Source organism: Pelomonas aquatica, from assembly GCF_026712205.1.
In the GTDB taxonomy this organism is placed as follows: Bacteria; Pseudomonadota; Gammaproteobacteria; order Burkholderiales; family Burkholderiaceae_C; genus Pelomonas; species Pelomonas aquatica.
Genome location: NZ_JAPPUW010000027.1, coordinates 1 through 54,278 on the forward strand (window position 1 = coordinate 1; position 54,278 = coordinate 54,278).

The 54,278-nt window shown below is 70.0% G+C and carries 58 protein-coding genes and 1 riboswitch (1 of these 59 running past the window's edge); of the genes, 40 read left to right on the forward strand and 18 right to left on the reverse strand.

Annotated elements, in window-relative coordinates:
• Window positions 1-224: 224 nt before the first annotated feature.
• Both NYP07_RS21065 and NYP07_RS21070 read left to right on the forward strand, forming a co-directional pair.
• A complete protein-coding gene (locus NYP07_RS21065) occupies window positions 225-3,332 on the forward strand; it encodes an ATP-binding protein (RefSeq protein WP_268153712.1) in 3,108 nt (1,035 codons plus the stop codon).
• The gene (locus NYP07_RS21070) at window positions 3,235-3,996 is read left to right on the forward strand and encodes a DUF3322 domain-containing protein (RefSeq protein ID WP_268153713.1); all 762 of its coding nucleotides are present in this window, start codon (window positions 3,235-3,237) and stop codon (window positions 3,994-3,996) included. Before NYP07_RS21065 ends, NYP07_RS21070 begins: the two co-directional genes overlap by 98 nt.
• Window positions 3,997-4,014: 18 nt before the next feature.
• On the opposite strand, the gene NYP07_RS21075 is transcribed toward NYP07_RS21070, so the two are convergent.
• From NYP07_RS21075 to NYP07_RS21095, 5 genes are all read right to left on the reverse strand, one after another.
• Window positions 4,015-4,497: a hypothetical protein gene (locus NYP07_RS21075; protein ID WP_268153715.1), complete on the reverse strand. Its 483-nt coding sequence runs from the start codon at window positions 4,495-4,497 to the stop codon at window positions 4,015-4,017.
• Window positions 4,498-4,520: 23 nt separating this feature from the next.
• Window positions 4,521-6,155 (reverse strand): IS66 family transposase, encoded by a 1,635-nt coding sequence (gene tnpC / locus NYP07_RS21080; RefSeq protein ID WP_268153716.1) that lies wholly within the window; start codon window positions 6,153-6,155, stop codon window positions 4,521-4,523.
• Window positions 6,156-6,235: 80 nt separating this feature from the next.
• A complete protein-coding gene (gene tnpB / locus NYP07_RS21085; RefSeq protein WP_268153717.1) occupies window positions 6,236-6,580 on the reverse strand; it encodes an IS66 family insertion sequence element accessory protein TnpB in 345 nt (114 codons plus the stop codon).
• On the reverse strand, window positions 6,577-6,975 hold the full coding sequence (gene tnpA / locus NYP07_RS21090; RefSeq protein ID WP_268153718.1) for an IS66-like element accessory protein TnpA: 399 nt from the start codon (window positions 6,973-6,975) through the stop codon (window positions 6,577-6,579). The genes tnpB and tnpA overlap by 4 nt, the downstream gene beginning before the upstream one ends.
• 80 nt (window positions 6,976-7,055) lie before the next feature.
• Window positions 7,056-7,571 (reverse strand): autoinducer binding domain-containing protein, encoded by a 516-nt coding sequence (locus NYP07_RS21095; protein WP_268153719.1) that lies wholly within the window; start codon window positions 7,569-7,571, stop codon window positions 7,056-7,058.
• 109 nt (window positions 7,572-7,680) lie between these two features.
• Here NYP07_RS21095 and NYP07_RS21100 point away from each other — a divergent pair, with 109 nt between their 5' ends.
• Complete coding sequence (locus tag NYP07_RS21100) at window positions 7,681-8,094, forward strand: hypothetical protein (RefSeq protein ID WP_268153720.1); 414 nt, start codon at window positions 7,681-7,683, stop codon at window positions 8,092-8,094.
• Window positions 8,095-8,104: 10 nt separating this feature from the next.
• Here the strand turns inward: NYP07_RS21100 and eda are convergent, their stop codons facing one another.
• Complete coding sequence (gene eda / locus NYP07_RS21105; RefSeq protein WP_268153721.1) at window positions 8,105-8,728, reverse strand: bifunctional 4-hydroxy-2-oxoglutarate aldolase/2-dehydro-3-deoxy-phosphogluconate aldolase; 624 nt, start codon at window positions 8,726-8,728, stop codon at window positions 8,105-8,107.
• Window positions 8,729-8,748: 20 nt separating this feature from the next.
• On the reverse strand, window positions 8,749-10,578 hold the full coding sequence (edd, locus tag NYP07_RS21110) for a phosphogluconate dehydratase (RefSeq protein WP_268153722.1): 1,830 nt from the start codon (window positions 10,576-10,578) through the stop codon (window positions 8,749-8,751).
• A 119-nt stretch (window positions 10,579-10,697) separates the two neighbouring features.
• Here edd and NYP07_RS21115 point away from each other — a divergent pair, with 119 nt between their 5' ends.
• Window positions 10,698-11,321, forward strand: coding sequence for a gamma-glutamylcyclotransferase (locus NYP07_RS21115; protein WP_268153723.1), 624 nt, complete (start codon window positions 10,698-10,700; stop codon window positions 11,319-11,321).
• A 1-nt stretch (window position 11,322) separates the two neighbouring features.
• Here the strand turns inward: NYP07_RS21115 and NYP07_RS21120 are convergent, their stop codons facing one another.
• Window positions 11,323-11,931, reverse strand: coding sequence for a nucleotidyltransferase family protein (locus NYP07_RS21120; protein WP_268153724.1), 609 nt, complete (start codon window positions 11,929-11,931; stop codon window positions 11,323-11,325).
• Between the two features lie 132 nt (window positions 11,932-12,063).
• Between NYP07_RS21120 and pdxH the strand changes: the two genes are divergently transcribed.
• The gene (pdxH, locus tag NYP07_RS21125; protein WP_268153725.1) at window positions 12,064-12,705 is read left to right on the forward strand and encodes a pyridoxamine 5'-phosphate oxidase; all 642 of its coding nucleotides are present in this window, start codon (window positions 12,064-12,066) and stop codon (window positions 12,703-12,705) included.
• A 6-nt stretch (window positions 12,706-12,711) separates the two neighbouring features.
• Here pdxH and NYP07_RS21130 read toward each other — a convergent pair whose 3' ends face one another.
• From NYP07_RS21130 to NYP07_RS21150, 5 genes are read right to left on the reverse strand one after another with little or no spacing between them, the layout of a single operon-like run.
• The gene (locus NYP07_RS21130) at window positions 12,712-13,209 is read right to left on the reverse strand and encodes a DUF3299 domain-containing protein (RefSeq protein ID WP_268153727.1); all 498 of its coding nucleotides are present in this window, start codon (window positions 13,207-13,209) and stop codon (window positions 12,712-12,714) included.
• 20 nt (window positions 13,210-13,229) lie between these two features.
• The gene (locus tag NYP07_RS21135) at window positions 13,230-14,426 is read right to left on the reverse strand and encodes an ABC transporter permease (RefSeq protein WP_268153728.1); all 1,197 of its coding nucleotides are present in this window, start codon (window positions 14,424-14,426) and stop codon (window positions 13,230-13,232) included.
• Window positions 14,423-15,067, reverse strand: coding sequence for an ABC transporter ATP-binding protein (locus NYP07_RS21140; RefSeq protein ID WP_268153729.1), 645 nt, complete (start codon window positions 15,065-15,067; stop codon window positions 14,423-14,425). Before NYP07_RS21140 ends, NYP07_RS21135 begins: the two co-directional genes overlap by 4 nt.
• A complete protein-coding gene (msrA, locus tag NYP07_RS21145; protein WP_268153730.1) occupies window positions 15,067-15,603 on the reverse strand; it encodes a peptide-methionine (S)-S-oxide reductase MsrA in 537 nt (178 codons plus the stop codon). Before msrA ends, NYP07_RS21140 begins: the two co-directional genes overlap by 1 nt.
• Window positions 15,604-15,612: 9 nt before the next feature.
• Window positions 15,613-19,071 carry a DUF748 domain-containing protein gene (locus NYP07_RS21150; RefSeq protein WP_268153731.1) on the reverse strand — a complete coding sequence of 1,153 codons (3,459 nt, stop codon included), beginning with the start codon at window positions 19,069-19,071 and terminating at the stop codon, window positions 15,613-15,615.
• A 39-nt stretch (window positions 19,072-19,110) separates the two neighbouring features.
• On the opposite strand from NYP07_RS21150, the gene NYP07_RS21155 reads away from it, so the two are divergent.
• Window positions 19,111-19,902, forward strand: coding sequence for a YdcF family protein (locus tag NYP07_RS21155; RefSeq protein ID WP_268153732.1), 792 nt, complete (start codon window positions 19,111-19,113; stop codon window positions 19,900-19,902).
• A 163-nt stretch (window positions 19,903-20,065) separates the two neighbouring features.
• On the opposite strand, the gene ubiD is transcribed toward NYP07_RS21155, so the two are convergent.
• The gene (gene ubiD, locus NYP07_RS21160) at window positions 20,066-21,601 is read right to left on the reverse strand and encodes a 4-hydroxy-3-polyprenylbenzoate decarboxylase (protein WP_268153733.1); all 1,536 of its coding nucleotides are present in this window, start codon (window positions 21,599-21,601) and stop codon (window positions 20,066-20,068) included.
• Window positions 21,602-21,827: 226 nt separating this feature from the next.
• Here ubiD and NYP07_RS21165 point away from each other — a divergent pair, with 226 nt between their 5' ends.
• The 18 genes from NYP07_RS21165 (at window position 21,828) to tolA (ending at window position 36,827) form a co-directional block, all read left to right on the forward strand.
• Window positions 21,828-22,673 carry a lytic transglycosylase domain-containing protein gene (locus NYP07_RS21165; protein ID WP_268153734.1) on the forward strand — a complete coding sequence of 282 codons (846 nt, stop codon included), beginning with the start codon at window positions 21,828-21,830 and terminating at the stop codon, window positions 22,671-22,673.
• Between the two features lie 8 nt (window positions 22,674-22,681).
• Window positions 22,682-22,791: riboswitch (ZMP/ZTP riboswitch) on the forward strand.
• Between the two features lie 57 nt (window positions 22,792-22,848).
• On the forward strand, window positions 22,849-24,102 hold the full coding sequence (glyA, locus tag NYP07_RS21170; protein WP_268153735.1) for a serine hydroxymethyltransferase: 1,254 nt from the start codon (window positions 22,849-22,851) through the stop codon (window positions 24,100-24,102).
• A 9-nt stretch (window positions 24,103-24,111) separates the two neighbouring features.
• Window positions 24,112-24,555 (forward strand): transcriptional regulator NrdR, encoded by a 444-nt coding sequence (gene nrdR / locus NYP07_RS21175; protein ID WP_268153736.1) that lies wholly within the window; start codon window positions 24,112-24,114, stop codon window positions 24,553-24,555.
• 144 nt (window positions 24,556-24,699) lie between these two features.
• Window positions 24,700-25,248, forward strand: a complete 549-nt coding sequence (locus NYP07_RS21180) for a GspH/FimT family pseudopilin (RefSeq protein WP_268153737.1) — start codon at window positions 24,700-24,702, stop codon at window positions 25,246-25,248.
• Window positions 25,249-25,347: 99 nt separating this feature from the next.
• Window positions 25,348-25,806 carry a type IV pilin protein gene (locus tag NYP07_RS21185; RefSeq protein WP_268153739.1) on the forward strand — a complete coding sequence of 153 codons (459 nt, stop codon included), beginning with the start codon at window positions 25,348-25,350 and terminating at the stop codon, window positions 25,804-25,806.
• A gap of 2 nt (window positions 25,807-25,808) precedes the next feature.
• Window positions 25,809-26,399 (forward strand): prepilin-type N-terminal cleavage/methylation domain-containing protein, encoded by a 591-nt coding sequence (locus NYP07_RS21190; RefSeq protein ID WP_268153740.1) that lies wholly within the window; start codon window positions 25,809-25,811, stop codon window positions 26,397-26,399.
• On the forward strand, window positions 26,399-27,154 hold the full coding sequence (locus tag NYP07_RS21195; protein WP_268153774.1) for a PilW family protein: 756 nt from the start codon (window positions 26,399-26,401) through the stop codon (window positions 27,152-27,154). Before NYP07_RS21190 ends, NYP07_RS21195 begins: the two co-directional genes overlap by 1 nt.
• A complete protein-coding gene (locus NYP07_RS21200; RefSeq protein ID WP_268153741.1) occupies window positions 27,142-28,440 on the forward strand; it encodes a pilus assembly PilX family protein in 1,299 nt (432 codons plus the stop codon). The genes NYP07_RS21195 and NYP07_RS21200 overlap by 13 nt, the downstream gene beginning before the upstream one ends.
• Window positions 28,441-28,447: 7 nt before the next feature.
• The gene (locus NYP07_RS21205; RefSeq protein WP_268153742.1) at window positions 28,448-29,773 is read left to right on the forward strand and encodes a prepilin-type N-terminal cleavage/methylation domain-containing protein; all 1,326 of its coding nucleotides are present in this window, start codon (window positions 28,448-28,450) and stop codon (window positions 29,771-29,773) included.
• A gap of 26 nt (window positions 29,774-29,799) precedes the next feature.
• Complete coding sequence (gene ribD, locus NYP07_RS21210) at window positions 29,800-30,831, forward strand: bifunctional diaminohydroxyphosphoribosylaminopyrimidine deaminase/5-amino-6-(5-phosphoribosylamino)uracil reductase RibD (protein WP_268153743.1); 1,032 nt, start codon at window positions 29,800-29,802, stop codon at window positions 30,829-30,831.
• A gap of 290 nt (window positions 30,832-31,121) precedes the next feature.
• Window positions 31,122-32,219 carry a bifunctional 3,4-dihydroxy-2-butanone-4-phosphate synthase/GTP cyclohydrolase II gene (gene ribBA / locus NYP07_RS21215; protein ID WP_268153744.1) on the forward strand — a complete coding sequence of 366 codons (1,098 nt, stop codon included), beginning with the start codon at window positions 31,122-31,124 and terminating at the stop codon, window positions 32,217-32,219.
• A 16-nt stretch (window positions 32,220-32,235) separates the two neighbouring features.
• Window positions 32,236-32,709: a 6,7-dimethyl-8-ribityllumazine synthase gene (gene ribH, locus NYP07_RS21220; protein ID WP_243655759.1), complete on the forward strand. Its 474-nt coding sequence runs from the start codon at window positions 32,236-32,238 to the stop codon at window positions 32,707-32,709.
• Window positions 32,706-33,203, forward strand: coding sequence for a transcription antitermination factor NusB (gene nusB / locus NYP07_RS21225; RefSeq protein WP_268153746.1), 498 nt, complete (start codon window positions 32,706-32,708; stop codon window positions 33,201-33,203). Before ribH ends, nusB begins: the two co-directional genes overlap by 4 nt.
• Window positions 33,204-33,207: 4 nt before the next feature.
• Window positions 33,208-34,386 (forward strand): pyridoxal phosphate-dependent aminotransferase, encoded by a 1,179-nt coding sequence (locus NYP07_RS21230; RefSeq protein WP_268153747.1) that lies wholly within the window; start codon window positions 33,208-33,210, stop codon window positions 34,384-34,386.
• Complete coding sequence (ybgC, locus tag NYP07_RS21235; protein WP_268153748.1) at window positions 34,383-34,856, forward strand: tol-pal system-associated acyl-CoA thioesterase; 474 nt, start codon at window positions 34,383-34,385, stop codon at window positions 34,854-34,856. Before NYP07_RS21230 ends, ybgC begins: the two co-directional genes overlap by 4 nt.
• The gene (gene tolQ / locus NYP07_RS21240) at window positions 34,853-35,527 is read left to right on the forward strand and encodes a protein TolQ (RefSeq protein WP_268153749.1); all 675 of its coding nucleotides are present in this window, start codon (window positions 34,853-34,855) and stop codon (window positions 35,525-35,527) included. Before ybgC ends, tolQ begins: the two co-directional genes overlap by 4 nt.
• Complete coding sequence (gene tolR, locus NYP07_RS21245; protein WP_268153750.1) at window positions 35,527-35,961, forward strand: protein TolR; 435 nt, start codon at window positions 35,527-35,529, stop codon at window positions 35,959-35,961. Before tolQ ends, tolR begins: the two co-directional genes overlap by 1 nt.
• On the forward strand, window positions 35,961-36,827 hold the full coding sequence (tolA, locus tag NYP07_RS21250) for a cell envelope integrity protein TolA (RefSeq protein ID WP_268153751.1): 867 nt from the start codon (window positions 35,961-35,963) through the stop codon (window positions 36,825-36,827). Before tolR ends, tolA begins: the two co-directional genes overlap by 1 nt.
• Here the strand turns inward: tolA and NYP07_RS21255 are convergent, their stop codons facing one another.
• The 4 genes from NYP07_RS21255 to NYP07_RS21270 are packed head-to-tail and all read right to left on the reverse strand — an operon-like array spanning window position 36,828 to window position 39,121.
• A complete protein-coding gene (locus NYP07_RS21255; RefSeq protein ID WP_338091320.1) occupies window positions 36,828-37,322 on the reverse strand; it encodes a DoxX family protein in 495 nt (164 codons plus the stop codon). It abuts the gene before it with no gap.
• Window positions 37,319-38,011, reverse strand: a complete 693-nt coding sequence (locus NYP07_RS21260) for an HvfC/BufC N-terminal domain-containing protein (protein ID WP_268153752.1) — start codon at window positions 38,009-38,011, stop codon at window positions 37,319-37,321. Before NYP07_RS21260 ends, NYP07_RS21255 begins: the two co-directional genes overlap by 4 nt.
• Window positions 38,008-38,859 carry an MbnB/TglH/ChrH family RiPP precursor modification enzyme gene (locus NYP07_RS21265; protein ID WP_268153753.1) on the reverse strand — a complete coding sequence of 284 codons (852 nt, stop codon included), beginning with the start codon at window positions 38,857-38,859 and terminating at the stop codon, window positions 38,008-38,010. Before NYP07_RS21265 ends, NYP07_RS21260 begins: the two co-directional genes overlap by 4 nt.
• A gap of 4 nt (window positions 38,860-38,863) precedes the next feature.
• The gene (locus NYP07_RS21270; protein WP_268153754.1) at window positions 38,864-39,121 is read right to left on the reverse strand and encodes a BufA1 family periplasmic bufferin-type metallophore; all 258 of its coding nucleotides are present in this window, start codon (window positions 39,119-39,121) and stop codon (window positions 38,864-38,866) included.
• 99 nt (window positions 39,122-39,220) lie between these two features.
• Here NYP07_RS21270 and NYP07_RS21275 point away from each other — a divergent pair, with 99 nt between their 5' ends.
• The 16 genes from NYP07_RS21275 to NYP07_RS21350 all read left to right on the forward strand — a co-directional run.
• Window positions 39,221-39,811 (forward strand): sigma-70 family RNA polymerase sigma factor, encoded by a 591-nt coding sequence (locus NYP07_RS21275; RefSeq protein WP_268153755.1) that lies wholly within the window; start codon window positions 39,221-39,223, stop codon window positions 39,809-39,811.
• 8 nt (window positions 39,812-39,819) lie between these two features.
• Entirely contained in the window at window positions 39,820-40,002 is a 183-nt protein-coding gene (locus NYP07_RS21280) for an anti-sigma factor family protein (protein WP_268153756.1), read from the forward strand.
• A 103-nt stretch (window positions 40,003-40,105) separates the two neighbouring features.
• A complete protein-coding gene (locus tag NYP07_RS21285) occupies window positions 40,106-42,640 on the forward strand; it encodes a GspE/PulE family protein (RefSeq protein WP_268153757.1) in 2,535 nt (844 codons plus the stop codon).
• Entirely contained in the window at window positions 42,637-44,370 is a 1,734-nt protein-coding gene (locus NYP07_RS21290) for a GspE/PulE family protein (RefSeq protein ID WP_268153758.1), read from the forward strand. The genes NYP07_RS21285 and NYP07_RS21290 overlap by 4 nt, the downstream gene beginning before the upstream one ends.
• A complete protein-coding gene (locus NYP07_RS21295) occupies window positions 44,367-45,596 on the forward strand; it encodes a type II secretion system F family protein (protein WP_268153759.1) in 1,230 nt (409 codons plus the stop codon). Before NYP07_RS21290 ends, NYP07_RS21295 begins: the two co-directional genes overlap by 4 nt.
• Before the next feature lie 151 nt (window positions 45,597-45,747).
• Window positions 45,748-46,122, forward strand: coding sequence for a type II secretion system protein (locus tag NYP07_RS23995; protein WP_276597581.1), 375 nt, complete (start codon window positions 45,748-45,750; stop codon window positions 46,120-46,122).
• Between the two features lie 4 nt (window positions 46,123-46,126).
• Window positions 46,127-46,573 carry a prepilin-type N-terminal cleavage/methylation domain-containing protein gene (locus NYP07_RS21305; RefSeq protein ID WP_268153760.1) on the forward strand — a complete coding sequence of 149 codons (447 nt, stop codon included), beginning with the start codon at window positions 46,127-46,129 and terminating at the stop codon, window positions 46,571-46,573.
• A gap of 37 nt (window positions 46,574-46,610) precedes the next feature.
• The gene (locus NYP07_RS21310; protein ID WP_268153761.1) at window positions 46,611-47,171 is read left to right on the forward strand and encodes a prepilin-type N-terminal cleavage/methylation domain-containing protein; all 561 of its coding nucleotides are present in this window, start codon (window positions 46,611-46,613) and stop codon (window positions 47,169-47,171) included.
• Window positions 47,158-47,982 carry a PulJ/GspJ family protein gene (locus NYP07_RS21315; protein WP_268153762.1) on the forward strand — a complete coding sequence of 275 codons (825 nt, stop codon included), beginning with the start codon at window positions 47,158-47,160 and terminating at the stop codon, window positions 47,980-47,982. Before NYP07_RS21310 ends, NYP07_RS21315 begins: the two co-directional genes overlap by 14 nt.
• A 141-nt stretch (window positions 47,983-48,123) precedes the next feature.
• The gene (locus NYP07_RS21320; RefSeq protein ID WP_268153763.1) at window positions 48,124-48,531 is read left to right on the forward strand and encodes an agglutinin biogenesis protein MshP; all 408 of its coding nucleotides are present in this window, start codon (window positions 48,124-48,126) and stop codon (window positions 48,529-48,531) included.
• On the forward strand, window positions 48,528-51,452 hold the full coding sequence (locus tag NYP07_RS21325; RefSeq protein WP_268153764.1) for a DUF6701 domain-containing protein: 2,925 nt from the start codon (window positions 48,528-48,530) through the stop codon (window positions 51,450-51,452). The genes NYP07_RS21320 and NYP07_RS21325 overlap by 4 nt, the downstream gene beginning before the upstream one ends.
• The gene (locus tag NYP07_RS21330; RefSeq protein WP_268153765.1) at window positions 51,452-52,435 is read left to right on the forward strand and encodes a hypothetical protein; all 984 of its coding nucleotides are present in this window, start codon (window positions 51,452-51,454) and stop codon (window positions 52,433-52,435) included. The genes NYP07_RS21325 and NYP07_RS21330 overlap by 1 nt, the downstream gene beginning before the upstream one ends.
• Entirely contained in the window at window positions 52,435-53,121 is a 687-nt protein-coding gene (locus NYP07_RS21335; protein ID WP_268153766.1) for a hypothetical protein, read from the forward strand. The genes NYP07_RS21330 and NYP07_RS21335 overlap by 1 nt, the downstream gene beginning before the upstream one ends.
• Entirely contained in the window at window positions 53,118-53,810 is a 693-nt protein-coding gene (locus NYP07_RS21340; protein ID WP_268153767.1) for a hypothetical protein, read from the forward strand. The genes NYP07_RS21335 and NYP07_RS21340 overlap by 4 nt, the downstream gene beginning before the upstream one ends.
• Window positions 53,807-54,208: a hypothetical protein gene (locus tag NYP07_RS21345; protein WP_268153768.1), complete on the forward strand. Its 402-nt coding sequence runs from the start codon at window positions 53,807-53,809 to the stop codon at window positions 54,206-54,208. Before NYP07_RS21340 ends, NYP07_RS21345 begins: the two co-directional genes overlap by 4 nt.
• Window positions 54,205-54,278 carry the beginning of a pilus (MSHA type) biogenesis protein MshL gene (locus NYP07_RS21350; protein WP_268153769.1) on the forward strand. Its footprint extends 1,723 nt past the window's final position, so the window shows 74 of its 1,797 coding nt (coding positions 1-74); the start codon lies at window positions 54,205-54,207; its stop codon lies beyond the right edge, outside the window. Before NYP07_RS21345 ends, NYP07_RS21350 begins: the two co-directional genes overlap by 4 nt.

The following is a 54,278-nucleotide window of genomic DNA, read 5'->3' on the forward strand; positions in this document are numbered from 1 at the left end:
GAGCCGCTGGGCTACATCCCGCCGGCCGAGTTCGAGGCCAACTACCATCGACAACGCGCTGGTCAGGCCGCGACCGTCTGACTTAAACCAACGGGCCTCCGCGGAACCCGGGGCGATTCAAGTCGACGATCTTCGATGCCCATTCGGTCCTGTTGACGCCGCCCCAGCGGCTGCGACTCAATCAAGCATCGAGGGACTCGGGCAAGGTACCTGATGACCGGTCCGTGCTGAACTATGTGCGCGGCGTCTGGGGCACCGCGCAAGGCGAAGATGGCCGTGGGGTCGCGAAGACCTTGCGGAGCGGGACGACCTGGTCTGCGATCGCGGAGGTCTACCGGAACAAGGCAGGGAAGGTGGTCACGTTGGCTCACCTGTACTGGGTCAAGGGTGCCAGCAACGACCTGCACCGGCGCTATCTCCTTGCCGAGAGGGAGTTCGATCTCCACGAGCTCGAATTCTTCGCCGAGGCGCAGTTCGACACGGCGCGCTTGAATAGAACGTTGAAGCCCGCCGGGGTCGAACCCTTCGAGTCGTTCTCGCGGTACATGGCCGCCTTCTCCAAGGTCCTCGGTATTCGCGACGAGATGGCGCTCTTGCTGCTGCACAAGACGCAGTCGACCAAGAGCGTCGACAGCATCACCGCGTTCCTTCGCGAGTTCATGCTTGACGAGCCGAGCACGTTCGGCGTCGCCAAGGACGTCGTCAATCAGTTCCAGAAACTCAACGAGGCTCATGCCGACTGGGTGACGGCGACCCAGCAGCGCGATGTACTCATGCCAGCACGCGAGGCCCATCAAAGACTGCACTCACTAAGCTTGGAGGCCGTGCGTCTCCAGGAAATCGCGGCCGGGATTCCTCTGTTTGCGACACCGCTGGGAATCGAGGTGCACGACGCGGCGATCACGGCGGCCGGCCCTCGCATCGCCGCGATGCAGTCCCTTCTGGAAGCCCGCAAACAGGCGCTGTCGGCAGCGGAGACCAGCCACTCCGACGCTATCCGGCAAGAGGCGCTGGGTGGTGGTGACGATCTGAGGCGGCTGGAGGAGGCGCTGGCAGCCGCTCGCACGCGCTGTGAAGATGCGAAGGCGCAGCGACAGACGCTCGAGGCCGCGTGTGCGACGCTCAAGCAGTCGGTTCCGAGCGACGAAAAAGCATTCACGGATCTGTACGCGGTTGCCACGACCATCGTTGATGAGGGCGCCAAGGTCGATACCCGTCGACTACAGGAAGCCGTCTCCAAGCAGGCCGTGTTGAAGACGCCGCAGCGCGATGTTCAATTGCAGTTGGCGGCGCTGGCGACCCAGCCACGCTCCAACGTGCCACCCGAGCAGCAGAACATTCGACGGATGTTGGCCGAGGAACTCGATGTCGACGTCGATTCGTTGCCGTTCGCGGCTGAGCTGATGTCGGTCAGGCCGCAGGACAAGCGATGGCATGGCGCCCTGGAGCGCCTGATGGGGGGATTTGGCGTCACGATGCTGGTTCCGTCGGATCTGTTCGACGACGTGCGCCGCTTGGTCGATAGGAAGCACTTGAAGGGCCGGCTCACCTACCGCCCGGTCCGCCACGTCACGGAATCTGTCCATGCGCGCCTGCCGGCCAACGCGGCTGGCAAGGTCGACGTCGCGAAACACGAGTTCAACCGCTGGCTGGTCAACGAGATTCAGCGGCAGTTCGACTATGCCTGCGTCGAGTCAGCGGATGACATGGGCGTCTATCCTCGGGCACTGACAGTCAAGGGGCAGATCAAACGGGGTGGTGAGAACTACCTCAAGGATGACCGCTGGTCGATCGACGACGAGACGCGATGGGTGCTCGGCACCGATACCGCGTCGCGGGCCGAGGCGTTGCACAAGCAGTTGGCCGACATCAATCGGCAGCTGAGCGATGCGCAGGTTGTCATTTCAGCGCACGAAAGGGAAGCCCAGGAGGCGGGCCATCGGCTCCAGGCCGCCGTGGCCGTGCGAGGACTTTTCTGGAATGGGATGGACGAATCTGGCGCGCGTCTGCAGGTTCTCGAGATCGAGAGGCAGATCGCGTCGGTCAAGGTAGGGAGCCCGAAACTGGAGCAATTGCGGGCTGAGGTCGCCAGGACATCGGATGTACAGAAGGCTGCTCAGAATGCCTGGGCTGACCAGCATGGTCTGGTTCGCAACGCCGAGCGGGAGCTCGACGTGTGGAACACGGAGCGCACTAGGCTTGCCAGCCTGCTCGTCGTCGAACTCACGCCGACTCAACAGCAAGCCATCGACGAGATGCGTGGCCGGCGGACGGTCACCAGCACGCCGCAGACCTATGACCGGGAGCTCAGCTGGCTGCGAGATGAGGCCAAACAGAGCGTGAGGGCCAACGAGACCGCGCAGACGGAACAGCGCGCCGCGATTCTGACGGCGCTCGCCGTGTTTTGCTCGAGGACAGAGTGGAAGCCTGCGACCAAGGGGCACGACCCGGTCATGGACAGCTTCGAATTCTTCGACCAGCACCTCACGAGCCTGTTGATGGAGGGGGTCTCTCGCACATGGGAGCGGTTCCTGCTTGAACTGCAGGAGCACAACAGCCACCAACTGACGCTGCTGTCACAGAGCCTGACCGGCGAACGCGCGGACATGGCGAAGCGTCTGCTGGCGGTCAACAACAGCCTCTTGCACACGCCCTACAACCCCGGGACCCACCTGTTCCTGCACAAGGTCGACTGCGAACCCGAGGAGTCCAAGGTCTTCCGACGCGACCTGGCCGTGGCCATGAGCGAGGTGGTGAACATCGACAACGCCGATGCCGCGACGACGCGATTCGACAAGCTGCGGCGGATCGCGGAGCGCCTGGGAAGCGACAAGTCCGAAGACATCCGCTGGCGTGCGCGCGTCCTCGATGTACGGCAGCACGTGCAGTTCGACGCTCATGAGATTTTGGACGGCACCAACCAGGTCGAGCAGGTCTATAGCGGAAGCGACGGCAAGTCGGGCGGCCAGAAGCAAAAGCTTGCGGCGACCTGCATGGCTGCGGCGCTGCGCTATCAGCTTGCCAATCCAGGCGCGACCGTCCCGCAGTTCGCCGCGGTAGTGGTTGACGAGGCGTTCGACCGCTCGGATCCGGACTTCACCGAGGCAGCGTTGAACGTCTTTTGCGAGCTCGGCTTCCAGATCATCGTTGCGACGCCAGGCAAGATGGTGCAAACCATTGAGCCGTACGTTGGCGGTGCCGTTTGGGTCTATGCCAAGCGGGGCGACCGATCCAATGCCGTGCCGCTTCAGTACGACCAGGCGTCAGGTCGCATCGACTACAGCCCGATGGCGACACAACAGCCGAAGGCGGACAGTGCTGTCGCCCACTGACGTCCGCACATGGGCACGTCAACGGCTGGCCCGTCAGCGGCGTGCCTGGGTTGATGGCGAAGGAACCTGGCCCCTCATCCGTGGCCTCGAGCCTCCGCGGGCGGTCGACATTCGCGGCGGGCTCGGCGCAGTCACGGCGTGGACGTCTGCCTGGGCGGCGGAGCGCGAACTGGTGGGCGTGCGAGTGATGCGAGAGACGCGTCTGATGAAAGGTATCGGTAGCCAGACCATGCCCGTGCGTGTCGAGTTCGAGTCGCCGCGCGCAGTTGCGGAGTTCGCTGGCGAAGCACAAGCGTGGGATCGGGTTGCGCGGCGCCGTGCGCTGCTGCTGGAGCGCTGGCCTCAGCTGGCAGCTGGCGTTGGGTTGGGCCGACTCTACGACTGGATGGATCAAGCCGGCGATCTGGATGTCGACCGGCTCGTTGCGGTGGCTGACTGGGTTCTCGCCAACCCACGGAGCGGGCTCTATCTGAGACAACTGCCGGTCGCTGGTGTGGATACCAAGTGGATTGAAGGCGGCCAGAGGCGTGCGATCGCCATGCTGGTCGCGCTTCTTCAGGGGGACGAGAACGCGACCGGCGAGACAGAGAAGGAGTTCTTGCGCCTTTGTGGACTGCTGGCTCCCGTGGCGCGGATCCGTGAGCGTCCGGGCGCGCCACCTTGACCAGGCCGGGACGCGAAGCTACTTGGACGCAGCTGCCGATCCGACGAAGGCGATGCACTCGACGAGGTTGAGCGTGGCAAGCACCAGGTACTTCTCAGCCTCGGTACGCACAGCCCACAGGTCGTGGTCGCCGAGATAGCCGTAGACGAACGCAAGCAGGAAGCGCTCGGCATGCTCGTCACAGAACTGCTGGACGATCTGGGCGACCAACTCAGGCGGCAGCCCCTCGTTGAAGCGCGCACGGGCTGTCAGGCGCTGCAGGCACCCCTCTTGGATGTCTTCAGTAACGACGGGCCACTGGTGACCGCTGCGCTTCATCGCCTGGAACGCGACCAGCAGGACGTGTATCGCCACATCCACTTGCTCCATGGCCACGCCCATGCGTGGCAACACCAGGATCGAGGCGAGCAAGGTGGGCTGCTCCTTGAAGATCTCGTCGGTCAGCGCCACCTTCTGCGCCAGGCTCATCCGCTCGACACCGAGGTGGGCCTGCGCGATCACAGGGGTCGTGATCCTTCCCATCGTCAGGCCGGCCGCCAGCGGTGCGGCAGCAGTTCTTCCAGGCGATGGTTCGGGTGCGTGTGGATGCGCGCCAGCACATCACGCAGGTAGGCCCACGGATCCAGTCCGTTGAGCTTGGCCGACTGCACCAGGCTCATCACCACCGCCGCGCGCTGGCCGGCCAACGCGCTGCCGGCGAACAGCCAGTTCTTCGCCCCGAGCTTCCAGGGCTTGATCTGCCGCTCGATGAGGTTGTTGTCGATGGCCACGGCCCCGTCGTCCAGGTGCAGCGTGAGCGAGTCCCAAGCGTTCAGGCTGTAGTCGATCGCCTCGGCGATCTTGCTGCCGTCCAGCACCTGCGTGCGCTGCACCTTCAGCCACACCTCGAACTCCTCCCACAACGGCCGGCTCACCGCCTGGCGTGCCTGCCGGCGTTCCTCGTGGCTCATCTCACTGAAGGCCGCTTCGGCGCGGTAGATCCGAGCCCAGCGCTGCATGGCCTCGGTCGCGACGGCGCTGGCGCTGTGGCCAGCGCTGCCGCCCCGGCTGAGTTCCTCGAAGCGCCGACGGGCATGCGCGGCACAGGCCGCCGACTTGCGCTGCGGGTAGCGCTTGGCGTCCAGCACGGCGTTGTAGCCCCCGTACTGGTCCGTGATGAGCGTGCCCTGCCAGGCGGGCTCTCGTCCCGGTGGTCCGTTACCGCCGAGGAAGGCCAGCGGGTACTGCGATCCTCGACCCAGGCAGAACTCGTAGATCACGCCCGGGTGTGGGTCGTGATGGCTGCGCGCCCAGGCCCAGACATACGCCTTCTTCGTCTTGCCGGCGCCCGGGTCCAGCAGCGGCACCGGCGTCTCGTCGGCATGCAGCACCCGGCAGCCCAGGATGAAGGCCCGGTGCAGCTCGTACAGCGGCTCCAGGCTCGCGCCGCCAGCGCCACCCCAACTGGCCAGCGTTGAGCGCGGCGTGTGCACGCCCGAGCGCGCGTTGATCGGCTCTTGGCGGTAGTAAGGCAGGTGGTCGACGAAGCGGCTGATCAGCGTGTGCGCCACCAGGCCGGCTGCCGGGATGCCGCCGTCGACGACGTCGGGCTCGGCGGGCTCCTGGTGCAATTGCTGGCAGCACCGGCAGGCCCACTTGCCGTAGATGTGACGGTGCACGAAGAACTTGGCCGGGATGATGTCCAGCTTCTCGCTGACGTCCTCGCCGATGCGCAGCATGGGCTGGCCGCAGTCGGTGTTGGGGCAGTGGGTGTCCTCGGGCTCGTGGCGGTGCACCACGCGCTCCAGATGTTCGGGCAGCGCTTGGCGACGCGGCTTACGCGGCGGTGCCTTGGGCGTGTTGGGCGCCTCAGGCAGGCCGCGCTGCAGTTCGGCCAACTTCGCGCGCAGGCTGGCCTCGTCCTCGGCCAAGGCTTCGGCGAACAGCAACCGCTGCGCGGCCGTCATGGCCTCGGTCTTGGCGTCGAACTGCCAGCGGCGCAGCCGGGCCAGCTCGAAGTTGAGCTTGTCGATCTTGGCTTGCGCCAAGGTGAGCTCACCGCCACGGCGGGCCAGTTCCTGCGCGTCGGCCTTCGCCTGCTGTTGCAACCGCGCGATCAACGCAGCCACCTCGGCGGGCAGGCTCGTCAGATCAATGGCGGTGGCAACTGCACTGGGCATGCGCAGCATGGTGCCGCATCGAACATCGGCCGCCCATTGGCGATTGCGCTGTCAACCGCCGAGCAGGTCAACGCAGACGCTCAGGCGCGCCGGATCGTGGCCAGCTCACCCAGACGCTGCCAGGGCAGTCCGAGGGTCAGGGCCTCGAATTGCTGGGCGCTCAGCTGCAAGGCCGGGGCCGCCGAGCCCGGCTCGCCGGCATGCCAGACGAAGCGGCCGGCATGCAGGCGCCGCGTGGCGCACCACACACCGAAGCCGTCATGCACGAGCAGCTTGATGCGGCTGGCCCGTGCGTTGGCGAACAGGTAGCCGTGGTGGGCGCGGGCCTCGCCGAGTGTGTTGACGACGGCCGTCAGCAACCGGTCGGCGCCGGCGCGCATGTCCTGCGGCTGACTGCACAGCCACAGGGCATCGATGCGGATCATGCCTTGAGCGCCGTGGCGGCGAGTTCGCACAGCCAGGCGGCACACGCGTGGGCCTGCGCCGACGGCCAGCGCACGCTCAGCTGCGTGCCGCCCCGGTTGAGTTCGACGTGGATGTCGGAGGGAGCAGGCGCTGAGGCAAGGTCAGTGGCCATCGCCTCGGGCGCAAGCGCCACAGGAATGAACTGCAGCGCCGCAGCCGTCGGCGGCGTCACGGCTGCAGGCATGGGAGCCACGGTCCTCGGTGCTGCCAGTCCGGCACGCTTGATGCCGCGGCCAACCAGCCACTTGCGCACGAGGTTGACGTTCAGGCCGTGTGCCAGCGCGATGGCCGCCACCGACGCGCCGGGTGCTTGGCACTCGGCCAGAACTTGTGCCTTGAACTCGGCGCTGTGCACGCGCCTCTGTGATCTGGGTTGCATAGGTGCCCACCTGTTCGTATTGGTGGGCACCATCGTCACGGGTGCTTCAGCGCTGTTCAAGATGGGACGGCCGGACGCTCACGCCTGTCCGCTGCCGTCATGGCATGTGCCGCCAGCAACTGCAGTCCCGCAATCGCCTGCATCAACTGGGCGCCCGGCTCAGGCAGCGCCTCCTCGCGGTCCATGCCGAGCAGAAAAAGCTTGTTCCCCGGCAGGTGCAGTTTGACTGCGATCCCGGTCTTGTAGCCGTACGGCGCCTGAGCCTCCCATATCTCGCCCGCACCGGCGCTGGCGTAGGTTTGCTGGTCATAGACGATGGGTACCGACTGCATCATCAGCTTGACCATCACGGGATCACGGCGCGCTTCGCCGAGGTTCTTGGCAACTTCCAGATAGCCTTCGGGCGTATTGCCCAGCGACGTGATCCGCACGTCGGCGTCCTGCAGCAGGCCGCGCATCAGCACGCCCGAGATGATGGGGAAGCCCAGTGCCTCGGCCGTGGACACCAGCCGGCGCTCGAAGCTGGCGAAGTCCTCGCTCAGCCCGACGTCGATCAGCTGCTGGTAGTTCATCTCGGTCATCTCGGGCCGGCCCATACCTGTCAAGTCTGCCAGCTTGTCCGGTCTCCGTGATGACCGGAGACTGCGCGCCGATCACGAACCCGGCAAGAAAGGCGCATCGATGTCGACCCTGATCCATCTCCCCGAGGGCAGCGTGTGCTGGCCCGCCGCCGCGCTGTCGGGCGCGGCCCGGGACGTCATGCATGCGCAGACCAGCGTGCATCGGGCCCGGGCGGGCGAGCGGCGCGCCGGCACGACGCGCTGGGAGCGCAGTTATGCCGATGCCTGCGCCTGGCTGGAGTGGGACTGGGTCGAGCTTGCCAAGGGCACCGTCGTGCAGGCCGATCCGCTCGGCGTGCGCTGCAACGTGCTGCTGCTCGACGAGCGGCAGCGGCCCCTGCTGTCGTCGCGCCGGCGCGCCATGCTGGCCACGCTGGTCTATCTGTTGCCCTGGCAGGGGCCGGTGCTTGACAGGCTGCGCGGCGCAGCGCCCTTGCGCCGCGTCGAGCGCGATGCGCAACGCCTGGCCGCCTGAACTCCGGCCGTCAGGACCGCAGCGCGGCGGCCTCGGTGGCCAGCTGGGTGATGCGCGCCCAGTCCTTGGCGTCGACCGCATCCTGCGGCGTCAGCCAGGAGCCGCCGCAGACCTTGACGTTGGGCAGCTTCAGGAATTGCGGCGCCGTCTCCGGCGAGATGCCGCCGGTCGGGCAGAAGGCCACGTCGGGAAAGGGGCCGGCCAGGGCCTTCAGCAGGTTCAGGCCGCCGACGGCGACGGCCGGGAAGAGCTTCAGGAAGCCGTAGCCGGCCGCATTGGCCTGCATGACCTCGGAGGCCGTCGACACGCCGGGCAGCAGCGGCAGGCCGTGCTGCCGGCAGGCCGCGCCGATGGTCTCGGTGAAGCCGGGGCTGACGCCGAACCGGCAGCCGGCGTTCTTCGCGTTCGCCACGTCCTGCGGGCTGCGCAGCGTGCCGGCGCCGACGATGGCGCCAGGCACCTTGGCCATGGCCTCCATGGCCTGCAGCGCGACCGGCGTGCGCAGCGTCACCTCGAGCACCCTGACGCCGCCGGCCACCAGGGCCTCGGCCAGCGGCACGGCGTCTTCCAGGCGCTGGATGACGATGACGGGGATGACGGGGCCGTGGCTGGCCAGGCTGAGGGTTTCAAGCATCTCGGTTTCCTTGATCGGCGTCACAGCCAGGTGACGGCGCCTTCCTCGGCGCTGAGCACATTGCGGCGCAGGCCGGCGAACAGCTCGCGGCCCAGGCCGTGGGCGTTGACGTCGGCTTCGGCGGGGGCGAGCGTCGCCACGTCGCGCGCGGCCCAGTCGGCCTCGGCGACCAGGGCCTGCAGCGTGCCGGTCGGCGCGCAGACGCGCACGAGGTCGCCGTCGCGCAGCCGGGCCAGCGGGCCGCCGGCCAGGGCTTCGGGGCTGACGTGGATGGCCGCCGGCACCTTGCCCGACGCGCCGCTCATGCGGCCGTCGGTGACGAGGGCGACCTTGAAGCCCTTGCCCTGCAGCACGGCCAGCGGCGGCGTGAGCTTGTGCAGCTCGGGCATGCCGTTCGCGTGCGGGCCCTGGAAGCGCACGACGACGACGACGTCGCGCTCCAGCTCGCCGGCCTTGAAGGCGGCCAGCATGGCTTCCTGCGTCGTGAAGATGCGGCACGGCGCCTCGACGGTGTGGCGGTCCTCCGGCACGGCCGAGACCTTGATGACGGCGCGGCCCAGGTTGCCGGCCAGCAGCTTGAGGCCGCCGGTCGCGCTGAAGGGCGCGGCGGCCGTGCGCACGACGGCCTCGTCGCCGCTGGCGGCCGGCAGGGCCTCGCGCGCGACCGCGCCGCCCTGCCCCACGGCGCGTGGCACGAAGGTGTAGGGGCGCAGGCTGTCGCCGGCCACCGAGATGACGTCCTCGTGCATCAGGCCGGCGTCCAGCAGCTCGCGGATGACGAAGCCCGGACCGCCGGCGGCCTGGAACTGGTTCACGTCGGCGCTGCCGTTGGGGTAGACGCGGGCCAGCAGCGGCACCACGGCCGACAGCTCGGAGAAGTCGCTCCAGTCGATCAGGATGCCTGCCGAACGCGCGACGGCGACCCAGTGGATCAGGTGGTTGGTCGAGCCGCCGGTGGCCAGCAGTGCTGCCATCGCGTTGACGATGCAGCGCTCGTCCACGACATGGCCGATGGGCCTGGCGGCCTTGCCTTCGACACGGCCGCTGATGTCCAGCGCCGCACCGACCGCCTCGCGGGTCAGCGCCGTGCGCAGCTCGTCGTGCGGGTGCACGAAGGCGCTGCCGGGCGTGTGCAGGCCCATGGCCTCCAGCAGCATCTGGTTGCTGTTGGCCGTGCCGTAGAAGGTGCAGGTGCCGGCGCCGTGGTAGGCGGCCGATTCGCTCTTCAGCAGCTCGTCGCGGCCGACCTTGCCCTGGGCGTAGAGCTCGCGCACCTTGGCCTTGTCGCTGTTGGAGATGCCCGAGCTCATCGGCCCGGCCGGCACGAAGACGCAGGGCAGATGGCCGAAGTGCAGCGCGCCGATCAGCAGGCCCGGCACGATCTTGTCGCAGATGCCCAGCAGCAGGGCCGCGTCGAAGACGTCGTGGGTCAGCGCGATGGCCGTGCCCATCGCGATGGTGTCGCGCGAGAACAGGCTCAGCTCCATGCCGGGCAGGCCCTGCGTGACGCCGTCGCACATGGCTGGCACGCCGCCGGCCACCTGCACGGTGGCGCCCAGCCGGTGGGCCTCCGCGCGGATCAGGCCCGGGTAGTTCTCGTAGGGCTGGTGGGCCGACAGCATGTCGTTGTAGGCCGTGACGACGCCGAGGTGGGGCGCCTTCTCGGCGACGATGCGCAGCTTGTCGCTGGACGGCAGGGCCGCGACCGCGTGGGCGACGTTGGCGCAGCCCATGCGCTCGAAGCCGCGCTGGCGGCCGTTCATCCTGGCGATGCGGGCCAGGTAGTCGCCGCGCAGCTTGGCGCTGCGCTCGCGGATGCGGTCGGTAACGTGAGTCAGTGTGGCGTGCATTCGGGTCTCCTGGGCCTGGATTCTGTAACTTGCCCTTGGGAATTTAGGTAACCATATTACTTGCCCACGGGGCGGAGCGGGTTACGGCCTGGGTACCAGGCGTGACAAGATGGCGGCCGATGTCGTCACACGCCCTGAATATCCCGCATGGCCCGGCGCGCAGCGCTCATATGCTGCAGCGCACCGCGGCCGAATGGCGGTCTGGCGGCGATGACCTGCTGCTGTTCGCCTACGGTTCGCTGATCTGGCGCCCGGATTTCGAGTATGCCCAGGTGCTGCCGGCTCGGGTGCGGGGCTTCCACCGCGTGCTGCGCATGCGCTCGCGGGTGAACCGCGGCTCGCCGCAGCAGCCCGGCCTGGTGCTGGCCCTGGTGTCGGGCGGCAGCTGCCGCGGCCTGGTCTACCGCGTGCCGCGCGCGGCCGGCGAGGCCGTGCTGCCGCAGCTTTGGGCCCGCGAGATGCCCAACGGCGTCTACGAGCCACGCTGGCTGAACTGCGACACGCCCGCCGGGCGGCAGCGCGCGCTGGCCTTCACGCTGTCGCGCCAGAGCCCGAACTGGACCGGCCCGCTGCACGAGCCCGAACTGCTGCACATCTTCCGTCACGCCCAGGGGCGCTACGGCACGACGCTGGACTATCTGCTGCGCACCGTGCAGGGCCTGCGCGAACACGGCATCTGCGACGCGGAGCTGGAGCGCCAGGCCCGCCTGGCCGCCCACCACGGGCTGTGCGCGCCGCTTTGATTCAGCGGTTCAACCGCGCCAGGTCCTCGATGGTGTCGACGTCGATGTGCACGCCGGGGTCGTCCACCTCGATGGGCTGGGCGGCATAGCGGGCCACGATGCGCTTGGCGCCCTCGTCGCCGCTGAGGGCCACCAGTTCGGAATAGAGCTCGGTGCCGAAGCCCACCGGGTGGCCCTGGATGCCGCGGTACTGGGCATAGCAGACCGGGTAGCGCTCCAGGCCTTCGGCCACGGCCACGATGGTGGCGGGCCGCACCAGCGGCATGTCGGCCGGCAGGATGAGCCAGCCGTCGGCGTCGCCCGCGGCACCGACGCCGGCGGCGATGGAATGCCCCATGCCGACCGGCTGGGGCCGGCCTTGGGCATCGCGCCCGGCCAGGGTCACGACGTCACGCGCGGCCACGAACTGGTGCACGGCCGGCGCCAGGGCCGGCGTCGTCACGACGACGACCGGCAACTGCGTGGCGATGGCATGGCGCAGGCTGCGCGCCAGCAGGGTTTCCGTGCCGGCGGCGCCGCCCAGATCCTGCTCGAGCTTGTGGCCCGGGCCGCGGAAGCGCGAACCGCGTCCTGCTGCCAGCACGACGACGGCGGGGCGTCGTTTGATCATTCTGTGGTCGTCCTTGGCAATCCCTGGCAGCACGGTTTTGCGTCCTTTGCTGCACTGCCACAAGCATGCCGAGTGCCCCTGCGCTTGAAACTGGGAGGTTCACTTAAGGGAAGGTCTGCATACTTCGGCCTCATGAGCAAGCTGAGTGAATTCCGGAAGAGTTACGAACTGGGCGAGTTGGACGAGGCCCAGGCCACCGATGGCCCGCTGGCCCTGTTCAACCGCTGGATGGACGAGGCCATCGCGCACGATGTATCCGAACCGACCGCGATGACGGTGGCCACCGTCGGCGCCGACGGCCGGCCGTCGACGCGCGTCGTGCTGCTGAAGGGCTGCGACGCGCGCGGCATGGTCTGGTTCACCAATTACGAAAGCCGCAAGGGGGAAGAGTTAGCGCACAGCCCTTGGGCCGCGCTGCAGTTCCATTGGGTCGAGATGGAGCGGGTCGTGCGCATCGAGGGGCGCGTCGAGAAGACCTCGGCCCAGGAGTCGGACGAGTATTTCAGGAGCCGCCCCCTCGACTCGCGCCTGGGCGCCTGGGCCTCGCCGCAGAGCCGCGTCATCAGCTCGCGCGCGGTGCTGGTGGCCAACGCGGCCAAGGCCGCCGTGCAGCATGGCCTGAACCCCGAGCGTCCGCCGCACTGGGGCGGCTACCGCCTGCTGCCGGACCGCTTCGAGTTCTGGCAGGGCCGCCGCTCGCGGCTGCACGACCGGCTGGTTTTCAGGCTCGACGCCGGCACCAACGCCTGGCTGCGCGAGCGCCTTGCGCCCTGAGGCGGCTCAATTGACCGCGTTGCCGTCGTCGACGCGGTAGTACAGGCCGTAGGGGTCGTCGGTCAGCACGGCCAGCTGGCCTTCGACGACGACGGGCTCCAGCGTGTAGCGCACCGGCTTCTTCGTGCGCACCTCGACGAGGCCCTCGGGGCCGGCCGGCACGCAGAAGGCGCAGGTCGTCGGCACCGACGACAGCAGGAAGTGCTGCTGCTTGTCGCCGGCCTCCAGCGGCATCATGAAGCCCTGCACCTTGACCGTCTTGCGGTCCAGGGCCTGCACGGTCGCCGGGAAGGTCGGCACGATCTTCTTTTTCTCGGCCTTGGCCGTGACCTGGGACAGCAGCTTCCAGGACACGATGTCGGCCCGCTCCTCCAGCGGCTTGAAGGGGCTGCGCGGGTCGTGGTAGCCGGGGCCTTGGCCGATGGCGGGCGGAACCTGGGCGAATGCGCAGGCGGCGGCCAGGCCGAACGTCAGGGCAATGGCAAGAGCGGGCTTGAACTTCATGATGGCGGGATTGTCGAACTTCAGCGCGGAGCTTGCAGCAGCGTCGTGACATCCAGGCGATAGGCCCGCCACGCCGGCCAGGCGGCGGCCAGCAGCGCGAGGCCGCCCGCCAGCAGCGGCACCAGCCATTCGGCCTCGCTCCAGCCTAGCGGCCCCAGCCGCAGCGACTGGCGCTCGGCCAACAGCCGCTCCAGCACGGCGACGAGGCCGTGGCCGGCGGCCAGCCCCAGCGCCGCGGCCAGGTCCGCCAGCAGCAGCGCCTCCAGCGCGATCAGCGCGGCGACGCGGCGGGCCGGCGCGCCCAGCATGCGCAGCATGGCCAGGTCGCCCTGGCGGGCGCGCACGGCGTGCAGCAGCGCGACCCAGACCGACAGGCCGGCAGCCGCCAGCAGCACGACGCCGAAGCCGCGCAGCACCTCGGTGCCCGCCCCCACCAGCCGCATCAGGCGGGCCGTTTCCAGCGCCGGCGCGGCGGCCTGCAGGCCGTCCTGGGCATTGACCCAGCGCGGCAGCATCACGGCCGCCAGCGGGCTGCGGTAGCGCACCAGGGCCAGCGTGATCTCGCGCTTGTCGTCGGTGCCCTCGTCATGGGCCTCGCCGGCATGGTGCTCCTCGTGCACCTCCCAGACGGAGGCCAGATCGGTCAGCACCAGCCGGTCCAGCACGCTGCCCGATTCGGCCAGCACGCCGACGACCTCGAAGAGGTGCTCGCCATGCGTGCCACCGCCCTCGGCCAGCCCATGGCTGCCGGCGAAATGGTCGCCCGGCTTCAGGCCGCTGCTGCGCCCGACCTCGGCGCCGAGCACCGCCTGCATGGGCCGGGTCCACGGCGCCCCCTGGGCGAGCTTGCCGCCATAGAGGTCGAGATAGTCGGGCGTCGTGCCGGCGATGCGGTAGCCGCGGAAGGAGTCGCCCAGCGACAGCGGCACGGCCTGGGCCACCAGCGGCTGCTGCTTCAGCAACTCCAGCGTCGCGAGCGGGATGTTGCCGGTCGGCGCGTCGAGGTGGAAGACGCCGGCCAGCATGATCTGCATCGGGCTGCCCTTGGCACCGACGACGAGGTCGATGCCGGCCAGGTCGCGCCTGAGCCCGGCCTCGACCTGGGCGCCGGCGCGCAGCACGAAAGTCACGGCCGCGAGGCCGAGGGTCAGCAGCAGCAGGTTCAGCGCCGTTGTCAGCGGGCTCGACCACAGATAGCGCCAGGCGAGGCGGATCACAACACCACCTCCGACACATCGTCCCGCGCGCCCAACGCCTCGACGACGCGCGCATCGTGGCTGGCGACGACCAGCGTGCAGCCCTCGCGCTCGGCCGCATCGAGCAGCAGGGCCAGCATGTGCACGGTGTGCTCGTCGTCGAGGCTGGCGCTGGGCTCGTCCGCCAGCAGCAGGCGCGGCCGGCGCATCAGCGCGCGGGCCAGGGCCACGCGCTGGGCCTGGCCGACGCTGAGCTGGTGCGGCCGGCGGCCGGCCAGCGCGGCGATGTCCAGTGCCTCCAGCAGCTCGGCGGCGCGGGCCGGGTCGGCGCGCTGCCCTGCGGCCAGCGCGGGCAGCGCGAGGTTGCCGGCCACCGTCAGCGCGTCGCTCAGGTGCAGGCGCTGCGGCACGAAGCCCAGCGTCGCGCCGCGCCAGGCGTCCAGCTCGCGCGGGCCCAGCGCCGTGAGGTCGGTGCCGGCCACTTCCAACGAGCCCTGCTGCACGCGCAGCAGGCCGGCCAGCAGGGCCAGCAGCGTCGATTTGCCCGAGCCCGAGGCGCCGCGCAGCAGCAGGTGCCGGCCGCCGCGCAGCGCGAAGTCGGCATAGCGGATCGACTGCCCGGCCCCGGCGTAGCGGTGGCCCAGCCCCTGCCAGGCCAGCATCACTTCACGAGCCGCTTGAAGCTGGCCAGGAACTTGTCCACCTTGCCGGCGACGACGAAGGCGCAATAGCCCTGCTCGGGGTTGCGGGCGTAGTAGTGCTGGTGATAGGCCTCGGCCGGGTGGTAGTTGGCCTCGGGCAGCAGCTCGGTGACGACGCGGCCGCCATGGTGCTCGTTGGCCTCGCGCAGCACCTCGGCCGCGAGCTGGCGCTGGGCGTCGCTATGCCAGTAGATGCCGGAGCGGTACTGCGTGCCGGCGTCGGCGCCCTGGCGGTTCAGCGTCGTCGGGTCGTGGATGGTGAAGAAGATCTCCAGCAGCTCGCGCAGCGAGACCTCGGCGGGGTCGAAGTCGACGCGCACGACCTCGGCATGGCCGGTGTGGCCGCTGCAGACCTGCTCGTAGTTGGGATGGGCCGCCTGGCCGTTGCTGTAGCCGTTCTCGACATGGTGCACGCCGCGCACCCGCTCGTAGACGGCCTCCAGGCACCAGAAGCAGCCGCCGGCCAGGGTGATGCGTTCGAGCTGGGATGCGGTCATGGTGGTCTTTCAGTGGGCGCCGAGGGACAGTTCGACATGGGGATGCCAGCCTGCGGCGCAAGCTGCGTCGCAGAGCTTGGGCGCGGCGACGAAGACGCGGGCGTTCGGCGCGCCGCGCGCCAGCAGCGCGTCCCGCACCGCGACGGCGCGGGCCACGGCGAGCTGGCGCAGGGCCTCCGTGTCGACCGCATAGCTGGCCAGCAGCAGCGCACGCATCTGCTCGGGCGGGATGTCCTTGGCCATGCCGATGAAGTTCTTGGGCTTGTCGGGCAGCTTGGTGGCCTGGTAGAGGCGCTTGAGCGCGTCGGCCGGCGTGGCCGCGTTTTCGGCCTTCAGCGCATTGCCCAGCCGCAGCTCGCGGATGGCGCCGGCCTCGGCGGCGGGGTCGACCCAGCCGGTCAGCGTCAGCTGCACGCCGGGCTTGTCGGTCAGCAGCTGGGCGATGCGGTCGAGCTTGGCCGTGTCGGCCAGTTCGGCGCCTCCGGGCGCGAAGGCGATCTCGGCCTCCTCGGGCGCGTCGCTGCCGCTGAACAGCGAGAACGGCGAGGTCAGCGCCTTGCCGATCAGGTTCAGGATGAGCTTCCAGACGATGCCGCCGACGCTGAACTGCGGGTCGTTCAGCGAACCGCTGACCGGCAGATTCACGTCGATGACGCCGTTGCGGTCCTTCAGCAGCGCCACGGCGAAGCGCACCGGCAGCGTGGTCGCGTCCGGGCTCTCGACCTTGTCGCCGAAGGTCAGCTGGTTGAGGATGATCTGGTTGCTGGCGCTCAAGATCCCACCGGGCTCGACTTTGTAGTGCAGCCGAGTCGACAGCTTGCCGCGCTCGATCGCATAGCCGGCGTATTTGCCGGCATAGGGCGTCAGCGGCGCGAGCTCGATGTCGGTCGCGTTGGCGGCGATGTCCATGGCCAGCGGCGCGCCCGGCTTGAGCTGGCCGTCGATCTCGAGCAGGCCGGTGCCGGCGACCTTGCCGCGCAGCGTCAGCGGCGCCATCACGGGGCTCGTCGAAGAGAACGCGCCGAGCGAGCCCTGCAGGTCGCTGAGCTGGGCGCTGTAGTTGGGGCGCACGAAGTGGTCGTTGAAGTCGACGAAGCTGCGGTTCACGCGGATGCGTTCGACGGCGAATTCGGGCGCCGGGCCCGACGCTGCCGGTGCCGCCGCCGCCGCCTCGGCCGGGCCGACATCGCGCAGGTTGAAGCGCCCCTGCTCGCTGACGATGAGGCGGGCATAGGCCTCGTCCAGCACGGCCTCGCGCACGGTCAGCCTGGGCGGCGCCGCGGGCGCCAGCGCGAGCTTCAACTCGTCGAGCTGCAGCGCCTGCCAGCTCAGCAGGTCTTCGCCGACGACGCGCTGGCCGTCGATGGACCGCACCTGCTTCAGCGCCAGCGGGCCCAGGCGCATGTCGCCATCCACGCCGGCCTGCCAGCCGCCGGTCTGCTGGGCGGCGTTGACCTCGGCCTTCAGCCCCAGCTCGGCGCGCTGCAGATGCAGGCCCCAGGCCGGGTCGAGATAGGCGTTGAAGAGCTGCAGCGGCAGGGCCTTGGCCTGCAGCCGGCCGCGGGTCGACAGCGGCGCCAGGCCGACGCGGCCGCTCCACTGCAGGCTGCCGGCGCTGGCGGCCACGGGCTGGTCGTTGGCGCCCAGCGCGGCCAGTTGGGTCGACAGCCGGGCCTGCACCGGCGCGGCCGACGGCCAGGCCAGCGCGCCGAGCTGCAGGCGCAGCGGCTCGACGGCCAGGGCCACGGGCGCCACGCCCTCGGGCACGGCGGCATCGCGCCAGCGCAGTGCGCCGCGCTCGATGTCGAGGCCGGCCAGGCGCAGCGTCCAGGCCGGGACGCGGGCCGGGGCTGGCGCGGCGCCCTCGCGCGGCAGCAAGGCGGCGATGCTGAGGCGCCCGTCGGGCTCGCGGGCGAGCTGGGCACGCGGCGCGTCCAGCTTCAGCCGCCCCAACTGGATGGCGTGGTGGCCAGGGTCAACCTCAGCCTGGTCGAGCTGGGCGCCGGCCAGCGTCAGCAGCGGCTTGGCCGCGCCAGCCAGGCTGACGCGCACATCGCTGGCCCGCAGCTCCTTGAGGCTCAGGCTGGCGCGGTCCGCGGCGCCGTCGGCCAGCGGCTCCTTGACCTGCAGCGCGGCCTGGGTCGACACGCCGGCCGCCACGCGCATGCCGGCCGGCAGCGGCAGCCATGCGGCCAGGCGCTCGACGGCGAGGCCGTTCAGCTCGGCACTGGCGTCGAGCAGTTCGGGCGCAAGCTTGGCCTTGGCGCTCAGCGTGGCCTGGTCCAGGCGCAGGCTGGCGTCGAGCTGGGCCGGCTGCTTCAGCGGCCAGGCGGCCGGGCCGAGCTTCAGCTGGATGGCGTCCAGCACGAGATCGCGGGCCGTGAAGCGGCCGTCCTTGACCTCCAGGCCGGCGACGCTGACCTGCCAGGGCTGGGCCGAAGCCGGCGCCGAGGCGGCCGCGGCCGGGCTGGGCGGCAGCGGGCGCAGCCAGGCGCTGGGCGACTCGATGAGGATCCGGCCAAAGCCGAGCCGGCGGCGCAGCGGCTGCACATCGGCCAATGGCAGGCTCAGGCGCTTGAGGCCCAGCAGCGGCTGGCCGTCTGGGTGGTTCAACGCCAGCTCGTGCAGTTGCACGCCGCCGCTGAGCTTGACGCCGGGCGGCTGCTTGGGATGCTCGGCAAAGTCCACGGCCAGGTCGACATCGAGCTTGCCGGTGGCGAGGCGCAGCGGCGCGCTGGCCGGGATGTAGGCGGCCAGCGGCGCGAGGTCCAGGCCGGCGAGCTTGAACGACAACCGGGCGCTGGCGTCGTCCTCGAAGGGCAGCGCCTCCGCGTGGCTGTCGAAGGCGACGCCGTCGAGCTTGCCGCTCAGCCGCGGCAGCAGCTTGACGGCCACATCGGCCGGCAGCGTCGACACGAAGGGCAGCGCCAGCCGCAGGCCGGCCAGCTCGTGCTTGCGCTGCACGGGTCGGTCGTCGAAGGCGAAGAAGCCGTCGCTGAGTTCGATGTTGTAGATGGCGAACTCGGGCTCCGCGGGCTCGAGTTTGGCGGCGGGCTTGCCGGCAAAGCGCTGGATCAGGTCGTCGATGTCGTAATGGCCCTCGGCGAGACGGGCCACGCGCAGCTCGGGCCGGGTCAGCGCCAGCGACTCGACGACCGCGCGGCCCCGCAGCAGCGAGCGCAGCGACAGCGCGGCGTCCAGCTTGTCGAGCTTGAACAGCGGCTGCTGGTCGGCGGCGGTGCCGGCGATGCTGAGCCCTTCGACGACGACGGCCAGCCGCCAGGGCTGGAAGCGTGCCCGCTCGATGTGCACGGGCCGGCCCAGGGCCTCGGTGGCGAGGGCCGCACCGCGGCCGGTGATCCAGCCGGGCAGCGCGAGCGTCGCGGCCAGCAGGGCCAGCATGACGACTGCGGCGAGCGCGGCCAGGGTCCGGAGGGCGAAACGGAGGAGGGAGCGGCGGTCGGTCATCACGGTTCCGCATTATTGATGTCGGCGATGATGCCGGCCGTGAGCCTCGCCCTCGATTACTCCGGTTTCAAGACCTTGCTGCTGGCGGCCGCGCTGCCGCCCGCACCGATGCTGCTGCTGGCGGCCTGGGGCGGCTGGCGCCTCAAGCGCGGCCGGCGTTGGGGCGGCTGGATGCTTGGGCTGGCCTTGGCGCTGGCCTGGCTGTCGGCCACCGAGGCGGCCGGCGAACTGCTGAGCCGGGCGACCGGCGCGCCGGCGGCCCTGAGCCGCGCCCAGGTCGACGCGCTGCAGGGCCGCCGCGATGGTGCCGTGCTTGTGCTGGGCGGTGGCGCGCATCGCCATCTGCCGGAGTACGACGCGGGCGCGCCCAAGCGCCTGACTGCCGAACGCCTGGCCTATGGCGTCTGGCTGGCCCGGCATACGGGCTGGCCGCTGGCCTTCGCCGGCGGCATCGGCTGGACGGCGATGGAGCTGAGCCAGCCCGAGGCCGAGATCGTGGCCCGCGTCGCGGCCGAGGACTACGGCCTGCCGCTGCGCTGGGCCGAATCCCGCTCGCGCGACACGCGCGAGAACGCGGCCAACTCGCTGCCCATGCTGGCCGCCGCGGGCGTGAAGCAGGTGCTGCTGGTCACCGACGACGGCCATATGCGCCGCGCCGTGCGCGCCTTCGAACGCATGGCCGGGCCGCTGGGCATCGGCATCGTGCCGGCGCCCGTCGGGCTGCGGGACGACGCGCTGACCCGCTTCGACGACTGGTGCCCGTCGGCCGAGGGTTTTGCGCGGGTGCGCAACATCGTCTACGAAACGCTGGCCTGGTGGGCCGGCCGCTGAACGAGCCGCACAAATAGAAACCCCGCCGGGCTTGAAAGGCCGGGCGGGGTGGGTGGCGAGGCCACCTTGGGGCTCAGAGGCAATCTGCCACTGGGCTCCTGGCGCGCAAAGATTGCGCCAGAGGTTGTGCCTGAATAGGCACTCCAACAGTAGGCGAGCGGCTTCAGGGCTTCAAGAAGAGTTGCCCGAATAGCGCCTCGGCCCGCTTCGTGACCTCGGCCGGCAGGCTGATGCCGCGGCCCCACTCGCGGTCGGTCTCGCCCGGCCATTTGTTGGTCGCGTCCAGTCCCATCTTGCCGCCCAGGCCGCTGACCGGCGATGCGAAGTCGAGGTAGTCGATGGGCGTGTTGTCGACCAGGGTCGTGTCGCGCACCGGATCCATGCGGGTCGTGATGGCCCAGATGACTTCCTGCCAGTTGCGCGTGTCGATGTCGTCGTCCACGACGACGATGAACTTGGTGTACATGAACTGGCGCAAAAAACTCCAGATGCCGAACATCAGGCGCTTGGCGTGGCCCGGGTAGGCCTTCTTGATCGACACGACCGCCATCCGGTAGCTGCAGCCCTCGGGCGGCAGGTAGAAGTCGGCGATCTCGGGAAACTGCTTCTGCAGGATGGGCACGAAGACCTCGTTGAGCGCGACGCCCAGGATCGCGGGCTCGTCCGGCGGCTTGCCGGTGTAGGTGGAGTGGTAGATCGGGCTGCGGCGCTGCGTCTGGCGCGTGATCTCGAAAACGGGGAACCAGTCCTGCTCGTTGTAATAGCCGGTGTGGTCACCGAAGGGGCCTTCCAGTGCGTGCAGATAGCCGCCCTTCTCCTTCAGCGGCACGCCGCGCTCGCTGACGCCGGTGTAGCCGGGCTCGGCCGGCGGAATGTGCCCTTCCAGCACGATCTCGGCCGAGGCCGGCGCTTGTAGCGGCAGGCGGCCAACGCCGGTATTGACGAGCTCGGTGCGCGAGCCGCGCAGCAGGCCGGCGAACTGGTATTCGGACAGGCTGTCCGGCACCGGCGTGACGGCGCCGAGGATGGTGGCCGGGTCGGCACCCAGCGCCACCGCGATGGGGAAAGGCTCGCCAGGATGGGCCAGCGCATGGTCGCGGAAGTCCAGCGCGCCGCCGCGGTGGGCCAGCCAGCGCATGATGACCTGGCGCGCGCCGATGAGTTGCTGGCGGTAGATGCCGAGGTTCTGGCGCGTGCGCGTGGGGCCTCGCGTGATGACCAGACCCCACGTGATCAGGGGGGCGGCGTCGTCCGGCCAGCAGGTCTGGATGGGCAGGCGGCCGAGATCGATTTCAGCGCCTTCCAGCACTTCTTCCTGGCAGGCGGCGCGGCGCTGCACGGCGGGCTTCATGTCCCACAGCGCCTTGGCCATCTGCAGCAGCTTGGCCGTGTCCTTCAGGCCCTTGGGCGGCTCGGGCTCCTTCAGGCTGGCCAGCACGCGGCCGACGTCCCTCAGATCGGCCAGCGACTCGGCGCCCATGCCGAGCGCGACGCGCCGGGTCGTCCCGAAAAGATTGGTCAAGGCGGGCGTGGAAAAGCCGGTCGGCGACTCGAACAGCAGGGCCGGTCCGCCGGCCCGCAGCACGCGGTCGCTGAGGGCCGTCATCTCCAGTACGGGCGAGACTTTTTCACCCACGCGCTTGAGCTCTCCCAGCCCCTCCAGGCCGCTGATGAAGTCCCGCAGGTCGCTGTATTTCATAACTTAAAGTAGTTTCGATCGGCCAAAACAGCCTTGACGGGTTATCTTTGACCCGTGGAGAATTCGTCGCCTCGGGTTTGTACTGAAGCCCAACCGGCCGGGTCCACCGGGCACTGAGGTGCCACAGACCCAGAGCAATGGCCGGGAAATTATCACCGTCGCCCCGTCCGGACCGCCCGCTTCGACACGCAGGCAGCCTGTGGCGGGCCGCGACACAAGGAGTCGCATGACGACACGTCAAGACCTGATCAGCCTGGCTCGCCACACGCGGGATGCAGCGTCGCTGTTCGTGAAGGACATCGGCAACGGTCTGCTCGTGGTCAGCCACAACACGCTGGCCCTCGTCGGCCTGGCCGTGGTGACGGTGCTGCTGGTGTTCACAAGCCAGGCCGGCCTGCGCGAGAGCCTGGAATCGGCCGCCCTCGGCTGGCTGAGCGCCCGCCAGGAGGCCCGCGCCGAGGCCGAAGGCAACACGCTGCTGGCCGCGGCCGAGCCGGACGCCATCGCCCGCGCCACCGCCACCGACCCGCGCGAGCTCAGCCGCCAGCAGGCCGCCGTGGCCCACTGGCTGGCACGCCGCTACCACGTCGCCCCCGAGCCCATCAGCCGCCTCGTGCAGGAAGCCTGGGCCGTCGGCAACCGCGCCAAGGTCGAGCCGATGCTGATCCTGTCCATCATGGCCATCGAGTCGGGCTTCAACCCGTTCGCGCAGAGCGCCGTCGGCGCCCAGGGCCTGATGCAGGTCATGACCCGCGTGCACGACGACAAATACGAGGCCTTCGGCGGCACGCTGGCCGCCTTCGACCCGGTGACCAATCTGCGCGTCGGCGTGCAGGTGCTGAAGGAATGCATCCAGCGCGGCGGCAGCCTGGAGGAAGGCCTGCGCTACTACGTCGGCGCGGCCAACCTGCCCGAGGACACCGGCTACGCCTCGCGCGTGCTGGCCGAGCACGACCTGCTCAAGGCGGTGGCCGCGGGCCGCGCCGTGCCGCCCAGTGCCAGCGCGCGCCCGCTGCGCGAGGCCGCATCCGCGCCGGCGGGCGAGTCGGCGCAGGTCGCGCTGCTGCGCTGAACTACACTGGGCGCTCACGCGACTGGCGATCAGGGTCACGAGCTGACCCGAGGTGGGCCACCACCGGGGAGCGTGAGGCGGATCAACCCGCCATCAGCCGTTCGCCTGGGCAGCCCCGCGCACGCACGCGCCGCGAGCGCCGGGGACGCATCGCCTGACCTTCGGAACACCAGCCATGTTTGACCGCAACACCTCCACCCTCGCCCTGGTCGACCCCGAAATCTGGACCGCGGTCCAGAACGAGAACCGCCGCCAGGAAGACCACATCGAGCTGATCGCCAGCGAGAACTACACCTCGCCGGCCGTCATGCAGGCCCAGGGCAGCCAGCTGACCAACAAGTACGCCGAGGGCTATCCCGGCAAGCGCTACTACGGCGGCTGCGAATATGTCGACGTCGTCGAACAGCTCGCCATCGACCGCCTGAAGCAGCTCTACGGCGCCGAGTTCGCCAATGTGCAGCCCAACAGCGGCTCCCAGGCCAACCAGGGCGTGTTCTTCGCGCTGCTGCAGCCCGGCGACACCATCATGGGCATGAGCCTGGCCGAAGGCGGCCACCTGACCCACGGCATGGCGCTGAACATGAGCGGCAAGTGGTTCAACGTCATCTCCTACGGCCTCAACGCCAAGGAAGAGATCGATTACGACGCGATGGAAGCCCTGGCCCGCGAGAAGAAGCCCAAGCTCATCATCGCCGGCGCGTCCGCCTACTCGCTGCGCATCGACTTCGAGCGCTTCGGCAAGATCGCCAAGGAGATCGGCGCCTACTTCATGGTCGACATGGCCCACTACGCCGGCCTGATCGCCGCGGGCGTCTACCCCAACCCGCTGCCCCACGCCGACGTCGTCACGTCCACCACGCACAAGAGCCTGCGCGGCCCGCGCGGCGGCATCATCCTGACGAACAAGGAAGACATCGCCAAGAAGATCAACTCGGCGATCTTCCCGGGCATCCAGGGCGGCCCGCTGATGCACGTCATCGCCGGCAAGGCCGTGGCCTTCAAGGAAGCGCTGTCGCCCGAGTTCAAGGCCTACCAGGCCCAGGTCGTCAAGAACGCCAAGGTGCTGGCCGACACGCTGATCGAGCGCGGCCTGCGCATCGTCTCCGGCGGCACGGAGAGCCACGTCATGCTGGTGGACCTGCGCCCCAAGAACCTGACCGGCAAGGAAGCCGAGGCCATCCTCGGCGCCGCCCACATGACCTGCAACAAGAACGGCATCCCCAACGACCCGCAGAAGCCCATGGTCACCAGCGGCATCCGCCTGGGCACGCCGGCCATGACGACGCGCGGCTTCAAGGAAGAGCAGGTCCGCCAGACCGCCCACCTGATCGCCGATGTGCTGGACAAGCCGCACGACGAGGCCAACCTGGCCGCCGTGCGCGCGAAGGTCGCCGCGCTGACGGCCGCCTTCCCGGTCTACCGCGGTTAAACCGACCCGATGCGCTGCCCGTTCTGCTCTCACACCGAGACCCAGGTCGCCGAGACCCGGGAATCGGACGAGGGCGACGTCGTCCGGCGCCGGCGCCGCTGCCTGTCCTGCGACAAGCGCTTCACGACCTATGAGCGGGCCGACATCGCCCTGCCCTCGGTCGTCAAGAAGGACGGGCGGCGCGCCGATTTCGATGCCACCAAGCTGCGCGCCTCCATGCAGCTGGCGCTGCGCAAGCGGCCGGTCAGCGTCGAGCAGATCGACGCGGCCATCAACCGCATCGAGGAAAAGCTGCTGGCCAGCGGCGCCCGCGAGATCGCGTCCACGCGTCTTGGCGAACTGGTCATGCGCGAGCTGAAGCGCATCGACAAGGTCGCCTATGTGCGCTTCGCGTCGGTCTACCGCAGCTTCGAGGACGTCGACGAGTTCCGTCAGCTGATCCGCGAGATCTGACCCCGGGTTTCCCCCTCCCTCTTCGGAGGGAGGCAAGGGGGATGCGCCCCACCCCATCCCCCGCCGATCCGCCCTCGGAGGGAAAGACGCGGCGATGCCTGCTTCCTAGAGTTCGTTCCACAGCAACGAACCGAGGGAAGCGCGATGACCCGCAACACCAGCACCCGCCACGGCAACCGCGGCTTCACCGTCGTCGAGGTCTGCGTGGCCCTCGGCATCGGTGCCGTGCTGCTCGGCCAGGCCCTGCCGGCCATGCAGCAGATGCGCCAGGAACAGGCCTTGCGCGCCCATGCCGAAGCACTGGCCAGCGACCTGCGCTTCGCCCGCAGCGAGGCCGCACGGCTGAGCGACTCGGTCTACTTCCGCGTCAGCGGCAAGGGGGCCAACGCCTGCTATGTGCTGCACACCGGCACCCGCAATGGCTGCGATTGCGCCGGCGGCCAGGCGATCTGCAGGACGCCAGGCGGCGAAATCATCAAGGCCGAATGGCTGCCTTCCAGCCGACCGCTCACGCTGCAGAGCAATGCCGAGACGCTGGAGTTCCAGCATCGCCAGGGCCTCGTGACGCAGACCGGCAGCGTCGAACTGAAGCTGGCCGGCGGCAGCGGCGTGCGCCAGGTCATCGCCATCACGGGCCGTGTGCGCAGCTGCTACACCGGCCCGAAGATGTCTGGCATGACGAAATGTGCCTGAACCCTTCATTCGCGGTGGATTCCGACCAGCGGCAGGATTGACAGGACAAGCGGCAATTCACCCCAAAGAGGGCCGGGCCGTGCTGCTGAGAATCGGTCCATGCGCCAGTCTCTTCGCCAGGCCCATTGCGGCTTTTCGCTGATCGAGCTGATGGTGGTGGTCGTCATCGCCGGCATCCTGGCGGCCGTGGCCTATCCGATGTACACGTCCTTCCTGCAGCGCAGCCGGCGCGCCGATGCGATGGCCGTGCTGACGGCCGTAGTGCAGGCGCAGGAGCGTTACCGCACGAACCTCAGCAGCTATGCGTCGGACCTTGTCGCTCTGAACGTGAATACCAGCGCCATCACGAATTCCTATGCCGTCAGCATCGCGGGCATTGGCAACCCGCCCTCGCTGACGTCCGGCTATGTCGTCTCCGCCGCCGTGAATTCCTCAGGCCCCCAGAAGAACGACACGACCTGCGCCACGATGGGCGTCCAGCTGGACGGCGCCGTCCTGACCTACCTGGCCACCGATGCGAACAATGTCGACACCCGTTCGACTTGCTGGGCGCGCTGATCATGCAACAGCTCCGCACGCCCCTGCATCCGACAACCTCGTGCCGCGGGCTTACGCTGGTGGAGGTTCTGGTGGCCTTGGTCGTGCTCGGCGTGATCGTCGCCTTGGCCAGCCCCTCTCTGGCCGACATGATGGAGCGCCGCCGCGTCGTGGCCGCCATGGGGGAACTCACGAGCATGATCAACTTCGCGAAGTCGGAGACGAATGCGGTCGGCGATGTGCTGGACCTGCACCTGGAGCCGTCGGTCGACAGCCAGATCAGCTGCGCCCGTCTGGTGACGCAGAGCGTCTTCGATACCTGCGGCTGCGATGTCGCCAGCGCCAAGGTCTGCAGGAACGGCAGCAGCGCCATGGTGCGTGAGTTTCTGCTGCCCAAGAGTACGGGCGTGTCTTTCCTGGCCACGGCCGATTCCTGGCCGGCGGGCAATGCACTGAGCTTCACGCGCAACCTGCATTACGCGACCCCGCAGAACTTCCGGCTCACGGTGACGGGCCAGCGCACCGGCGCCCAGTTGCGCATCCAACTTAACGACATGGGGCGGGTGCACGTCTGCTCGCCCAGTGCCAGCATCGGCGGGTACCCAGCATGCTAATGAAACAAGCCGGCCGGCATCAGCACGGCCTGGGTCTGGTCGAGCTGATGGTGGGCATCACCGTCGGCCTGATCGTGGCGGCAGGCGCCTCTCTGGTCGCGGTCAACCAGATCAGCGAACACCGCCGGCTGATGCTCGAAACCCAGGTCCAGCAGGATCTGCGCACCGCAGCCGACCTGCTGCAGCAGGAGATGCGGCGTGCCGGCTTTCGAGGCCAGGCCGACCTCGGGGTCTGGGCGCCGGCCAAGGCGGTCGGCAGCGGCCCCAGCACCGCCATCGCCAATCTTTATGCGCCGCTGACCGTGACCACCGACAAAGATACCGGCAACGTGGTCGTGAGCTATCTCTACGCCCGCCAGGATCCCGTCACCTTCATCTACTCCCCCACCGGCACGCCCTCGGGCAACGAGCAGTTCGGATTCATGTGGGACAAGCAGACCGAGGTGCTCTATTTGAAACTGGGCCTGGGTGCCAATGGCCAGCCGAACTGGCAACCCATCACCGACCCGGACAATCTGCGGATCAAGAACTTCAGCGTCAATCTGAGCGACCAGTTCGTCAATCTCGGCGAATTCTGCGACCAACCCTGCGACCCGACGACGACCACTGCATCCGACTCCTGCCCCCGCCAGAACGTGCGCGAGGTCAGCTTCCAGATCGTCGGCCAAGCCAAGCACGACGCCAACGTCGTCAGGACGCTGACCGGCACCGAGCGCATTCGCACGGAAGCAATCATCGGAGCATGCCCACCATGATGCGCAGCCCACTTCCGTCAAGACGGCGCGAACAGGGAGCCGCGACGCTGGTCGTGGTCATGATGCTGTTCCTCGTGATGGCCCTGCTTGCGGCCTATGCCAACCGCGGGCTGATGTTCGAGCAACGCATCGCGGGCAGCTATGCACGCGCCGCGCTGTCCCAGGAGGTCGCGGAAGGCGGCCTCGAGTGGGCACTGGCGCAACTGAACGGGCCCGCCATCGACGCCAACTGCAAGCCGCTGGCGGTCGGCGGCAAGCGCTTCGCCGACAAATACCTGCAGATCAACCCGGCGGATCGCAGCATCGCGCTGACGCTGTCCTCCTACAACGGCATCTTGGCGGACTGCACGCGCGACGCCGCCAACCTGGGGTGGGCCTGCCGCTGCCCCGACATCAACACGCGCGTGCCGCCGGCCGCGGCGGCCGGCACGGACCTGACGCCGAGCTTCGGCATCCTGGCGCAGGCGGGGTTCCGCGGCGGCACCATAGAACTGCGCTCGCTGGGGTGCACGGACAGCGTGGTCGACCATTGCAACAGTTCCGACATCGGCGGCCGCAGCAAGCAGCAAATGGCCCTCGTCCGCTTCTATTCGAAGATCGCCCTGGTCAGCGCGGTCCGGACGCCTCCGGCGGCACCGCTGATCGTCAAGGGCGACCTCGGCATTAGCGGCACGGGTCTGGGCCTGCACAACACCGACCCGCGCTCGGCGGGCTCGCTGCTCGCCATCGGGGGCACCTGGTCGGGCATGAACGACAGCCTGATGCAGAGCGTGCCCGGCACATCGCTCGATCAGGTGCGCGTCCAGAACGACCCGACGCTGAGCCTGCCGGGCACCGACGTCTTCAAGATGTACATGGGGGCCGCGTCCCCGCGCTACTTCCAGCATCCATCGCTGCGTACCGTGACCTGCAGCGGCGACTGTTCGGACGCGCTGCTGACGGCCTACAACGCCGGCACGCGCATCCTCTGGGTCGCCGGTTCGATGAATTTCAGCAGCAACAAGACGATCGGCTCGCTCGCCGATCCGGTGCTGATCATCGCCGACGGCGACATCAGCCTCAGCGGGCCTTTCGTCATCAACGGCATGGTGGTGGCAACCGGCAGCCTGGGCTGGAACAACACCACCGGCAATCCTTCGCTGATCAACGGCATCGTGCTCGTCGGCAAGGGTATGCAGACCAGCGGCGCGATGGACATCGTCTACCAGCAGGCCATCGCCGACCAGCTGAGCAACCGCATGGGCAGCTTCGTGCGCGTGCCCGGCAGCTGGATCGACAACTATTGAGCCGGCCATGAAGTCCAAGCAATTCCTCCTTCGCCGCGTTGCCGGGCATCAACGCGGCGTCACGCTGATCGAAGCCCTGGTCGCGCTGCTGGTGATGTCCTTCGGCATGGTGGCCCTGGTGGGCCTGTTGGCCAATCTGCGCCGTGGTGGCGACGTCGCCAGGCAGCGCGGCGACGCCATGCGGATCGCCCAGGCGGAGCTGGCGAACCTGCGGTCGTTCGCCTTGCTCCGGAGGCCGGCCGGCAACACGACGACGCAGGACTACGACAACAGCATCGTGACCCAGGACCCGCAGAACGTCCCGGGCACGAGCCTGAACGCCATCTACACGCTCACGCGCATCGTGACGCCCCTCGTCAATGGCTCCGCCGAACCGCGCGCGCGCACCATGTCGGTCCTGGTCACCTGGCAGGACCGCGCCAACCAGCAGGGCAGCATCAAGCTGGAGAGCATCGTGTCACGGACCGACCCCGCCTTCTCGGGCGCCACCGGCATCACGCCGCCGACCAGCGGCATCCGGACGCCGAGCGGGCGCAATCCAGCCATTCCCGCTGATGCCAAGGATCTGGAAAACGAACATGGGCAGCGCAGCACCTTCCGGCCAGGCGGCGGAGGCCAGACGGTGTGGGTGTTCAACAACCTGACCGGCGTCATCACCAGCACCTGCACGATCGACGCCACCGTGTCGCTGCGGTACGCGAGCGACCTGGTGAACTGCAGCAGCACGACGGCCTATCTCGTCAGCGGCAGCATCCGCTTCTCCAGCACCAACCCGGCCAATCCGACCGCACCCGAGGCGCCTGCGCTGCCGCTGGTGTCGGCCACGGTCACCCTGATACCCAGCCAGTTCTCGGACCCCAACAACAGGACGCGGCTGGCGCCCAATGCCGGCTACACGGGAACCCCGCAATGCTTCAGCGATGCGCCTTCCAGCCCCGTTGCCACACGCAGCTTCGTCAACTACAACTGCATCGTCTATCCCAACACCCAGACCACGCCCAACTGGTGGGGGGTGGTGTCGCTCACCGGCTTGAGCGTCGGAACCGACTCGGCCCAGTTCCGCGTCTGCCGCTACAGCGCCGACTACAACGGCAACGGCTACACCTTCCTGGCCAACACGGCGAATGGCTACGACTATCTTGCCGACGGCAAGCCCAGCAAATTCCTGATCGACAACGAAGAGCACCCCGACCTCTATCGGGGCGTGGCCCGTCCGCTCGCCCGTCAGAACTTCCTCGTCGTCCGCGGCGACGTGGCCTGCCCGACCGCGCCGGCCCCGGCCCCCGCATCCGGCATCTTCATCGACTACAGCACCGTGCAGTTGCAGCCCTAGCCTTGCGCCCTGGCTAGACTGGGCGGATGCCCGTCCTCGACATCCCCGCCGCTCTGCGCCAGGCCCTCGCGCTGGCCGAGCAGGCCATCGGCCTCACCGACCCCAACCCCCGCGTCGGCTGCGTCATCCTTTCGGCCAGCGGCCAGGTCCTCAGCTCCGGCCACACCCAGCCCGCCGGCCAGGCCCATGCCGAGGTCATGGCGCTGCATGATGCGGCCGCGCACGGCCATGATGTGCACGGCGCAACCGCTGTCGTCACGCTGGAGCCCTGCTCCCACCACGGCCGCACGCCGCCCTGCTGCGATGCGCTGATCGCCGCCGGCGTCGCCCGCGTCGTCGTCGCCGTCGAGGATCCGAACCCGCTGGTTTCCGGCCAGGGCATCGCACGCCTGCGTGCCGCCGGCATCGCCGTCGAGCTGGCCGACGCCGCAAGCGCCGACGCGGCACGCGAACTCAACACCGGCTTCTTCTCGCGCATGCAACGCGGCCGGCCCTTTGTGCGGCTGAAGTCGGCCATCTCGCTGGACGGCCGCACCGCGCTGCCCGACGGCCGCAGCCAGTGGATCACCGGCGAGGCCGCCCGCGCGGACGGCCATGCCTGGCGCAAGCGCGCCGGCGCCGTGCTGACCGGCATCGGCACCGTGCTGGCCGACGACCCGCGCATGGACGTGCGCCTCGTGCCGACGGCCAGCCAGCCCTTGCGCATCGTGCTCGACCCGCAGGGCCGCATGCCGGCAGGGGCCCGCATCCTGCAGCCACCGGGCGCGGTCCGCGTCATCGGCCCCGGCCGCGCCGACCTGCCCGCGCTGCTGGCCGAGCTGGGCGCGCAGGGCATCAACGAACTGCATGTCGAGGCCGGCCCGACGCTGTCCGGCGCCTTCCTCGACGCCGGCCTCGTCGACGAACTGCTGGTCTACCAGGCGCCGCTGCTGATCGGCGCAGGCCGGCCGCTGGCCACGCTCGGCGCCCTGGCCGGGCTGGACCAGGCCAGACGCTGGCACCTCGTCGAAGCCACGCCCGTCGGCGCGGATCTGCGCCTTCGCCTGCGCCCAACCTAGGAGGCTGTCGGGCTTGGGGCCGGGTGCGCGCCGAGGCGAGTTGCGGGGCAAGGCTAGGCGCCGGCGAGGCGTTGGGTGGTGCCCAACAACGAGCCGGCAACGACGGATTGCCCCGCAAATCGTCTCGGCCCTTCGGGTTGGGCCTGCCAGGGGGCTGAGGCGTTGTTGCTCCTCCTCGCGGGCGCGAGCCCGCAGCGTCGTCGTCGCCTAGCCTCAGCCCCCTGGCAGGCCCAACGCGCACCCGGCCCCAAGCCCGACAGCCTCCTGGTCGCCACCTACAATCACAGGCTATGCCCATCTCCCCCATCCCCGAGCTGGTCGCCGAGCTGGCCGCTGGCCGCATGGTCATCCTCGTTGACGAGGAAGACCGCGAGAACGAAGGCGATCTGGTCCTCGCGGCCGACCTCGTCACGCCCGCGGCCATCAACTTCATGGCCAAGCACGGCCGCGGACTGATCTGCCTGACCCTGCCGCGCGAACACTGCGAGCGCCTGCAGCTGCCGCCGATGACGCGGCGCAACGGCGCCCAGCATGGCACGGCCTTCACCGTGTCCATCGAGGCCGCCACCGGCGTCACGACCGGCATCTCGGCCGCCGACCGCGCCCGCACCGTGCAGGCCGCCGTCGCCGCCGACGCCAAGGCCAGCGACCTCGTCCAGCCCGGCCACATCTTCCCGCTGCAAGCCCAGGACGGCGGCGTGCTGATGCGCGCCGGCCATACCGAGGCCGGCTGCGACCTGGCCCGCATGGCCGGCCTGTCGGCCACGTCGGTCATCTGCGAGATCATGAAGGACGACGGCACGATGGCCCGGCTGCCGGACCTCGAAGTCTTCGCCGCCGAGCATGGCCTGAAGATCGGCACCATCGCCGACCTCATCGAATACCGCAGCCGCCACGAGAGCCTCATCACGCGCGTCGCCCAGCGCCGCCTGAACACGGCCCAGGGCGAGTTCGACTGCCAGGTCTTCACCGACCGCACCGGTGCCACCCATCTCGCGCTCAGCCACGGCGCCTGGAGCGCGGCCGACGAGGTCCTCGTGCGCGTGCACGAGCCGCTGTCCGTCATGGACCTGCTCGAAGCCGGCTCCTGCGGCCATTCCTGGGGCCTGCCCGCCGCGCTCGCCGCGCTCGCCGCCAGCCCGGCCGGCGTCGCCGTGCTGCTGAACTGCGGCGAAGACGCGGCCGGCGTGCTGGCCCGTGCCCAGTCCGAAAAGGCCACGCCGGCCCCGCGCGGCGCAATGGACCTGCGCACCTACGGCGTCGGCGCCCAGATCCTGAAGGCCCTGGGCGTGCACCGCATGAAGCTGCTCGGCAGCCCGCGCCGCATGCCCAGCATGACCGGCTACGGCCTCGAAGTGACCGGCTTCGTCGCCCCCCCCAACTGCTGACCCGGAGAGACCCGCGATGCAAGACTCCGACCAAGGCCGGCCCGGCTTCGAGGGCGCCCTCGACGGCAGCGAGCTGACGATCGCCATCGTGCAGGCCCGCTTCAACGATTCCATCACGTCGGCCCTGGCCAGCGCCTGCCTGGCCGAGCTGTCGCGCCTGGGCGTGCCGACCGAGGCCATCCGCCACGTCACCGTGCCCGGCGCGCTCGAGGTGCCGCTGGCCCTGCAGGCGCTGGCCGAGAGCAACGACTGCGACGCGCTGATCGCGCTCGGCTGCATCATCCGCGGCGAGACCTATCACTTCGAACTGGTCGCCAACGAGAGCGGCGCCGCCGTGACGCGCGTCGGCCTGGACCACGGCATTCCGATCGCCAACGCGATCCTGACCGTCGAGAACGAGGCCCAGGCCTGGGCCCGCGCCGAGCCCAAGGGCCGCGACGCCGCCCGCGTCGCCGTCGAGATGGCCAACCTGCTGAAAGAGATCGAGTGAACGCACCGCAGAAGACCGCACCCAAGACGGCCGCCAAAACCGCCGGCAAGCCCGCCACCAAGCGCGCACCGGCCAAGTCGGCCCGCCGCCGCTCGCGCGAGGCCGCGCTGCAGGGCCTCTACCAATGGCTGCTGACCGGCGAGGACATCGGCGCCATCGAGGCGCTGGGCCGCGAGCAGGACGGCTATGCCAAGCTCGACGTGAAGCACTACGACGCCCTGCTCGGCGGCTGCGTGCAGGAGGCCGCCGACCTCGACGCCATCCTCGCCCGCCACGTCGACCGCAAGACCACCGAGCTGTCGCCCATCGAGCACGCCATCCTGATGATCGGCGCCTACGAGCTCAAGCACTGCCTCGACATTCCCTACAAGGTCGCCATCAACGAGGCCGTCGAGCTGGCCAAGTCCTTCGGCGGCACCGACGGCCACAAATACGTCAACGGCGTGCTGGACCGCGCGGCCGGCGACCTGCGCCCGGTCGAGGTGCAGCGCTGACCCGATGAAGCTCGCCGCGCGGCTCGACCGCATCGAGCCCTTCTATGTGATGGAGCTGGCCAAGGCCGCGGCCCAGGTCGCGGCCGGCCCCTTGTGCGACCCGGCCCGAGGTGGCCGGCGCATGATCCGCCTCAACATCGGCGAACCCGATTTCGGCGCCGCGCCCGCAGTGCGCGATGCCGCCGCCCGCGTCGCCCAGGGCCCCACGCCCTACACCGATGCCCTCGGCCTGCCGGCGCTGCGCGAAGCCATTGCGCGCTGGTACGGCCAGCGCTTCGGCCTCGCCATCGCGCCGGAGCGCATCGCCGTCACGGCCGGCGCGTCGGCAGCGCTGCAGCTCGCCTGCCTCGCCCTCTTCGAGCGCGGCGACGAGGTGCTGATGCCCGACCCCTGCTACCCCTGCAACCGCCACTTCGTGACGGCCGCCGACGCGACGCCGCGCCTGCTGCCCACCAGCGCCGCCGGCCGCTTCCAGCTCGACGCGACGCAGGTGCGCGAAGCCTGGACGCCGGCCACGCGCGGCGTGCTGCTGGCCTCGCCGAGCAACCCGACCGGCACCTCCATCGCGCCCGAGGTGCTGGCCGACATGGCCGGCTTCGTGCGCGGGCGCGGCGGCGTGACCGTCGTCGACGAGATCTACCTGCCGCTGAGCTACGAGGAACATTTCGGCCACACGGCCTTGGCGCTCGGCGAGGACATCGTCAGCGTCAACAGCTTCTCCAAATACTTCGGCATGACGGGCTGGCGGCTGGGCTGGCTGGTGCTGCCCCCTGCCCTCGTGCCGGCCATCGAGCGCCTGGCTCAGAACTTCTACATCTGCGCGTCCACGCTGGCGCAGAAGGCGGCCCTGGCCTGCTTCGAGCCGGAGTCCATCGCCGAGTTCGAACGCCGCCGCGCTGTGCTGAAGCAGCGCCGCGACTTCGTCGTGCCGGCGCTGAACGAGCTGGGCCTGACCGTGCCCGTCGCACCCGACGGCGCCTTCTATGCGTGGATGGACGTGAGCCGATTCCACGCCGACAGCTGGGCCTTCGCCCACGAGCTGCTGCAGAGCGCCCAGGTCGCGCTGACGCCCGGCCGCGATTTCGGCCTCGCCGACCCGCAGCGCTGGATGCGCCTGTCCTTCGCGTCGTCGATGGACGACCTGCAGGAGGCCATTGCCCGCCTGCGCGGGGTGCTGGCATGAACATGGTGCCCCCACGTTCGCTTCGCTCTCTGCCCCCCGAGGGGGCTCCGGCGCCTTCGGGCGGCCGTGCGGCGCCGGGCTTCGAATTCCCCGTCCGCGTCTACTGGGAAGACACCGACGCCGGCGGCATCGTGTTCTATGCCAACTACCTGAAGTTCTTCGAGCGCGCCCGCACCGAGTGGCTGCGCGCGGCCGGCGTCGAGCAGCACGCCCTGCGCGAGGACACCGGCCTGATGTTCGTCGTCGCTGCCACCAGCCTGCGCTACGTCGCGCCGGCGCGCCTGGACGACCTGCTGACCATCACCGTCGACCCCGAGCCCGCGGGCCGCGCCAGCCTCGTCGTGCGCCAGCGCGCGCTGCGCGGCAGCACGCTGCTCGCCGAGGGCGAGATCCGCATCGGCTGCGTGCGCGCCGGCGACCTGAAACCCCAACGCCTGCCCGACACGGTCGTCGCGGCGATCACCTTATGAACCAAGACCTCTCCATCGTCTCCCTGATCCTGCACGCCAGCTTCGCGGTGCAGCTCGTCATCGCCGGCCTGCTGCTGGTGTCGCTCGCGAGCTGGAGCGTCATCTTCGGCAAGCTGATCGGCCTGGGCCAGATCAAGCGCCGCAACGACGCCTTCGAGGCCGAGTTCTGGAGCGGCAAGAACCTCAACGACCTCTACCAGTCGGTCGGCAACCGCAGCGACGGCGCGCCGCTGGAGCGCATCTTCGCCTCCGGCATGCGCGAGTTCCTGAAGCTGCGCGAGAAGCGCGTGTCCGACACCGGCGCCCTGCTCGACGCGGCCCGCCGCGCGATGCGCGCCAGCTTCCAGCGCGAGCTGGACGCGATGGAGAGCAATCTGTCCTTCCTCGCGTCGGTCGGCTCGGTGTCGCCCTATGTCGGCCTGTTCGGCACGATCTGGGGGATCATGCACGCCTTCGTCGGCCTGTCCAACCTGACCCAGGTCACGCTGGCCACGGTCGCGCCCGGCATCGCCGAGGCCCTGGTCGCCACGGCCATCGGCCTGTTCGCGGCCATACCCGCCGTGCTGGCCTACAACCGCTTCGCGCGCCAGATCGACCGCAGCGCCATCACGCTGGAGACCTTCATCGAGGAGTTCTCCAACATCCTGCAACGCAACGCCACCCAACACTGATGGCCGCCGTTTCGAGCCGGAGCGGCCGCCGACGCCGCACGATGAACGAGATCAACATGGTCCCCTTCATCGACGTGATGCTGGTGCTGCTCATCATCTTCATGGTCAGCGCGCCGCTGATCACGACCGGCCTCGTCGACCTGCCCAGCGTGGGCAAGAGCCGCCAGCAGCCCGAGCACGTCATCCAGGTCATCGTCGGCACCGACGAGAAGCTCAGGATCAAGCTCGACCAGCTCGAACCCGAGTCCATCCCGGTGAACCGCCTGGCCGAGCGCGTGAAGAAGGCCCAGGGCGGCGACGCGACCAACCCCGTCGTCATCTCGGCCGACAAGGCCGTCAAGTACGAGGCCGTCGTGCAGGTCATGGACACGCTGCAGCGCGCCGGCGTGCAGCGCGTGGGCCTGGCCGTGAAGAGCGGCGCGTCGACCCACTGATGAGCACCGCGACCCTGCGCCCCCCCGAGGCGGCCGGCATAGGCCGCGGCCTCGCGCTGGCGCTGCTGGCCCACGGCCTGCTGATCCTCGCGCTGAGCTGGGGCCTGCACTGGCACAGCGACAACTCGCCGGCCTTCGAGGCCGAGCTGTGGTCATCCGTGCCCCAGGTGGCCGCGCCCAGGGAACAACTGCCGCCCGAGCCCGAGCCCGAGGCGCCCAGGCCCGACACCAAGGCCCGGCAGCGCGCCGCCGAAGAAGCAGCCCAGGAACAGCGCGAGGCGGAGATCGCCATCGCGAAGGCGAAGAAGCTCAAGGAAGACAAGGCCCGCGAGGACGCCGCCCGGCTGGAGCGCGAGAAGGAAGCCCAGGACAGGCTTGCCAAGGAAAAAGCAGCCAAGGAAGAGCAGGACCGCAAGAAAGAGAAAGCCGACAAGGCCGCGAAGGACGCCAAGGAGGCGAAAGAGGCCAAGGAGGCCGACGCCCGCCGCGAGGCCTTGCGCCAGCAGCAGCTGCGCCGCATCCAGGGCCTGGCCGGCGCGACCGGCGCTCAGGCCTCCACGGGAACCGCCCTGCAGAACGCCGCACCGTCGGCGAGCTGGATCGGCCTGATAAGGCAGCGCATCAGCCAAAACACGACCTTCGACGCCGAGGGAACTGCCAATCCCGAGGTGGAGATTCGCGTTTTCGTGACTCCGGACGGTCAAATCCTGGGCATGAAGGTCATCAGGCCGAGCCCCGATCCCAAATGGGACGAAGCGGCCTTGCGTGGGATCGAGAAGACCCGCGTCATCCCGCGTGACGGCTCCAAGAGCCTGCCTGCATATCTGGACCTGCCCATGCGGCCGCAGGATCTGCGCCCACGCTGATCAACGGGGTCGTCGCGCCAACCAGGCATCGGCCGACCAGCGGCCCGCACCGAACAGCGCGATGCCCAAGGCCAGCACGCCCCAGAGGATGTGCTGCATCTCGCCGGCCACCGACAAGTCCTCGGCCGGCAGTGACAGCGCGGCCATCAGGTTGACGACGAACAGGCCGGCGCCGGCGAAGCGCCCGGCCAGGCCGAGCACCAGCAGCACGGGGATGGCCAGTTCGCCCGCCGCGCCCAGATAGGCCGCGAGCGTCGGCGGCAGCAGCGGCACCTGGTAGTAGTCGTTGAAGAGCGCCAACGTGGCCGACCAGTCGTGCAGCTTGCTCAGGCCCGACGTGAAGAAGACGCGGGCCACGTAGAGCCGCGCCGCCAGCAGCGCGAGCGACTGCAGATGGCCGACGACGCTGCCCAGCGCCGCCGGCAGCCGGGTCGGCGCCAGGCCGGGGTCGGTGAAGGCGCGCAGCGCGCTGGAGATCAGAGCTTTCATGGTCATGCGGTCCGGTTCGTTGGTGTCGCCCTGACTTCCTGCAGCCAGGCGTTTTGCAGCGCGGCCTGCAGCCAGGCGCCGAAGTCGAAGTCGGTTTCGTCGCCCGAACCTTTCACTGCCGCGGCCTCCAGCGCGGCGGCGAGATTCACGCCGCCGAGCAGCGCCCGCACGAAGGCGGCCTCGGCCTCGCCCAGCGCCCGCCACTGCCCGCGCCAGCCCTGGCGCCAGACCAGCACCGCTCCCGCAGCCTGCGCCAGCAGCGCGACGCCGGGGCGCAGGCGCAGCCACAGCGCCTCGGGCGGCGTGCTGCCCAGCAGGCTCAGCGATTCGGCGTCCAGCACCACGTCCTCGGCGCGCTCGGCGCGGTGCAGGGCCCAGTCCAGCCGCGCGATGTCGGGCAGGCCGGACTCGTCGCCGGCGCGTTCGAGCAGAAAACCCGCGAGGGCGCCGCCCCATTGCCCGAGGTCGCCGCACTCGGGCGGGTGGTGGCGCCAGAAGGTCCAGGCCAGCGAGGCGAACTCGTCCTCGCCCAGCGCGTCGTGCAGGCGCGGGAAGGCCACGGCCAGGGCCTGGGCCGACAGCACCCTCAGGTTGTTGCGGTAGGCCGCGAGGCCGCGTTCGCCGCCGCTCAGGCCGGCCGGCGGCTCGCCGCGCCCCAGCAGCGCGTCGACGAAGGCCTGCTGCTCGGCCCTCATGGCTGCAGCGCCCTCGCCCGTCGGGCCTCGGCCAGCAGCACGTCCAGCGCCGGCACGTCGGTATCCCATTCGATCAGCGTCGGCGTCGGCCCGAAGCGGCCAATCGCATGGGCGTAGACCCGCAAGACCTCGTCGCGTACGCGGCTGCCGTGGTCGTCGACGACGAGGCCGTCGTCGCGCTCGCAGTGGCCGGCCAGATGGATCTCGCCGACGCTGCCGGGCCGGATCGCGTCCACCCAGCGCATGGCCTCGCACGCGGCGGCCTCGGGTTCATGGCCGGCGTTGCGCGCGTTGACGAAGAGGTTGTTGACGTCCAGCAGCAGGCCGCAACCGCTGCGCGAGGTAAGCGCGTTGAAGAACTCGGGTTCGGCCAATGTGTCGCCGCCCCAGCCGACGTAGGCGCTGATGTTCTCGACGAGCAGGGGCCGGCCCAGGCGCTCCTGCACCTGCTGGACATGGCCGGCCATCAGCGCCAGCGATGCGTCGTCGAAACGGATGGGCAGCAGGTCCGCCGCGTGCAGGCCCGAGCCCACGCGGGCGAAGCAGGCGTGGTCGGACACCCAGCGCGGCTGCACGCGCTCGGCGAGGCGGGCCAGGCGCTCCAGATGCCGGTCGTCCAGGCCGGCCGCCGAGCCCAGGGCCAGGCCCACGCCGTGCAGGCTGAGTTCGTAGGCCTCGCGGCCGGCCTCCAGCACCGCCAGCGCGATGCCGCCATCGGCGAAGAAGTTCTCCGAATGGACCTCGATGAAGCCGAGCGGCGGGCGCTGCGCCAGCAGGCTCTCGTAATGAGGCTGGCGCCAGCCTATGCCCACGCAGGTGTCGGCCGGCGCCTGGGTGGCCGTGGTCAAGCCGTCACTTCTTGGCGACCGGCTTGGTCGTGCCGCCTTCCTTCTCGCAGCTGCCCTTGGCGACGTACTTCCATTCGCCGGCATCCTTGTCGGCCTTGGACTGGCCGGCACAGGAGTGGCTGCCGGTGGCGCAGTCGTTCTGGCCGGCCTTGGCGATGCCGAAGCATTTTTCCTTGTTGCTGTCGGCGGCTTGGGCCTGGGCCACGAGGCCGAGGGACAGGGCGGCGGCGAGGGCCGAGGACACGAGGGCTTGGGTCTTCATGGACAGGTCTCCAAAAGCTTGAGGGGTGGAAGGCGGCCGATGATGCGGCGGCGAGAACGAAGTCGCAAGACGCCCGCCGATCCTTACACTGCCGTCGCCATGACCGCCAACACCGCCTCAGCGGACTACTGCCGCCAGATCGAAGCCCTGCGCCCAGCCCTGCTGAAGTACGCGCGGCTGCAGTTGCGCAACCCGGCCTGGGCGGACGACGCTGTCTCCGACACCCTGCTCGCCGCACTGGAGAAGCCCCAGGCCTTCGGTGGCCAGAGCCAGCTCAAGACCTGGCTGATCGGCATCCTCAAGCACAAGCTCGTCGACCAGATCCGCAAGAACAGCCGCGAGCTGTCGACGACGACTGGCAGCGACGACGACGAGGACCTGGACGACCTGCTCTTCTCGGGCAACGGCCACTGGCGCGAGGCCCAGCACGACTGGGGCAACCCCGAGGACGCGCTGCGCCAGATGGACTTCATGAAGGTGCTGGAAGCCTGCGTCGAGAAGCTGCCCGGCCAGCAGGGCCGGCTCTTCATGATGCGCGAGTGGCTGGAGCTGGAGTCCGACGAGATCTGTAAGGAACTGGCGATCACGCCGACCAACCTCTGGGTCATGCTGCACCGGGCCCGGCTGAGGCTCAGGGAGTGCCTGCAGGCCGGCTGGTTCGGTGCCAACAACGCCGGAGGAGCGACTTGATCAGGCTGATGATCACCTGCCGCGAGGCCACGCAGATCGTGCTGCAGGCCGAAGACCGCACCCTGCCGCTGGCCGAGCGCCTGTCGCTGCGCCTGCACCAGCGCATCTGCAGCAACTGCCGCCGCTTTTCACGCCAGGTGGACCTGATGCGCCAGGCCAGCACGCGCTGGCGCAACTACTCGCAGGAGTGAGGCCGCGGGCGCACCGCATCTGGCCCGCCGGAGGATCGCTATTCAACGCCGGAGCAGGCGTGGCGGGCCTCCATAATCGGCGGCACCCCAATTGCGCGAGCCCATGACCGACCCGTCCCAGCCCCTGTCCTGGCCCCATGGCGACGCCGACACCCCCGCCGCCGGCCCGGGTGGCGCGTTGCCGGGCTTCCTCTGGCCCACCCCGCCCTATGCGGCCTACCCGCAGGCCCAGGCCCAGCGCGGCTCCGAGACCTGCGAGATCCTCGGCCTGAACAACAGCCGCAGCAACGGCCAGCTGCTGTCGCTGGACGCGGGCGAGCGCCTCGTGACCATCAACGTCCCGCCGGCGCGCAACAGCATGCCGCTGAAGTTCAGCCAGTTCCGCGCGATCAAGCTGATGAACGCCGTCGTCGTGCCGCCGCGCCATGCCAGCGACCTGAACTCGCCGCTCAGCGTCGACCAGCGCCCGCGCAGCAATTTCCGCCTCGTGTTCAACGGCGGCGACGAGCTCAAGGGCGTCACCATCGGCCACCAGCACGACAAGCTCGGCCTCTTCCTGTTCCCGCCGCTGTCCGACAACGACGACTCGGTGCGTCGCGTCTTCGTGCCGCGCGAGGTGCTGTCGCATTTCGAGATCGGCGAGCGCATCGGCGACCTGCTGCTCAAGGACAAGCTCGTCACGCCCGAGCAGCTCAGCGCCGCCGCCATCGAGCAGACCGGCCTGCGCCAGCGCCGCGTCGGCGAGATCCTCGTCGACCAGAACATCGTGACGGCCGAGCAGCTGCTGCAGGCCATCGAGCAGCAGGCCAGGATGCCCATGGTTCGCATCGGCGAGGCGCTGCTGGCCCTGGACCTGGTCACCCCCGAGCAGCTGGACCAGGCCCTGGTGCAGCAGCGCGACGACCGCTCCGTACCGCTGGGCGAGCTGCTGGTGCGCAAGGGCATCATCAGCCGCGCGCAGCTGCAGTCAGCGCTGGCGCGCAAGATGGGCTACCCGGTCGTCGACGTCGAGAACTTCGTCGTCGAGCCCGATGCGGTGCGCAAGCTCCCCTACGCCGTGGCCAAGCGGCTGGAGGTGCTGCCGCTGGTGCTGCGCGACGGCCGCCTCATCGTCGCGATGGAAGACCCGACCCGCCGCGACGCCCTCGACGAGGTCGAGTTCATCACCCAACTCAAGGTCGTGCCGACGCTGACCAAGCTCGGCACGCTGCAGTTCGCCGTGCCGGCGACCTTCGAGCGCTTCGGCGCCGAGGCGCCCGCGCGCGGCGGCGACTCGCCGCTGCCCGACTTCCAGCCCGACTTTTCTCTCGAAAGCTCCAACAAGCTCATCGAGAGCCTGGAGCGCGACAGCAGCGAGCGCAGCAGCCGCGAAGACGAATCGCCCATCGAGCAGAGCGACAACTCGCTGGTGCGCCTCATCAACACGATGATCATCGAGGCCCACGGCCAGGGCGTGTCCGACATCCACATCGAGACCTACCCCGGCCGCGAAAAGCTCAAGATCCGCTTCCGCCGCGACGGCGTGCTGCAGCCCTATCTGGAGCTGCCCCACACCTACCGCAACGCGATGATCGCGCGCATCAAGATCATGTGCGACCTCGACATCTCCGAGCGCCGCAAGCCGCAGGACGGCAAGATCAACTTTGCGCGCTTCTCGTCCCAGCACAAGCTGGAGCTGCGCGTGGCCACCATCCCGACCAACAACGGCCTGGAAGACGTCGTCATGCGGCTGCTGGCCAGCAGCCGGCCCATCCCGCTGGACCGCATCGGCCTGACGCCGGCCAACCTCGCGGCGTTGCAACTGGCCGTGAGCCGGCCCTACGGCATGGTGCTGTGCGTCGGCCCCACCGGCTCCGGCAAGACGACGACGCTGCACTCGGCGCTGGCCCACATCAACACGCCCGACCGCAAGATCTGGACGGCCGAGGACCCGGTGGAAATCACCCAGGCCGGCCTGCGCCAGGTCCAGGTCAACCCCAAGATCGACTGGACCTTCGCCAAGGCGCTGCGCGCCTTCCTGCGCGCCGACCCCGACGTCATCATGGTCGGCGAAATCCGCGACCAGGAGACCGCCGAGATCGCCGTCGAGGCCTCGCTTACCGGTCACCTCGTGCTGTCCACGCTGCACACCAACAGCGCGCCCGAAACCATCACGCGGCTGCTGGACATGGGCATGGACCCCTTCAACTTCGCCGACTCGCTGCTCGCCGTGCTGGCCCAGCGCCTCGTGCGGCGCAGTTGCACGGCCTGCCAGACCAGCGCGCCGATGGGCGAGGCCGAACTCGGCGAGCTGCTGGACGACTATCTGCACGTCTTCCCCGCCGCCGCCCGCCCGGGCAAGCTCGCGTTGATGGCCGACTGGATCAGGCAGCACGGCCAGGACGGGCGGCTGATGAAGTTCACCAGCCCCGGCTGCCCGAGCTGCGGCGGCAGCGGCTTCAAGGGCCGCGCCGGCCTGCACGAGTTGCTGAGCGTGTCCAAGAACCTGCGCCGCCTGATCCAGACCGGCGCACGCGCCGAGGAGATCCAGCAGGCCGCGCTGGCCGAGGGCATGCGCTCGCTGCGCCAGGACGGCATCGTCAAGGTGCTGCAAGGCATCACCACCATCGCCGAAGTCCACGCCACCAGCAACACATGACTGAAGCCGCCGACACCACCGCTGCAGCCCCCCGCCCCAAGCTCCGCCTCGGCGACGTCCTCGTCGAGCAGCAGCTGATCTCGGCCGAGCAGCTCGGCCAGGCGCTGGAGCTGCAGCGCGCCACGGGCAAGAAGCTGGGCCGCATCCTGATCGAGGCCAACCTCATCACCGAGGAGGCCCTGGCCCATGTGCTGGCCCGCCAGCTGCGCGCGCCCTTCGTCAACCTCAAAACCTTCCCGCTCAAGACCGAGCTTGTGCGCCTGCTGCCCGAGACGCCGGCGCGGCGCTTCCGTGCCGTCGTGCTGGAGGAGCGCGGCGACACGCTGCTGGTCGCGATGGCCGACCCGCTGGACCTGTTCGGCTTCGACGAGCTGGCCAAGATCCTGAAGCGGCGCCTGGCCATGGCTGTCGTCGCCGACAGCCAGCTGCCCGCCGTCTTCGACAAGCACTACCGCCGCAGCGACGAAATCTCCGGCCTGGCCAAGGCGCTCGAAAAGGACCTTGGCGACGCAGTGGACTTCGGCACGCTGCAGGCCAGCGTCGGCCAGGAGGGTGCACCCGTCGTGCGGCTGCTGCAGTCGGTGTTCGAGGACGCGACGCGCGCCGGCGCCTCCGACGTGCACATCGAGCCGCAGGAAGGCGAGCTGCTGATCCGCAACCGCGTCGACGGCCTGCTGCAGACGCTCACGCAGGCCGACAAGCGCATCGCGCCCGCGCTGGCCCAGCGCCTGAAGCTGATGGCCGGCCTCGACATCTCCGAGAAGCGCCTGCCCCAGGACGGCCGCTTCACGCTGCGCCTGAGTGACCGCACGCTGGACGTGCGCCTGTCCACCATGCCCAGCCAGTACGGCGAATCCGTCGTCATGCGCCTGCTCGGCCAGGGTTCGGCGCTGCGCCGGCTGGGCGACATCGGCATGCCCGACGACATGCTGCAGCGCTTCCGCGAGCTGCTGGGGCGCGACGCCGGCATGATCCTCGTGACCGGCCCGACCGGCTCCGGCAAGACCTCGACGCTGTACGCCGCGCTGTCCGAGCTGGACTCGGAAAAGCTCAAGATCATCACGGCCGAAGACCCGATCGAATACCGCCTGCCGGGCCTCACCCAGGTGCAGGTCAACGAGAAGATCGAACTCAGCTTCGCCAAGGTGCTGCGCGCCGCGCTGCGCCAGGACCCGGACGTCATCCTCGTCGGCGAGATGCGCGACGCCGAGACCGCCGAGATCGGCCTGCGCGCCGCCATCACCGGCCACCTGCTGCTCAGCACGCTGCACACCAAGGACACCGTCTCCACGCCCTTCCGGCTGCTGGACATGGGGGCACCGCCCTTCATGGTGGCCACGTCGCTGCAGGCCGTGCTGGCCCAGCGCCTGCTGCGCGGCGTCTGCAGGCACTGCGCCGAGCCCCATGTCACCACGGCGCAGGAGCAGGCCTGGGTCAACGAAGTGGCGGCGCTGAACGGCGAGGCGCCCGGCCCGGTGCCGAGCGTCAAGGGCCGCGGCTGCTCCGAATGCAACGGCACCGGCTACCAGGGCCGGCGCGGCATCTACGAGATGCTGGAGCTGGACCCCGACATGGCCCTGGCCATCCAGCGCAGCGATGCCGGCGCCTTCCTGATCGCCGCGCGCCGCGCGCTCAAGGGCAGGACGCTGGCCGACCGCAGCCTGGCCCTCGTGCGCGAGGGCAAGACCTCGCTGGCCGAGGCCGTGCGAATCAGCGTGGATGCTGAATGAGCAACTTCGCCTTCAAGGGCCGCAACGGCCGCGGCGAGCTGGTGGAGGGCATCGTCGACGCCGCGAGCGGTGACGCGGTGGCGGCCCAGCTGATGGCCGGCGGCGTCGTGCCGGTCAGCATCGAGCCGACGCTGGATGCTGTCAGCGTCGCGGGCGGCGGCTGGCTGGAGGCCCTGCTGGCCAAGCCCATCACGCTGGACGACACGCTGGTGCTGACGCGCCAGATGTACACGCTGCAGAAGGCCGGCGTGCCCATCCTGCGCTCGCTGGCCGGCCTCGAAGCCTCCACCTCCCACCCCGGCATCGTCGCCCTGCTGCAGGACGTGCGCGCCAGCCTCGACCAGGGCCGCGAGCTGGCCACTGCCTTCGCCCGCCACCCGGCCGTGTTCAGCCCCTTCTTCGTCGCGATGACGCGCGTTGGCGAGCTGACCGGGCGGCTGACCGAGGTCTTCCAGCGCCTGTCCGAACACCTGGAGTTCGAGCTCGACATCCGCGCCCGCATCAAGCAGGCGCTGCGCTACCCCATCATGGTCGTCTGCGCGATGGCCATCGCACTGGTCGTCATCAACATCTTCGTGCTGCCCAAGTTCGCCGAGGTCTTCGCCCACTTCAAGAGCGAGCTGCCGCTGATGACGCGCATCCTGCTCGGCTTCTCGGGCTGGACGGTGCGCTGGTGGCCCCTCGTCGTCGCCGGCTTCATCGGCGCCGGCCTGGCCTGGCGCAACTGGGTCGGCACGCCCGGTGGCCGCTATCTGTGGGACCGTTTCAAGCTCAGGCTGCCCATTGCCGGCGACATCGTGCTCAAGGCCACGCTGGCCCGTTTCGCGCGCAGCTTCGCGCTGGCCAGCAGCTCGGGCGTGCCCATCAGCCAGGCCATGACCGTCGTCGCGCAGACCGTGGACAACGCCTACATCGGCGCCCGCATCGAGCAGATGCGCGACGGCGTCGAGCGCGGCGAGAGCATCTCGCGCTGCGCGACGGCCGCCGGCGTGTTCACGCCCATCGTGCTGCAAATGATTGCCGTGGGCGAGGAGACCGGCGAGCTCGACACGCTGATGACCGAGATCGCGCAGATGTACGAGCGCGAGACCGACTACGCGATCAAGGGCCTGTCCGCCGCCATCGAGCCCATCCTGCTGGCCATCATCGGCGCCATGGTCCTGGTGCTGGCCCTGGGCGTCTTCCTGCCGCTGTGGAACCTGGGCCAGGCCGCGCTGGGCCATTGACGCCCTGATGCGTGTGACGCCTGCAACGGTTTGCAGGCCAGCGTGAAATTGCGTTGCAACCCGTGCGCAATTCACTGTTCAAGTCACCCGGCGCTGACAGATAGTTGCGCCATCCCCCCGGACCACAGCGCATTGCGCAGGAAGGACCCTCATGAACAAGACTCGTCAATCTGGCTTCACCCTGATCGAACTGGTGATGGTCATCGTCATCCTCGGCGTGCTGGCCGCCGTCGCACTGCCCAAGTTCGTCAGCGTCGACGCCGACGCGCGGGCCTCCGCGCTGAGCGGCGTGGCCGGCGCGCTGAGCTCGGCATCCGCCATCAACTACGCGTCCCGCAAGGCGAACGCCACCAAGGGCAATGCGGTGGCCAATTGCACCGATGTCGCCACGTCGCTGCAAGGCGGCCTGCCTTCGGGCTACACCATCACGGCCGCTGCCGTCGCGGTGGATGCCACCGTGTCCTGCACGCTGACGCAGACCACGGGCGGCGCGACCACGACCTTCACGGCCACCGGTATCGCCTGAGTCCATGCCACGCTGCGTGCGTGGCTTCACGCTGATCGAGCTCATCCTCGTCATCGTGATCACAGCCGCCCTGGCGGTGTTCGCCCTCCCCAAGGTGGTGGACACGACGCTGTGGCGGCTGCGTTCGTTTGGCGACGACCTGCAGGCCCGCCACCAGGGCATGCTGAGGCTGGCCCTGCAGCAGCGCCGGCCCATCGTCGCCACCATCACCGGCACCGGCGTCAGCTGGGCCTACGGCAGCGGCGCCGCCATCGACGCGCTGGCCTGCCCCGCCACCCTGAGCCCCTGCATCGCCGAGGGCGGCAGCCGCACGGTCACCTTCAACAGCGGCAACAGCGGCACCACCGCCACCAGCACCGGCGCGGCGCTGACCGTCACCGTCGCCTCCGGCAGCTACAGCCAGGCCTACCGCATCGAGGCGGACACCGGGCTGATTTACCCGACTCCTTGAGGCTTGCACGATGAATTGCTCGGCTAGCATCGCCCGCATGCCGGCCTTGCACCCCGGGCCGCGCAGCCGCGGCCTGACCCTGATCGAACTGCTGCTCTTCGTCGTCGTCGTCGGCATTGCGCTGGGCGCGCTGCTGGGCGTGTTCGCAACCGCCACGAAATCCAGCGCCGATCCCATGATCCGCCGCCAACAGCTCGCCATCGCCGAGTCGCTGCTGCGCGAGGTGGAGCTGATGCCCTTCACGTGGTGCGACCCGAGCGACGCCAACGTCGAGACCGCCACCTCCGCCGCCGGCTGTGCCAGCCTGCCCGAGGGCATGGGCCCCGAAGCCGGCCAGACCCGCTACACGACGCCGTATTTCAACAACGTCAACGACTACGCCGGCTTCGCGATGAACAGCGGCATCCTCGACAACACGGGCACCGCCATCGCCGGCCTGGGCGGCTACAAGGCCTCGGTCGACGTGTCGGCCGTAGCGCTGGACAACGTGGCCGCGGGCGATGCGCTGAAGATCACCGTCACGGTCACGGCCCCCGACAACAGCACGATCAGCCTGCAAGGTTGGCGGACCCGCTATGCGCCCAATGCACCGGACTGAGCGCAGTTGGCCGCGCCGCGCCCGCGGCTTCACGCTGATCGAGGCCGTGATGGTCATCGCCGTCACCGGCGTTGTCATCGGCGTCATCGCCATCTTCATCGTGCCGGCGACGACGGCCTATTTCGCCAGCAGCGCGCGCGCCCAGCTCGGCGACCAGGCCGACACGGCCTTGCGCCGCATCGCGCGCGACCTGTCGCAGGCCCTGCCCAACAGCGCGCGCGTGTCGGCCAGCAACCAGAGCCTGGAGCTGATCCCGATCAGCGCCGCCGCGCGCTACGCGGTCGACTCGGCCGGTGCGCTGCAGTTCGGCGTGGCGCCCATCCCCACGTTCTCCATCGTCGGCCCACCGCTCAAGCTCAGCCACGCCAGCCAGCAGCTGGCCTGGTACAACCTCGGCACCGGCATCAACGATGCCAATGCCTACACGCTCAGCAATGTGCGCACTTCGACGACGGCGGCCGGCAGCGCGAGCAGTGTCACCGTCAGCGGCACGGCCCTGCCCAATTCGCTGCAGGCGCCGCCCTACCGCGTCTATGCCATCGAGCAGCCCGTCACCTACCGCTGCGACACCACCACGACGCCCGGCACGCTGACGCGCTACACCGGCTACGGCTTCTCCGCCACCCAGCCCGACCCGCCCAGCGGCGGCACGTCGGCCGTGCTGGCGCGCAACGTCAGCGCCTGCCGCATCGTCTACGACGGCTCGCCCTTCGCGACGCGCTATGGCGTCGTCACGCTGGCGCTGCAGCTGACGAGCCAGAACGAGACGGTCTCGCTCTATCACACCGTCCACATCGACAACCTGCCCTGAAAAATGAAGCGCTCCCACGCTCGCGCTGCTCACTGCCCCCAAGGCACCGCTGGGGCCTCGTTGCGGCCCTTGGGGCGCGTCAACGGCTTGGGGCGGCCGTGCACCGCTGACATGCGCACCCGCGGCTTCACGATGATGTCCATGCTCTTCATTCTGGTGGCCCTGGCCGCGCTGGGTGTCGGCCTGGCCTCGCTGAGCCAGCGCCAGCAGCTCGGCTCGGCCGGCGAGCTGGCGGCCGCCAAGGCCTACCAGGCCGCGCTGGCCGGCCTCGAATGGGGCAGCTATCAGATCCTCAGCGCCTCGGGCCAGCCGGCATGCTTCGCGACAAAGAGCATCGTGCCGCCCGACAAGCTGTCCGACTTCACCGTCACCGTCAGCTGCACGCGAACACCTTCCTCCGGCACCGTGGCCGACGGCGCACAGACGCTGGCCTTCTACCAACTCGTCGCGACCGCCTGCAACCTGGCCAGCGGCGGCGTCTGCCCCAACGGCGGCACGGCAGAGCCCACCTACACAGAGCGGCAACTGGAACGGACGGTGTCGCGATGAACCGGCTCGGCATCCTCGGGCTGCTACGCGGCACGTCGACGATTGGCCTGCTGCTGGCTGCGGCGCTGAGTCACGCGACGCCAAGCTATGTCGGCGCCAGCACCCAGGCGTCATCGTCGCCGACGAACTCGGTCTCGCTGGCCAGGCCCGCCGCGTTGGCTGCCGGCGACTTGATGTTGGCCATCCTTGTACAGCGCAGCGGCAACCTGCCGCTGGATCAGAACATGGTCAGCGTGCCCAGCGGCTGGGTGCTGGTACGCAGCCAGGACGATGGCAGCTCGATCGGCCTGGCGATCTACCGCAAGCTGGCCTCGGCTTCAGAGCCCTCCAGCTACAGCTGGACATTGGGGTCCAGCGGCCGCACCGCCGCCGCAACCCTGGCTTTCCGCGGCGTGGACGCAACGACACCGATCGACGCGAGCGGCTCGCAGGCCAACGCCGCCTCGTCCACCTACACGGCGCCGTCCGTCACGACGAGCACGGTCAACACCCTCGTAGTCAGTTTCCACACGACCCGGAACGGCAACAGCGGCATCGTCGACCCCGGCGGCATGACCCAGGTGGTCAACATCGCTACCGGGGCCGGTCCCAACGGATTGAGCCTTGGCGTCTCCGATGTCGCCCAGGCCGGCGCCGGCGCATCGGGCGACAAGCTCTCCACAGGCAACCCGACGCTGGTCAGCCTGGGCGCCCTGGTGGCGCTGCGCAGCGGATCAAGCGCCTCTGGCCCCGATCACTACGAACTGTCGCTGCCGACCAACAGCCTGACCTGCATGCCGACGACGGTGACCGTCAAGGCCTGCTCCACCAACGCCGCCACCTGCAGCGCCGAGCCCACGGCCAACGGCACGGCCGTGCTGACGACCAGCGCGGGCGCGCTGGGCAGCAGCGTGCTGAACTTCAGCGGCGGCGTGGCGACGACGACGCTCAGCATGCCCGGCGGCGCCGACGGCAGCACCGCGACCCTCAGCCTCAGCGCCGAGAGCACGGTCGCCGCCAACCCGCGGCAATGCTGCCCCAACGGCAGCGCCTGCTTCGCGTCCAACAGCTGCTCCACGACCTTCAACCGCGCCGGCTTCATCGTCGCGGCCAGCGCCGGGGGCGCGATCACGGCGCTGCCGGCGCAGACGGCCGGCACCAGCTCCGGCACCTATGTCCTGCGCGCCGTGCGCAGCGGCACCAGCACCCAGGCCTGCGAGCCCGCGCTCAGCGGCGCCAACACGGTGGACTGGGCCTACCAGTGCAACAACCCGTCGAACTGCAGCGCCAGCAACCTGATGACCGTCACCGGCAGCGCGGCGACGCCCATCCAGCGCAACAACGCCGGCGCCACGCTGAGCTACACCGCCGTGCCGATGGTCTTCGACGCCAATGGCAATGCGCCGTTCACGTTCAACTTCGCCGACGTCGGCCAGACCACGCTCTATTTCAACCGCACCGTCAACGGCGACCTCGTCAGCGGCAACAGCGGCAGCTTCGTCACGCGCCCGGCCAACTTCACGGTCACCAACATCGCCAATGCCGCCAGCCCGTTCACGGCCAATCCTTCCGCCGCGAATGCATCGGGCGCCGCCTTCATGGCGGCCGGTGCCGCCTTCGGCGCGCGCATCACGGCCGTCACATCGGGCGGCGCCGCCACGCCCAACTTCGGCCAGGAAAGCCCCGCCGAGGGCGTGCTGCTGACGCCGTCCCTCGTCCAGCCCGCCGGCGGCACCAATCCTCCGACGCTGACCAACGGCAGCATCGCCGGCAGCCAGTTCAGCGCCGGCGTCGCCAACGTCAGCAACCTGGCCTATGCCGAGGTCGGCATCATCCAGCTCACGCCGTCGACCAGCGACGGCAACTACCTCGGCAGCGGCAACGTCGCGGGCACGGCCACGGCCAACATCGGCCGCTTCACGCCGGCCGGCTTCACGGTCGCCTACCAGGCGCCGGTGCAGCGCAGCCAGCTCAGTTGCGCCTCGCCGTCGGCTTTCACCTATTTCGGCGAACCCTTCCAGCTCAGGTTCACGCTGACGGCCGTGAACGCCCAGGGCACGGCGACGCAGAACTACGACGACGGCCTGGGCTTCGCCAAGCTCGACCTGACGGCCGCCGCAAGCTATCAGCTCGCCGGCGTCAGCGGCGGCACACAGTTCGTGTCGCCGCAACTGGGCGCCACGCTCGGCAGCGGCACGCAGAAGCTGGAGAAATGGGCGTCAGGTGTTGCCAGCACGAAGGACGCGAGCGGCAACCCCGCCGCGGGCGTCGTGCTCGTCGGCACGGTCGCAGCCGGCGCCAGCCCGAGCGGCCCCTTCAACACGTCCTTCGGCATCGCACCGACGGATGCCGACGGCGTCGCGCTGACGGCCGCCAGCCTCAACCTCGACACCAATCCGTCCGTCCCCGGCAACGACCACGCTTTGATCGGGCAAATCCTGCTGCGGCAGGGCCGGCTGCGGCTGCAAAATGGCATGAGCGCCGCCAACCGGACGCTGACCTTGCCGCTGGCCGCCGAATACTGGGACAGCACCCTCGGCGCCTTCACCACCAACACCTTGGATTCCTGCACCGCCATCGCTGCCGCCAACCTGAGCTTCGGCAACTACCGCAAGAACCTGGACAACGGCGACACCGCGCTGGTGACCAGCCCCGTGACGCTCGCATCGGGCCGCGGCGCCCTCACGCTGAAGGCCCCGGCCAGCGGCCACCTGGGCAGCATGGACATCGCCGCCGCGCTCGGCGCCGGCGCCAACCCGGCCGACGCCTCCTGCCTGAAGGCCATCAGCGGCTGGACGCCTGCCATCGCCGCGTCGACGGGTGCCAACCTCACCGGCCTGCGCGGCGCCTGGTGCGGCGGCAGCCGCGACCCGAGCGCGCGCGCGACCTGGGGCCTCTACCGCGGCAGCAACGGCATCGTGTTCCAGAGGGAGAACTATTGATGCGCTGGCCCTGGTCCCCGCGCCGCAGCGGCCAGCGCCTGCTGCTGCGCCGCCTCGGCGAGCAGCACGCCTTCGTGCTGACCGACGGCCCGCCGGGCGACGAACCCGTGCGCCTGCTGCGCTGGGGCCTGCTGGCGGAGGCAAGACCCGTCCCCGCCGGCGACGCGATCGCGCTGCTCGACCCGGCCGACTACCAGATCCTGAAGGTCGACACGCCCAATGTGCCGCAGGAGGAGCTCAAGTCCGCCGCGCGCTGGCAGATCAAGGAGATGGTGGACGCCGACATCGCCGAGCTGACGCTGGACGTCATGCACGTCGGCGGCGACGTCGAGCGCGCGCAGCGCCAGCTCTTCGTCGTCGCAGCGCGCAACAGCGCGATCAAGGCGCTGACCGGCGCCGCCGCGGCGCTGAGCGACAACGTCGCCATCGTCGACATCTGGGAGACGGCGCTGCGCAATCTGCTTGCGCGCCAGGCCCGTGCCGACGAGCTCGCCGCGCGCGCCTGTGCGGCGGTGCTGCTCGACGAGCGCCACTGCCTGCTCGTCGTCTGCGCCGGCGACGAGCTGTTCTACACGCGCCGCCTCGAGGGCGATGCCGGCCTGCTGGCCCGCGCCCGCGGCGAGCAGGCCGACGCGGCCGCCGCCGAACTGCCGCTGGGCTTCGAGTACCAGCCCGGCAGCGCCTTCGACGCCGGCGGCGCCCGGGAGTCGCCCCTGGTCGTCGAGCTGCAGCGCTCCATCGACGTCTGGGAGCGCAGCTGGCCCGACCTGCCGCTGGCGCGGCTCTACGTCGTCACGGCCGAGCACGGCGCGGAGGTCGCCGCGCTGATCCAGCGCGAGCTGGGCCAGCGCACCGTCGCGCTGGACGCGCTGGCCGCCTTCGCCGCCGGCGCCGCCGCTCCGGAGGGCGACGCCCGCCAGGCCCTGGCCGCCTGCCTGCCGCTGCTGGGCGCAGCCCTGCGCACCGAGACGCGGGAGCTCTGATGGCCGCCCAGCAAATCAACCTGCTCACACCCATCCTGCTGGCGCCCCGGCGCGTCTTCTCGGCACTGACGCTGCTGCAGGCCAGCGGCCTGATGCTGCTCGCGGGCCTCGTCGCGGCGCTGGGGCTGCAGTGGCAGGACCGCCGCGCCGAAGCCCGGCACCAGGCGCTGCTGGCGCAGTTCGCCGCCGAGAAGCAGTCCCTCGTCGTCGCCCGCGCCGGCCTGCCCGCGCCGCCCGACCCTGCGGCGCTGCAACAGCAGCTGCAGGCCGTCGAGGCCGGCAACGACGAGCGCCGACTGCTGCTGCAGGCCCTGGGCGCCGAAGGCGGCGGCGCGGGCCGCAACTCCCTGCTGCTCGCGCTGGTCGCGCGCAGCCTGCCCGAGGCCGCCTGGCTCAACGAGCTGCGCTATGCACCCGGCCGGCTGGAGCTGGTCGGCGGCACGCTGGACACGGCCGTGCTGCGCCCCTGGCTGGCCCAACTGGCCGCCCACCCGGCGCTGGCCGGGCAGAGCCTGGCCGCGCTGCGCGTCGAAAGGCCCGGCGCGCCGGGCGGCGAAGACGGCGCTGCGGCGCTGCTGGCGCGCGGCGGCCCGGCGCCGGCCAGCGGCGGGCTGCCCGTGTGGGCCTTCCGCGTCGTCAGCGCGCCCCCCGCGCCGGCCAGCGCCGCTTCGGGAGGCTCGCGATGAAGGCCGGCATGCCCATCGACATGGCCCTGCTGCGCCGCAGCCTCGGGCCGCTGCAGGCCGGCTGGGAACGCCGGGCCAGGCGCATCGACGCATTGAGCCTGCGCGAGCGGGCCATCCTGTTCCTGAGCATCGTCGCGGTGCTGGCCGCCGCCTTCGACACCCTCGTGCTCGCGCCGCTGTCCGCCCGTGCCAGCCTGCGCAACGACGTCCAGGCCCGGCAGTCCGCCGAGCTGGGCCAGCTGCGCGAGCAGTTCGTCGCCGCCAGCCGCGCCGTCGGTGCCGACGCCGCGACCGGCCTGCGCCAGCGCCTGGACGCCGCCCAGGCCGAGCGCCAGCGCCTGGACGTCGAACTGCGCAAGGGGAGCGTCTCGCTGCACGATGCCGAAGCGCTGTCGGCCGTGCTGCAGCGCCTGCTGGCCCGGCAGCCCGGCCTCGCGCTGGAGCGGCTCCGGCTGCTGGACGACGCCCCCGCCACGGCCCGCCCCTCGCCCGCCGCCCTGCCCGGCATGAGCCGGCAGGGCGTGGAGTTGCAGGTCCAGGGCGGCTACCGCGAGCTGCAACACTATCTGCAGGCCCTCGAACAGGAGCTGCCCGGCCTGCGCTGGGGCGAGATCCGCCTGGCGGCCGGCGCGCCCGGCGAGGCGCCGCGCCTCGTCGCCCAGCTCTTTCTGCTGAAGGTGCAGCCATGAGAACCCTGCTGCCGCTGCTCCTGCTGCTGCCGGCCCTGCCGGCCCGCGCCGCCGACGAGCCCGCACGCGACCCCATGGCCTGGCCGCCGGCGCTGCGCAGCGCGGTGGCCGCGGCCCAGGCGGCTTCGGCCGGCGGCGCAGAGGCGCCCGACAACGCGATCCGCCAGGTCGTGTTCAGCAACGGCCGCGGCTATGTCGTCGTGCGCGGGCGCCGCTACGGCGTCGGCGAGCAGCTCGACGGTGCCCGCATCGAACGCGTCACCGAGCAGGCCGTCTGGCTGCGCGAGTCCGGCCGGCTGCGCCGCGAGCCCCTCTACGGCGGCGTCGAGAAACGCCCGCCGCCGACCGCGCCGGCCCAGGCCGCCTCGGGCACCAAGAATTCCAAGGAGAAGCCATGAAGGCCCCCGTCCCCCGCCTCCTGCTGCTCAGCGCGGCCGCCGCGCTGCTCGCGGGTTGCGCCGACAAGCC

Excerpts from the sequence above, each read along its gene's own strand:
- tolQ (WP_268153749.1), top strand. The coding sequence starts at position 34,853 with ATGAACCAAGACCTCTCCATCGTCTCCCTGATCCTGCACGCCAGCTTC.
- NYP07_RS21295 (WP_268153759.1), top strand. The coding sequence starts at position 44,367 with ATGAGCAACTTCGCCTTCAAGGGCCGCAACGGCCGCGGCGAGCTGGTG.
- NYP07_RS21130 (WP_268153727.1), bottom strand. The coding sequence starts at position 13,209 with ATGAAGTTCAAGCCCGCTCTTGCCATTGCCCTGACGTTCGGCCTGGCC.
- NYP07_RS21165 (WP_268153734.1), top strand. The coding sequence starts at position 21,828 with ATGACGACACGTCAAGACCTGATCAGCCTGGCTCGCCACACGCGGGAT.
- NYP07_RS21120 (WP_268153724.1), bottom strand. The coding sequence starts at position 11,931 with ATGATCAAACGACGCCCCGCCGTCGTCGTGCTGGCAGCAGGACGCGGT.
- NYP07_RS21100 (WP_268153720.1), top strand. The coding sequence starts at position 7,681 with ATGTCGACCCTGATCCATCTCCCCGAGGGCAGCGTGTGCTGGCCCGCC.
- eda (WP_268153721.1), bottom strand. The coding sequence starts at position 8,728 with ATGCTTGAAACCCTCAGCCTGGCCAGCCACGGCCCCGTCATCCCCGTC.
- tolA (WP_268153751.1), top strand. The coding sequence starts at position 35,961 with ATGAGCACCGCGACCCTGCGCCCCCCCGAGGCGGCCGGCATAGGCCGC.
- tnpC (WP_268153716.1), bottom strand. The coding sequence starts at position 6,155 with ATGCCCAGTGCAGTTGCCACCGCCATTGATCTGACGAGCCTGCCCGCC.
- NYP07_RS21190 (WP_268153740.1), top strand. The coding sequence starts at position 25,809 with ATGCAACAGCTCCGCACGCCCCTGCATCCGACAACCTCGTGCCGCGGG.
- NYP07_RS21280 (WP_268153756.1), top strand. The coding sequence starts at position 39,820 with ATGATCACCTGCCGCGAGGCCACGCAGATCGTGCTGCAGGCCGAAGAC.
- nrdR (WP_268153736.1), top strand. The coding sequence starts at position 24,112 with ATGCGCTGCCCGTTCTGCTCTCACACCGAGACCCAGGTCGCCGAGACC.
- NYP07_RS23995 (WP_276597581.1), top strand. The coding sequence starts at position 45,748 with ATGAACAAGACTCGTCAATCTGGCTTCACCCTGATCGAACTGGTGATG.
- pdxH (WP_268153725.1), top strand. The coding sequence starts at position 12,064 with ATGAGCAAGCTGAGTGAATTCCGGAAGAGTTACGAACTGGGCGAGTTG.
- NYP07_RS21285 (WP_268153757.1), top strand. The coding sequence starts at position 40,106 with ATGACCGACCCGTCCCAGCCCCTGTCCTGGCCCCATGGCGACGCCGAC.
- NYP07_RS21185 (WP_268153739.1), top strand. The coding sequence starts at position 25,348 with ATGCGCCAGTCTCTTCGCCAGGCCCATTGCGGCTTTTCGCTGATCGAG.
- NYP07_RS21195 (WP_268153774.1), top strand. The coding sequence starts at position 26,399 with ATGAAACAAGCCGGCCGGCATCAGCACGGCCTGGGTCTGGTCGAGCTG.
- NYP07_RS21275 (WP_268153755.1), top strand. The coding sequence starts at position 39,221 with ATGACCGCCAACACCGCCTCAGCGGACTACTGCCGCCAGATCGAAGCC.
- ribBA (WP_268153744.1), top strand. The coding sequence starts at position 31,122 with ATGCCCATCTCCCCCATCCCCGAGCTGGTCGCCGAGCTGGCCGCTGGC.
- NYP07_RS21315 (WP_268153762.1), top strand. The coding sequence starts at position 47,158 with ATGCACCGGACTGAGCGCAGTTGGCCGCGCCGCGCCCGCGGCTTCACG.
- NYP07_RS21290 (WP_268153758.1), top strand. The coding sequence starts at position 42,637 with ATGACTGAAGCCGCCGACACCACCGCTGCAGCCCCCCGCCCCAAGCTC.
- NYP07_RS21150 (WP_268153731.1), bottom strand. The coding sequence starts at position 19,071 with ATGACCGACCGCCGCTCCCTCCTCCGTTTCGCCCTCCGGACCCTGGCC.
- ybgC (WP_268153748.1), top strand. The coding sequence starts at position 34,383 with ATGAACATGGTGCCCCCACGTTCGCTTCGCTCTCTGCCCCCCGAGGGG.
- NYP07_RS21345 (WP_268153768.1), top strand. The coding sequence starts at position 53,807 with ATGAGAACCCTGCTGCCGCTGCTCCTGCTGCTGCCGGCCCTGCCGGCC.
- NYP07_RS21330 (WP_268153765.1), top strand. The coding sequence starts at position 51,452 with ATGCGCTGGCCCTGGTCCCCGCGCCGCAGCGGCCAGCGCCTGCTGCTG.
- NYP07_RS21205 (WP_268153742.1), top strand. The coding sequence starts at position 28,448 with ATGAAGTCCAAGCAATTCCTCCTTCGCCGCGTTGCCGGGCATCAACGC.
- NYP07_RS21260 (WP_268153752.1), bottom strand. The coding sequence starts at position 38,011 with ATGAGGGCCGAGCAGCAGGCCTTCGTCGACGCGCTGCTGGGGCGCGGC.
- NYP07_RS21335 (WP_268153766.1), top strand. The coding sequence starts at position 52,435 with ATGGCCGCCCAGCAAATCAACCTGCTCACACCCATCCTGCTGGCGCCC.
- NYP07_RS21320 (WP_268153763.1), top strand. The coding sequence starts at position 48,124 with ATGCTCTTCATTCTGGTGGCCCTGGCCGCGCTGGGTGTCGGCCTGGCC.
- NYP07_RS21095 (WP_268153719.1), bottom strand. The coding sequence starts at position 7,571 with ATGAACTACCAGCAGCTGATCGACGTCGGGCTGAGCGAGGACTTCGCC.
- edd (WP_268153722.1), bottom strand. The coding sequence starts at position 10,578 with ATGCACGCCACACTGACTCACGTTACCGACCGCATCCGCGAGCGCAGC.
- NYP07_RS21070 (WP_268153713.1), top strand. The coding sequence starts at position 3,235 with ATGCCGTGCCGCTTCAGTACGACCAGGCGTCAGGTCGCATCGACTACA.
- ubiD (WP_268153733.1), bottom strand. The coding sequence starts at position 21,601 with ATGAAATACAGCGACCTGCGGGACTTCATCAGCGGCCTGGAGGGGCTG.
- tnpB (WP_268153717.1), bottom strand. The coding sequence starts at position 6,580 with ATGATCCGCATCGATGCCCTGTGGCTGTGCAGTCAGCCGCAGGACATG.
- NYP07_RS21140 (WP_268153729.1), bottom strand. The coding sequence starts at position 15,067 with ATGCTGGCCTGGCAGGGGCTGGGCCACCGCTACGCCGGGGCCGGGCAG.
- ribD (WP_268153743.1), top strand. The coding sequence starts at position 29,800 with ATGCCCGTCCTCGACATCCCCGCCGCTCTGCGCCAGGCCCTCGCGCTG.
- NYP07_RS21255 (WP_338091320.1), bottom strand. The coding sequence starts at position 37,322 with ATGACCATGAAAGCTCTGATCTCCAGCGCGCTGCGCGCCTTCACCGAC.
- msrA (WP_268153730.1), bottom strand. The coding sequence starts at position 15,603 with ATGACCGCATCCCAGCTCGAACGCATCACCCTGGCCGGCGGCTGCTTC.
- NYP07_RS21305 (WP_268153760.1), top strand. The coding sequence starts at position 46,127 with ATGCCACGCTGCGTGCGTGGCTTCACGCTGATCGAGCTCATCCTCGTC.
- NYP07_RS21325 (WP_268153764.1), top strand. The coding sequence starts at position 48,528 with ATGAACCGGCTCGGCATCCTCGGGCTGCTACGCGGCACGTCGACGATT.
- NYP07_RS21270 (WP_268153754.1), bottom strand. The coding sequence starts at position 39,121 with ATGAAGACCCAAGCCCTCGTGTCCTCGGCCCTCGCCGCCGCCCTGTCC.
- NYP07_RS21180 (WP_268153737.1), top strand. The coding sequence starts at position 24,700 with ATGACCCGCAACACCAGCACCCGCCACGGCAACCGCGGCTTCACCGTC.
- NYP07_RS21340 (WP_268153767.1), top strand. The coding sequence starts at position 53,118 with ATGAAGGCCGGCATGCCCATCGACATGGCCCTGCTGCGCCGCAGCCTC.
- NYP07_RS21230 (WP_268153747.1), top strand. The coding sequence starts at position 33,208 with ATGAAGCTCGCCGCGCGGCTCGACCGCATCGAGCCCTTCTATGTGATG.
- NYP07_RS21310 (WP_268153761.1), top strand. The coding sequence starts at position 46,611 with ATGCCGGCCTTGCACCCCGGGCCGCGCAGCCGCGGCCTGACCCTGATC.
- NYP07_RS21115 (WP_268153723.1), top strand. The coding sequence starts at position 10,698 with ATGTCGTCACACGCCCTGAATATCCCGCATGGCCCGGCGCGCAGCGCT.
- glyA (WP_268153735.1), top strand. The coding sequence starts at position 22,849 with ATGTTTGACCGCAACACCTCCACCCTCGCCCTGGTCGACCCCGAAATC.
- ribH (WP_243655759.1), top strand. The coding sequence starts at position 32,236 with ATGCAAGACTCCGACCAAGGCCGGCCCGGCTTCGAGGGCGCCCTCGAC.
- NYP07_RS21200 (WP_268153741.1), top strand. The coding sequence starts at position 27,142 with ATGCCCACCATGATGCGCAGCCCACTTCCGTCAAGACGGCGCGAACAG.
- tolR (WP_268153750.1), top strand. The coding sequence starts at position 35,527 with ATGGCCGCCGTTTCGAGCCGGAGCGGCCGCCGACGCCGCACGATGAAC.